The organism is Rhabdothermincola salaria (genome assembly GCF_021246445.1).
Classification (GTDB): domain Bacteria; phylum Actinomycetota; class Acidimicrobiia; order Acidimicrobiales; family Acidimicrobilacustridaceae; genus Rhabdothermincola_A; species Rhabdothermincola_A salaria.
The window spans coordinates 1-54,105 of the sequence record NZ_JAJQXW010000005.1 but is presented as its reverse complement, the minus strand read 5'-3'; the positions used below and the strand labels follow the sequence as shown (position 1 = coordinate 54,105).

General features: G+C 71.2%; 67 protein-coding genes and 1 pseudogene (1 of these 68 only partly in view). 5 read left to right on the top strand and 63 right to left on the bottom strand.

Going from position 1 to position 54,105, the window contains the following annotated elements; translation table 11 throughout:
- A protein-coding gene (locus LUW87_RS16930) for a DUF222 domain-containing protein (RefSeq protein WP_232672382.1) crosses the window boundary here: on the bottom strand, window positions 1-1,222 show its 5' portion. 758 nt of this gene lie to the left of the window's left edge; only the first 1,222 of its 1,980 coding nucleotides appear in the window; it begins with the start codon at window positions 1,220-1,222; its stop codon lies off the left edge, out of view.
- Window positions 1,223-1,607: 385 nt separating this feature from the next.
- On the opposite strand from LUW87_RS16930, the gene LUW87_RS16925 reads away from it, so the two are divergent.
- A complete protein-coding gene (locus LUW87_RS16925) occupies window positions 1,608-2,054 on the top strand; it encodes a VOC family protein (RefSeq protein WP_232672381.1) in 447 nt (148 codons plus the stop codon).
- 26 nt (window positions 2,055-2,080) lie between these two features.
- On the opposite strand, the gene LUW87_RS16920 is transcribed toward LUW87_RS16925, so the two are convergent.
- A complete protein-coding gene (locus LUW87_RS16920) occupies window positions 2,081-5,434 on the bottom strand; it encodes a UvrD-helicase domain-containing protein (RefSeq protein WP_232672380.1) in 3,354 nt (1,117 codons plus the stop codon).
- 165 nt (window positions 5,435-5,599) lie between these two features.
- Between LUW87_RS16920 and LUW87_RS16915 the strand changes: the two genes are divergently transcribed.
- Both LUW87_RS16915 and arr read left to right on the top strand, forming a co-directional pair.
- A complete protein-coding gene (locus tag LUW87_RS16915; RefSeq protein WP_232672379.1) occupies window positions 5,600-6,388 on the top strand; it encodes an SDR family oxidoreductase in 789 nt (262 codons plus the stop codon).
- Between the two features lie 112 nt (window positions 6,389-6,500).
- On the top strand, window positions 6,501-6,983 hold the full coding sequence (gene arr / locus LUW87_RS16910) for an NAD(+)--rifampin ADP-ribosyltransferase (RefSeq protein WP_232672378.1): 483 nt from the start codon (window positions 6,501-6,503) through the stop codon (window positions 6,981-6,983).
- Between the two features lie 29 nt (window positions 6,984-7,012).
- Here arr and LUW87_RS16905 read toward each other — a convergent pair whose 3' ends face one another.
- The gene (locus LUW87_RS16905; RefSeq protein WP_232672377.1) at window positions 7,013-7,420 is read right to left on the bottom strand and encodes a hypothetical protein; all 408 of its coding nucleotides are present in this window, start codon (window positions 7,418-7,420) and stop codon (window positions 7,013-7,015) included.
- 10 nt (window positions 7,421-7,430) lie between these two features.
- A complete protein-coding gene (locus LUW87_RS16900; protein WP_232672376.1) occupies window positions 7,431-8,225 on the bottom strand; it encodes a dienelactone hydrolase family protein in 795 nt (264 codons plus the stop codon).
- 61 nt (window positions 8,226-8,286) lie between these two features.
- On the opposite strand from LUW87_RS16900, the gene LUW87_RS16895 reads away from it, so the two are divergent.
- Window positions 8,287-9,264: a TIGR03621 family F420-dependent LLM class oxidoreductase gene (locus LUW87_RS16895; RefSeq protein ID WP_283251224.1), complete on the top strand. Its 978-nt coding sequence runs from the start codon at window positions 8,287-8,289 to the stop codon at window positions 9,262-9,264.
- 97 nt (window positions 9,265-9,361) lie between these two features.
- The gene (locus tag LUW87_RS16890) at window positions 9,362-10,342 is read left to right on the top strand and encodes a hypothetical protein (protein WP_232672375.1); all 981 of its coding nucleotides are present in this window, start codon (window positions 9,362-9,364) and stop codon (window positions 10,340-10,342) included.
- 78 nt (window positions 10,343-10,420) lie between these two features.
- Here LUW87_RS16890 and LUW87_RS16885 read toward each other — a convergent pair whose 3' ends face one another.
- From LUW87_RS16885 to LUW87_RS16590, 59 genes and pseudogenes are all read right to left on the bottom strand, one after another.
- Entirely contained in the window at window positions 10,421-11,242 is an 822-nt protein-coding gene (locus tag LUW87_RS16885; RefSeq protein ID WP_232672374.1) for an SDR family NAD(P)-dependent oxidoreductase, read from the bottom strand.
- Complete coding sequence (locus tag LUW87_RS16880; protein ID WP_232672373.1) at window positions 11,242-12,477, bottom strand: DegT/DnrJ/EryC1/StrS family aminotransferase; 1,236 nt, start codon at window positions 12,475-12,477, stop codon at window positions 11,242-11,244. Before LUW87_RS16880 ends, LUW87_RS16885 begins: the two co-directional genes overlap by 1 nt.
- A complete protein-coding gene (locus LUW87_RS16875) occupies window positions 12,474-13,007 on the bottom strand; it encodes a MarR family winged helix-turn-helix transcriptional regulator (RefSeq protein WP_232672372.1) in 534 nt (177 codons plus the stop codon). The genes LUW87_RS16880 and LUW87_RS16875 overlap by 4 nt, the downstream gene beginning before the upstream one ends.
- Before the next feature lie 76 nt (window positions 13,008-13,083).
- Entirely contained in the window at window positions 13,084-13,452 is a 369-nt protein-coding gene (locus tag LUW87_RS16870) for a nuclear transport factor 2 family protein (protein WP_232672371.1), read from the bottom strand.
- A 9-nt stretch (window positions 13,453-13,461) separates the two neighbouring features.
- Window positions 13,462-14,703 carry an aminotransferase-like domain-containing protein gene (locus LUW87_RS16865; protein WP_232672370.1) on the bottom strand — a complete coding sequence of 414 codons (1,242 nt, stop codon included), beginning with the start codon at window positions 14,701-14,703 and terminating at the stop codon, window positions 13,462-13,464.
- 47 nt (window positions 14,704-14,750) lie between these two features.
- A complete protein-coding gene (gene guaA, locus LUW87_RS16860) occupies window positions 14,751-16,301 on the bottom strand; it encodes a glutamine-hydrolyzing GMP synthase (RefSeq protein WP_232672369.1) in 1,551 nt (516 codons plus the stop codon).
- A gap of 55 nt (window positions 16,302-16,356) precedes the next feature.
- Window positions 16,357-17,520, bottom strand: coding sequence for a GuaB3 family IMP dehydrogenase-related protein (locus LUW87_RS16855; protein WP_232672368.1), 1,164 nt, complete (start codon window positions 17,518-17,520; stop codon window positions 16,357-16,359).
- Window positions 17,521-17,667: 147 nt separating this feature from the next.
- A complete protein-coding gene (locus LUW87_RS16850; RefSeq protein ID WP_232672367.1) occupies window positions 17,668-18,057 on the bottom strand; it encodes a hypothetical protein in 390 nt (129 codons plus the stop codon).
- A 46-nt stretch (window positions 18,058-18,103) separates the two neighbouring features.
- A complete protein-coding gene (locus LUW87_RS16845) occupies window positions 18,104-18,712 on the bottom strand; it encodes an NUDIX hydrolase (protein WP_232672366.1) in 609 nt (202 codons plus the stop codon).
- A 146-nt stretch (window positions 18,713-18,858) separates the two neighbouring features.
- Window positions 18,859-19,020 (bottom strand): hypothetical protein, encoded by a 162-nt coding sequence (locus LUW87_RS16840; protein WP_232672365.1) that lies wholly within the window; start codon window positions 19,018-19,020, stop codon window positions 18,859-18,861.
- A 152-nt stretch (window positions 19,021-19,172) separates the two neighbouring features.
- Window positions 19,173-20,834, bottom strand: a complete 1,662-nt coding sequence (gene groL / locus LUW87_RS16835; protein ID WP_232672364.1) for a chaperonin GroEL — start codon at window positions 20,832-20,834, stop codon at window positions 19,173-19,175.
- Window positions 20,835-20,842: 8 nt separating this feature from the next.
- Complete coding sequence (groES, locus tag LUW87_RS16830; RefSeq protein WP_232672363.1) at window positions 20,843-21,133, bottom strand: co-chaperone GroES; 291 nt, start codon at window positions 21,131-21,133, stop codon at window positions 20,843-20,845.
- Window positions 21,134-21,250: 117 nt separating this feature from the next.
- A complete protein-coding gene (tsaD, locus tag LUW87_RS16825) occupies window positions 21,251-22,258 on the bottom strand; it encodes a tRNA (adenosine(37)-N6)-threonylcarbamoyltransferase complex transferase subunit TsaD (protein ID WP_232672362.1) in 1,008 nt (335 codons plus the stop codon).
- Complete coding sequence (rimI, locus tag LUW87_RS16820) at window positions 22,255-22,890, bottom strand: ribosomal protein S18-alanine N-acetyltransferase (RefSeq protein ID WP_232672361.1); 636 nt, start codon at window positions 22,888-22,890, stop codon at window positions 22,255-22,257. The genes tsaD and rimI overlap by 4 nt, the downstream gene beginning before the upstream one ends.
- Complete coding sequence (gene tsaB, locus LUW87_RS16815) at window positions 22,887-23,582, bottom strand: tRNA (adenosine(37)-N6)-threonylcarbamoyltransferase complex dimerization subunit type 1 TsaB (RefSeq protein WP_232672360.1); 696 nt, start codon at window positions 23,580-23,582, stop codon at window positions 22,887-22,889. Before tsaB ends, rimI begins: the two co-directional genes overlap by 4 nt.
- On the bottom strand, window positions 23,582-24,118 hold the full coding sequence (tsaE, locus tag LUW87_RS16810) for a tRNA (adenosine(37)-N6)-threonylcarbamoyltransferase complex ATPase subunit type 1 TsaE (protein WP_232672359.1): 537 nt from the start codon (window positions 24,116-24,118) through the stop codon (window positions 23,582-23,584). The genes tsaB and tsaE overlap by 1 nt, the downstream gene beginning before the upstream one ends.
- Window positions 24,115-24,708: a uracil-DNA glycosylase gene (locus tag LUW87_RS16805; protein WP_232672358.1), complete on the bottom strand. Its 594-nt coding sequence runs from the start codon at window positions 24,706-24,708 to the stop codon at window positions 24,115-24,117. Before LUW87_RS16805 ends, tsaE begins: the two co-directional genes overlap by 4 nt.
- 53 nt (window positions 24,709-24,761) lie before the next feature.
- Entirely contained in the window at window positions 24,762-25,736 is a 975-nt protein-coding gene (locus LUW87_RS16800) for a P1 family peptidase (RefSeq protein WP_232672357.1), read from the bottom strand.
- A gap of 78 nt (window positions 25,737-25,814) precedes the next feature.
- The gene (alr, locus tag LUW87_RS16795; protein ID WP_232672356.1) at window positions 25,815-26,921 is read right to left on the bottom strand and encodes an alanine racemase; all 1,107 of its coding nucleotides are present in this window, start codon (window positions 26,919-26,921) and stop codon (window positions 25,815-25,817) included.
- A 5-nt stretch (window positions 26,922-26,926) separates the two neighbouring features.
- Window positions 26,927-27,436 (bottom strand): CBS domain-containing protein, encoded by a 510-nt coding sequence (locus LUW87_RS16790; RefSeq protein WP_232672355.1) that lies wholly within the window; start codon window positions 27,434-27,436, stop codon window positions 26,927-26,929.
- 30 nt (window positions 27,437-27,466) lie between these two features.
- Window positions 27,467-29,368, bottom strand: coding sequence for an NAD(P)H-hydrate dehydratase (locus LUW87_RS16785; RefSeq protein WP_346742586.1), 1,902 nt, complete (start codon window positions 29,366-29,368; stop codon window positions 27,467-27,469).
- 49 nt (window positions 29,369-29,417) lie between these two features.
- A complete protein-coding gene (locus LUW87_RS16775; RefSeq protein WP_232672354.1) occupies window positions 29,418-32,870 on the bottom strand; it encodes an SIS domain-containing protein in 3,453 nt (1,150 codons plus the stop codon).
- Window positions 32,871-32,946: 76 nt separating this feature from the next.
- Entirely contained in the window at window positions 32,947-34,272 is a 1,326-nt protein-coding gene (gene glmM / locus LUW87_RS16770; protein ID WP_232672353.1) for a phosphoglucosamine mutase, read from the bottom strand.
- Window positions 34,273-34,407: 135 nt separating this feature from the next.
- Window positions 34,408-34,800: a 30S ribosomal protein S9 gene (gene rpsI, locus LUW87_RS16765; RefSeq protein WP_232672352.1), complete on the bottom strand. Its 393-nt coding sequence runs from the start codon at window positions 34,798-34,800 to the stop codon at window positions 34,408-34,410.
- Between the two features lie 23 nt (window positions 34,801-34,823).
- Window positions 34,824-35,273 (bottom strand): 50S ribosomal protein L13, encoded by a 450-nt coding sequence (gene rplM / locus LUW87_RS16760; RefSeq protein ID WP_346742585.1) that lies wholly within the window; start codon window positions 35,271-35,273, stop codon window positions 34,824-34,826.
- A gap of 140 nt (window positions 35,274-35,413) precedes the next feature.
- Window positions 35,414-36,268 carry a tRNA pseudouridine(38-40) synthase TruA gene (gene truA / locus LUW87_RS16755; protein WP_232672350.1) on the bottom strand — a complete coding sequence of 285 codons (855 nt, stop codon included), beginning with the start codon at window positions 36,266-36,268 and terminating at the stop codon, window positions 35,414-35,416.
- Between the two features lie 19 nt (window positions 36,269-36,287).
- Window positions 36,288-36,641 (bottom strand): 50S ribosomal protein L17, encoded by a 354-nt coding sequence (rplQ, locus tag LUW87_RS16750; RefSeq protein ID WP_232672349.1) that lies wholly within the window; start codon window positions 36,639-36,641, stop codon window positions 36,288-36,290.
- 7 nt (window positions 36,642-36,648) lie between these two features.
- Window positions 36,649-37,587, bottom strand: coding sequence for a DNA-directed RNA polymerase subunit alpha (locus LUW87_RS16745; RefSeq protein WP_232672348.1), 939 nt, complete (start codon window positions 37,585-37,587; stop codon window positions 36,649-36,651).
- 73 nt (window positions 37,588-37,660) lie between these two features.
- Window positions 37,661-38,278 (bottom strand): 30S ribosomal protein S4, encoded by a 618-nt coding sequence (gene rpsD, locus LUW87_RS16740; RefSeq protein WP_232672347.1) that lies wholly within the window; start codon window positions 38,276-38,278, stop codon window positions 37,661-37,663.
- Between the two features lie 2 nt (window positions 38,279-38,280).
- Window positions 38,281-38,679 (bottom strand): 30S ribosomal protein S11, encoded by a 399-nt coding sequence (gene rpsK / locus LUW87_RS16735; RefSeq protein WP_232672346.1) that lies wholly within the window; start codon window positions 38,677-38,679, stop codon window positions 38,281-38,283.
- Window positions 38,679-39,059, bottom strand: coding sequence for a 30S ribosomal protein S13 (rpsM, locus tag LUW87_RS16730; protein ID WP_232672345.1), 381 nt, complete (start codon window positions 39,057-39,059; stop codon window positions 38,679-38,681). Before rpsM ends, rpsK begins: the two co-directional genes overlap by 1 nt.
- A gap of 1 nt (window position 39,060) precedes the next feature.
- Window positions 39,061-39,174 (bottom strand): 50S ribosomal protein L36, encoded by a 114-nt coding sequence (rpmJ, locus tag LUW87_RS16725; protein ID WP_232672344.1) that lies wholly within the window; start codon window positions 39,172-39,174, stop codon window positions 39,061-39,063.
- A 92-nt stretch (window positions 39,175-39,266) separates the two neighbouring features.
- Window positions 39,267-39,491, bottom strand: coding sequence for a translation initiation factor IF-1 (gene infA, locus LUW87_RS16720; protein ID WP_232672559.1), 225 nt, complete (start codon window positions 39,489-39,491; stop codon window positions 39,267-39,269).
- 230 nt (window positions 39,492-39,721) lie between these two features.
- Entirely contained in the window at window positions 39,722-40,462 is a 741-nt protein-coding gene (map, locus tag LUW87_RS16715) for a type I methionyl aminopeptidase (protein ID WP_232672343.1), read from the bottom strand.
- 7 nt (window positions 40,463-40,469) lie between these two features.
- Complete coding sequence (locus tag LUW87_RS16710) at window positions 40,470-41,111, bottom strand: adenylate kinase (RefSeq protein ID WP_346742592.1); 642 nt, start codon at window positions 41,109-41,111, stop codon at window positions 40,470-40,472.
- Between the two features lie 5 nt (window positions 41,112-41,116).
- The gene (secY, locus tag LUW87_RS16705) at window positions 41,117-42,430 is read right to left on the bottom strand and encodes a preprotein translocase subunit SecY (RefSeq protein WP_232672341.1); all 1,314 of its coding nucleotides are present in this window, start codon (window positions 42,428-42,430) and stop codon (window positions 41,117-41,119) included.
- Window positions 42,431-42,461: 31 nt separating this feature from the next.
- Window positions 42,462-42,950, bottom strand: a complete 489-nt coding sequence (gene rplO, locus LUW87_RS16700; RefSeq protein ID WP_232672340.1) for a 50S ribosomal protein L15 — start codon at window positions 42,948-42,950, stop codon at window positions 42,462-42,464.
- Window positions 42,947-43,141 (bottom strand): 50S ribosomal protein L30, encoded by a 195-nt coding sequence (gene rpmD, locus LUW87_RS16695; protein WP_249420581.1) that lies wholly within the window; start codon window positions 43,139-43,141, stop codon window positions 42,947-42,949. The genes rplO and rpmD overlap by 4 nt, the downstream gene beginning before the upstream one ends.
- A complete protein-coding gene (gene rpsE, locus LUW87_RS16690; protein WP_232672338.1) occupies window positions 43,141-43,707 on the bottom strand; it encodes a 30S ribosomal protein S5 in 567 nt (188 codons plus the stop codon). The genes rpmD and rpsE overlap by 1 nt, the downstream gene beginning before the upstream one ends.
- Window positions 43,707-44,072 (bottom strand): 50S ribosomal protein L18, encoded by a 366-nt coding sequence (gene rplR / locus LUW87_RS16685; protein WP_232672337.1) that lies wholly within the window; start codon window positions 44,070-44,072, stop codon window positions 43,707-43,709. Before rplR ends, rpsE begins: the two co-directional genes overlap by 1 nt.
- Before the next feature lie 5 nt (window positions 44,073-44,077).
- Window positions 44,078-44,617, bottom strand: coding sequence for a 50S ribosomal protein L6 (gene rplF, locus LUW87_RS16680; RefSeq protein ID WP_232672336.1), 540 nt, complete (start codon window positions 44,615-44,617; stop codon window positions 44,078-44,080).
- A gap of 10 nt (window positions 44,618-44,627) precedes the next feature.
- Window positions 44,628-45,032 (bottom strand): 30S ribosomal protein S8, encoded by a 405-nt coding sequence (gene rpsH, locus LUW87_RS16675; RefSeq protein WP_232672335.1) that lies wholly within the window; start codon window positions 45,030-45,032, stop codon window positions 44,628-44,630.
- Between the two features lie 13 nt (window positions 45,033-45,045).
- Window positions 45,046-45,231 carry a type Z 30S ribosomal protein S14 gene (locus tag LUW87_RS16670; RefSeq protein WP_232672334.1) on the bottom strand — a complete coding sequence of 62 codons (186 nt, stop codon included), beginning with the start codon at window positions 45,229-45,231 and terminating at the stop codon, window positions 45,046-45,048.
- Entirely contained in the window at window positions 45,231-45,782 is a 552-nt protein-coding gene (gene rplE / locus LUW87_RS16665; protein ID WP_232672558.1) for a 50S ribosomal protein L5, read from the bottom strand. Before rplE ends, LUW87_RS16670 begins: the two co-directional genes overlap by 1 nt.
- A gap of 17 nt (window positions 45,783-45,799) precedes the next feature.
- Entirely contained in the window at window positions 45,800-46,111 is a 312-nt protein-coding gene (gene rplX / locus LUW87_RS16660) for a 50S ribosomal protein L24 (protein WP_232672333.1), read from the bottom strand.
- Window positions 46,111-46,479, bottom strand: coding sequence for a 50S ribosomal protein L14 (gene rplN, locus LUW87_RS16655; protein WP_232672332.1), 369 nt, complete (start codon window positions 46,477-46,479; stop codon window positions 46,111-46,113). Before rplN ends, rplX begins: the two co-directional genes overlap by 1 nt.
- A complete protein-coding gene (gene rpsQ, locus LUW87_RS16650; RefSeq protein ID WP_232672331.1) occupies window positions 46,476-46,760 on the bottom strand; it encodes a 30S ribosomal protein S17 in 285 nt (94 codons plus the stop codon). The genes rplN and rpsQ overlap by 4 nt, the downstream gene beginning before the upstream one ends.
- Window positions 46,760-46,993, bottom strand: a complete 234-nt coding sequence (gene rpmC / locus LUW87_RS16645; protein ID WP_232672330.1) for a 50S ribosomal protein L29 — start codon at window positions 46,991-46,993, stop codon at window positions 46,760-46,762. The genes rpsQ and rpmC overlap by 1 nt, the downstream gene beginning before the upstream one ends.
- Window positions 46,993-47,409 carry a 50S ribosomal protein L16 gene (rplP, locus tag LUW87_RS16640; RefSeq protein WP_232672329.1) on the bottom strand — a complete coding sequence of 139 codons (417 nt, stop codon included), beginning with the start codon at window positions 47,407-47,409 and terminating at the stop codon, window positions 46,993-46,995. Before rplP ends, rpmC begins: the two co-directional genes overlap by 1 nt.
- 3 nt (window positions 47,410-47,412) lie before the next feature.
- Entirely contained in the window at window positions 47,413-48,339 is a 927-nt protein-coding gene (gene rpsC / locus LUW87_RS16635; RefSeq protein ID WP_232672328.1) for a 30S ribosomal protein S3, read from the bottom strand.
- 311 nt (window positions 48,340-48,650) lie between these two features.
- Window positions 48,651-49,082: pseudogene (gene rplV / locus LUW87_RS16630) on the bottom strand (50S ribosomal protein L22); the annotation flags it as partial.
- Window positions 49,082-49,360 carry a 30S ribosomal protein S19 gene (rpsS, locus tag LUW87_RS16625; protein WP_232672327.1) on the bottom strand — a complete coding sequence of 93 codons (279 nt, stop codon included), beginning with the start codon at window positions 49,358-49,360 and terminating at the stop codon, window positions 49,082-49,084. The gene rpsS and the pseudogene rplV, both read right to left, overlap by 1 nt.
- Before the next feature lie 15 nt (window positions 49,361-49,375).
- Complete coding sequence (gene rplB / locus LUW87_RS16620) at window positions 49,376-50,212, bottom strand: 50S ribosomal protein L2 (RefSeq protein WP_232672326.1); 837 nt, start codon at window positions 50,210-50,212, stop codon at window positions 49,376-49,378.
- 6 nt (window positions 50,213-50,218) lie between these two features.
- The gene (gene rplW, locus LUW87_RS16615) at window positions 50,219-50,509 is read right to left on the bottom strand and encodes a 50S ribosomal protein L23 (protein WP_232672325.1); all 291 of its coding nucleotides are present in this window, start codon (window positions 50,507-50,509) and stop codon (window positions 50,219-50,221) included.
- Window positions 50,506-51,144, bottom strand: coding sequence for a 50S ribosomal protein L4 (rplD, locus tag LUW87_RS16610; protein WP_232672324.1), 639 nt, complete (start codon window positions 51,142-51,144; stop codon window positions 50,506-50,508). The genes rplW and rplD overlap by 4 nt, the downstream gene beginning before the upstream one ends.
- Window positions 51,144-51,797 (bottom strand): 50S ribosomal protein L3, encoded by a 654-nt coding sequence (rplC, locus tag LUW87_RS16605; RefSeq protein ID WP_232672323.1) that lies wholly within the window; start codon window positions 51,795-51,797, stop codon window positions 51,144-51,146. Before rplC ends, rplD begins: the two co-directional genes overlap by 1 nt.
- 946 nt (window positions 51,798-52,743) lie before the next feature.
- Window positions 52,744-53,526, bottom strand: coding sequence for an SDR family NAD(P)-dependent oxidoreductase (locus LUW87_RS16600; protein ID WP_232672322.1), 783 nt, complete (start codon window positions 53,524-53,526; stop codon window positions 52,744-52,746).
- Between the two features lie 148 nt (window positions 53,527-53,674).
- Window positions 53,675-53,995 (bottom strand): 30S ribosomal protein S10, encoded by a 321-nt coding sequence (gene rpsJ, locus LUW87_RS16595; protein ID WP_232672321.1) that lies wholly within the window; start codon window positions 53,993-53,995, stop codon window positions 53,675-53,677.
- A gap of 11 nt (window positions 53,996-54,006) precedes the next feature.
- Window positions 54,007-54,105: EF-Tu C-terminal domain-related protein (locus tag LUW87_RS16590; RefSeq protein WP_232672557.1), on the bottom strand; the 99-nt coding region annotated here is incomplete at its 5' end.

The following is a 54,105-nucleotide window of genomic DNA, read 5'->3' as shown; positions in this document are numbered from 1 at the left end:
TCACCAGTGAGGTGGCACCACCGCGTTTCCAGTGGGTGATGTGGTGGCCGTTGATCCAGGCGACGGGTGCGTCGCATCGTTCTCCGGTGGGGGTGGGGAACCGGCAGCCGCCGTCGCGGGCGAGCATCGCATCACGCAGCGGTCCGGCGGCGAGGCGCACTTGTCGGCCGTGGTCCAACACCTGGCTCTCCGCGAGCATGACCCGCTCGAGGGTGGTGCCGGCCCCGAAGATGGTGGTGACCGCCTCGGGGGACAGGCGGTGGCCGTCGATGGTGGTGGCCTGCCCGGTGGCGTGATCGAGGGCGTGACGCAGGAACCCTTCCTCGACCGTCGAGACCGGCTGCCCGGCGTGGCGGCGGGCGGTCAAGAACCGGTCGAGACCGGCCCGGTCACCGATACCCAGCCCGTAGAGGGCGGCGCGGTACAGGTCACCGAGCTCCATGAGGGCCGTGAGCTGGGGGGTGCGGGCCCGGCGGGGCCCCTCGCAGTCGACGTGGGCGGTGTAGAAGCGGCACACCTCGACCAGCGCATCGCCGAGCCGTTCGGACCTCACTCGGTGGGCAACGCGACCATGGCCATCCGCGGCGCGAGCTGCGGTGAGGGCGGCGTCGGCGGCGGTCAGCGCGGCGTCGATGACGGCGGTGGCGTCCGGGCCGAGGTCGCCGTCGAGCCGCCCCCGATCATCGGACCCGTAGCGAGACAGGTGCACGAACCCATCGACGGTCGTGTCGTGCGGATCGACCGGCTCGTCACTGGTGGCTTTGGTGTCGCGGGCGAGGTTCACCCAGGTGTCGATGGCGGTGCGGGTGTCACCCACGCACAACCCGACCAGCACCGGCGAGAGCTCCTCGTCATGCGCGGCGAACACGTCGACCAGATCGCGGGGCACGGCGGACACGATGACCGCCACCTGCGCGGCGGCAAGCGACCCGTCGAACAGCAACTTGGCCAGCACCGGCCACACCGCCAACCGCTGGGCCCGGGCCGCCAATGCTTTGGCCTCACCGTCGGTGAGCGCCACGTGGGCCTTCAGCCAACCCACCGCGGAGCGGTACCCGTCGACGTCGTGACCACCAGTGGCGAAGAACCCGGTCAGGGTCTCGAGCACGGTCACCTCGACCCGTTCGCGCAGGGCGAACAGTTCGACCACGTCGGCCGACACCGGGGCCACGGTCAGCTCGCCGACCGCCTCCTCCAGTTCCCCCAGCGTCGTGGTGACCATGCGTCGAAGTCTACAGGACAGGTGTTCGATGTCCACCCAGAATCAACACGTTTCATATGGATATTCGCGTTCGAGTTCAGACCGGCGATGCGTGGCCCGCCGGCCCACATCTGCCCGGCCTGGAACCCGTCACATCGGCCGACGCCACCGGCGCCTGCGCAGATGCGCGCACGCGTCGTGTCCTGACCCCCCCCCGCACCGGGAGCGTCGCTGCGCAGCGACCGACAGTCCTGCGGAGACGGCCACACGCGTTTCGGACGGGCCGTGCCGCAGACCACCCGACTCCATCCGGTGGACGATCGGCCGGCCCCTGGCCCCCGCCGCGGCCTGAGCACCGGCACCCCACCCTCCCGGTGTGGAGCCCACGACCTCCTAGCCTCGGGACATGGAGCAGCGTGTGAGCCTCATCACCCTCGGCGTGCGGGACGTGGCACGGGCCCGACGCTTCTACGAGCAGCTCGGGTGGCAGGGGCAGGAGGTCGACGAGACCGTCTTCTTCCAGGCCAACGGCCAGGCGATCGTGCTCTGGGACAGGCAGCGGCTCGCCGAGGATGCCGGGATCGACGGCGACACCGGCGCCAGCTTCTCCGGCGTGGCCCTGGCCCACAACGTGCGCTCGGCCGAGGAGGTCGACGACGTCGTGACCAGCGCAGCATCCGCGGGCGCCACGGTCACCCGCGCCCCCAGGACCACGTTCTACGGCGGCTACGCCGGCTGCTTCCGCGACCTCGACGGGCACGTGTGGGAGATCGCCCACAACCCGGGCTTCCCGCTCGACGGCGACGGGAACCTCACCGTGCCCGACCTCACCGGTCCCCCGTCCGACGCCTGAGGTCCGAGTCCGAGGTCAGAGGCCGCTCAGCGCTTCTCGAGCGGCGCCCACGACAGCAGGAGCTGCTTGGACCCGACGCCGCCGGCGAAGTGCACGTGGGCGACGGTCTTGTCGCCCGTGCCCTCGATGGCGGTGATCACACCGTCGCCGAAGCTCTGGTGGTGCACGTCGTCGCCGACGGCCAGGCCCAGCTTGTCGGCACCGCTGGGCTCGGGCGCGGTCGGCTTGAGGGCGGCCTCGACCACGTCGTCGCGGTGACGGCTGCGGCCGCCGATCACCGACCCCGTCCACTCGTCGTCCTCTGAGCGGCGACCACGGCCGTATCCGCCGCCCCCGCCGCCGCCGAAGCCCCTGCTGCCCGACGAACCGGAGCCCCCCCAGCTGCCGCTGGCCGGTCGCCGCGACGCCCGCCGGTTGCCCTCGATCTGTTGCACCAGGCCCTCGGGGATCTCGTCGAGGAAGCGGCTGGGCGGGTTGTACTGGGTGCCGCCGTAGATGTTGCGGGCCCAGGCGTGGGACAGGTACAGCCGCTCGCGGGCCCGGGTGATGCCCACGTAGGCGAGGCGGCGCTCCTCCTCGAGCTCGTCGGGCTCGCCGATGGAGCGCAGGTGGGGGAACACGCCGTCCTCGAGGCCGACCAGGAACACCACGGGGAACTCGAGGCCCTTGGCCGAGTGCAGGGTCATGAGCACGACCGACGACTCGTCGCCGTCGAGGTCGTCGGTGTCGGCCACCAGCGAGATCTGCTCGAGGAACTCGTCGACCGAGCCGAAGTCGCGCGCCGCGCCCACCAACTCGGCCAGGTTCTCGATGCGCCCCTCGGCCTCGATGGAGTGCTCGGCCTCGAGCTCGGCCACGTAGCCCGAGCGCTGGAGGGCGGCTTCCAGCACCGCCGCCGGGCCCTCGGGGATGAGCCCGATGAGCTCTTCGTGCAGGGCGAGGAACTGCTCGATGCCCTTCACGGCGCGCCCGGTGACGCCGGCGGCCGGTGCTTCGCGGAGCGTGTCGAGGAACGTGAGCCCGTGGGCCCGGGCATACACGTCGAGGCGGCCGACGGTGGAGTCGCCCACGCCCCGCTTGGGCACGTTGAGCACCCGCTTGACGCTGACCTCGTCGGCCGGGTTGTTGGCGGCGCGCAGGTAGGCGATGGCGTCCTTGACCTCACGCCGGTCGTAGAAGCGGGTGCCCCCCACCACCTTGTAGGGGATGCCCACCCGCATGAGGTACTCCTCGACGACCCGGCTCTGGGCGTTGGTGCGGTAGAAGACCGCACAGTCGCCCCAGCGGTGCTGGCCGCCGTCGTGGAGGTGCATGAGCTGGTGGGCCACCCACTGGGCCTCGTCGCCCTCGTCGTCGGCGTGGTAGCGCACGATCGCCTCGCCCGCCCCGGCCTCCGTCCACAGCTCCTTGGGCTTGCGCCCCAGGTTGTTGGCGATGACCGCGTTGGCGGCGTCGAGGATGGTCTGGCTCGACCGGTAGTTCTGCTCGAGCAGCACCACCGTGACCTCGGGGAAGGCATCCTCGAAGTCCACGATGTTGCGCATGTCCGCCCCGCGGAACTTGTAGATGGAGTTCTTGTTGAGGATCCCGTTGGCTGCGTACGAGTACGTCGCAGCCACTTCGAGGTCGTAGACCGGGCCGTCGTGGTGATCGAAGACCACCTCGTCGACGGCGACCTCCTCCCAGCCGTTGGCACCCTCGGCCAGCAGGACCATGCCGGGTCGGAGGTGGGCCAGCGGGGTGAAGTCGTACACCTCGCCGTCGATGAGCATCCGACGACGCACGGCGAGACCTCCCGCATCGGCGACGCGGCGGGCAAGCTCGACCGCCTCCACATAGTCGGTGCGGCTGGTCTCGAAGCGAGCGGTGCCAGGGAGCCGACCCGGCCGCACCGCGAGGCCGCCGGCGCGGAGGAGGTCGGCGACCGCCTCCCGGTTGGATGACCACTGCACCCGATGACCGGCACGCGAGCGACGTCGGTCCGAGAACATGGTGAGGTTCACGGTGGCCCGCCGGGCGCCGTTCTGGGGGCGGTGGTGAGGGAACTCCGGATGGAGGTGCAGCTCGCTCATCAACTGCTTTGCTCGGGACTCGGTGTCGAGCGTGGCGTAGAGCCGCTCGAGCCACTCCTCGTCCATGGAGAGCCGCCGCCCGATCCCGTGGAAGCATGCCGTCGGCAGCCCGTAGTCGGCGGCGAAGCGAGCCTCCCAGTACGACGCCTCCGCGGGACTGTCGCAGACCTGGAGCACCCAGACGGCGTCGGCACCTTCCTGGTTGGCGCGGACCCGCACGCCGATGGCCGCGTTGCCGCGATCATCGGAGCGGACGCTCTTGCACTGGCCGATACGCCAGCCGCGGTCGGCGCGGTGCATGAGGTAGACGACCCACTGCCCCGGATTCAGCGTCATCCGAGCGGGGACGATGTGGTGGGGCGTACCCGTGAGGGTGCGACCGCCCGCGTGGACGGTCACGATGGTGCCCTTGTAGCGGCCCGGCACGACCTCACGCACCCGCCCGACAGCGGGTTCGAGGCCACCGTCTGCGCCGAGCACCTCGTCGCCGACCCTCACCTGCTCTACGGGGACCTCGCCGGTCGGCGTGCGCACCATGGTGCCGGCGGGGAGGCACTGGTCGGCATCGCCCACCACGCAGACCCGACCGGACTCCTGGGTGAGCAGCAGCACCAGGTCGTTCTGCACCCGGTTGGTGTCCTGGTACTCGTCGACCAGCACGTGCTGGAAGCGGCGCCGGTAGTGCTCCAGCACCTCGGGGTGCTCGCGCAGCAGGCGCACCGCGTTGGCCAACAGGTCGTCGAAGTCCATGGCGCCGGCCTTGAGCAGGCGGGCCTGGTACTCGGTGAAGACGTCGGCGATCTTGCGCTCGAAGATCACCTTGGCCCGCTCGGCGTACTCGACGGGCCCCACCCCGTCGTTCTTGGCCGCCGAGATGATCGCCTGCACCGACCGGGGAGGGAAGCGCTTCGAGTCGAGGCCCAGGTCACGGATGACGTAGCCGGCGAGGCGCACGGCGTCGGCCTGGTCGTAGATGGTGAATGACGACGGGAAGCCCAGCAGGTGGCCGTCGCGCCGCAGGATGCGCACGCACGCCGAGTGGAATGTGGAGACCCACATCTTCTCGGCGACCGGCCCGACCAGCTCGGCCACCCGGTGCTTCATCTCGTCGGCGGCCTTGTTGGTGAAGGTGATGGCCAGGATCTCGAACGGGGACACACCGAGGTCGCGGATGAGATGGGCGATGCGGTGGGTGAGGACGCGCGTCTTGCCCGAGCCGGCCCCGGCCACGATGAGCAGCGGGCCCTCGGTGTGGGTCACCGCCTCGTGTTGGACCGGGTTCAGCCCGGAGAGCAGGTCGTCCGACATGGCGCGCCCACCCTACCGGTGGCCTGTGACGGCCTCGCCCGGCACCGGGGCCGCTCGCGGCAGGCTCGACCGGGCCCTCCAGCCCCTCGGGACCCGCTCCCAGGCAGCTAGCGTCGCCGGGGTTCGCAGGCCCGCACCCGGCGGGCCGACAAGGGGGAAGAACCAGTGATCCTCGATCTGTTCCGTCTCGATGGCAAGGTCGCGATCGTCACCGCGGCCGGCCGCGGCATCGGCGCCCGCATCGCCACCGCCTTCGCCGAGGTCGGCGCCGACGTGGTGATCGGCGCGCGCACCGAGGAGCAGCTCCGCGAGGTCGCCGACCAGGTCGAGGCCCTCGGCCGCCGGGCGGTGGTCGTTCCGGGCGACCTGAGCACCCGAGAGGCGATGGGCACCCTCGTCGACACCGCCATCAGCGAGCTCGGCCGCATCGACATCGTGGTGAACAACGCCGGCGGCTCCATGCCCCAGCCGTTCATGGACACCACCGAGAAGGCCTTCGACCACGCCCTGCGCTGGAACGTCACCACCGCCTTCAACCTCTCGCAGCTGGCGGTGCCCCACCTGCTCGAGCAGGGCGGCGGCTCCATCCTGAACATCACCTCGGTGGCGGGGTCGTTCGCCGACCGTGGCTTCACCGCCTACGGCACGGCCAAGGGCGCCCTCATGAAGCTCACCCGCCACATGGCCCAAGACCTGGCCCCCAAGATCCGGGTCAACTCGGTGTCGCCCGGATCGATCGCCACCTCGGCGCTCGACATGGTGCTGCAGATGCCCGAGCTCGAACAGGCCATGATCGACGGCACGCCCCTGGGGCGCCTCGGCACGGTCGACGACATCGCCGCCGCTGCCGTCTTCCTCTCCTCGGAGGCCGGCTCCTACGTCACCGGCCGCGACATCCGCGTCGACGGCGGCATCGAGGGCTCCAACCTCGAGATGGGCATCCCCGACCTCTGAGATGATCTGAGACCCGCCTCCCGGTCCGGTCGCCCTCGACCGGACGAGCGGCGAGCACCGGCGGATCACAACTGGAGGGACCGTGGCGGACGACCAGCGGCCAGCACACCTGATGTCCATCGCCGAAGCGATCGAGGCATCGGCCGGCACCGAGCACGTGCCGGTCACCTTCGACAGCCACGAGCACGTGGAGGGGCCGTTCTTCCACGGCACCAGGGCCGAGTTCGCGGTCGGTGACGAGCTGGTGCCCGGGCGATCGTCCAACTACCACGAGGGCCGCGTGGCCAACCACGTCTACTTCGCAGCGTTGCTCGAGCCGGCCATCTGGGGCGCCGAGCTGGCGGTGGCGTTCGGCGACGGCGAGGGACGCGAGCGCATCTACGTCGTCGAGCCGACGGGCCCGTTCGAGGACGACCCCAACGTCACGAACAAGCGCTTCCCGGGCAACGTCACCCGGTCCTACCGCAGCCCCCACCCGGTGCGGATCGTCGGTGAGCTCGAGCGGTGGGAAGGCCACCCGCCCGAAGTCCTGCAAGCCATGCTCGACAACCTCGCCGACCTCCGAGCCAAGGGCCTCGACGTCATCGAGGACTGACCGACGGCGACCGACCGGAACGACGGCCCTCAGCCGGAGTCGGGGTAGCCGGCGTAGCCGTCGCCGTCGAGGTCCTCGCAGAGGGTGGGCGAGTCGGCGAAGGCGGCGAGGCAGTCGGCGCCCCCGATGAGGTAGGTGCCCTCACCGGTGCCCAGCGGATCGATGCAGTCGGGATCGGAGCCCAGCGCGCAGGGGTCGCCCGGCGACAACCCCGCCTCGGAGGTGGGGGGCGCCGTGCTTGAGGGCGCAGCGGTGGAGCTCGGTGCCGCGGTCGTCGAGGGCGCCGCCGTGGTGCTCGAGGCCGAGGGCTCCGCCGTCGTCGTCGTGGCCTCGTCGTTGCCGTTGTCGTCGCCGTCACCATCGCCACCGCAGGCGCCCAGTGCCAGGCCCAGGGCGAGCACGGCGGGGAGGAGCACCACTCGACGGATCAGCCGCATGGCCGCGACGCTACTGCGACGCCAGGAGGCGGTCGCGGAAGAAGTCCAGGACCTGGTCCAGCGCCTCGCGGGTGGGGTGCCCGGGCTGGTCGACGAGGTGCTCGGTGAGCACCGAGTGGGCCCGCGTCGAGATGCCCCACGGGTTGTCCTTGGAGGAGTCGATCTCGACCCCGACGAAGCCGTCACCCAGCTCGCGACGAAGCCGTTCGAAGCGCTCGGCCGGCACCACCGGGTCGTTGGTGAAGCGCAACCCCAGCACGCACACCCCTTCGTCGACCCGCTCGCGAACCCGGGCCAGGTCGTCGTCGGAGAGGTGCACCGACGACTTGGCCGACCCGGTGAAGCCGATGGGGAGCGAAGGTTGCGAGAGCACCGGGGCGATCATCTCGGGCCCGGCCATCATCCCGAGCGCGAACCCGCCGGTGAAGCACATGCCAACCGCCCCGACGCCCGGCCCCCCGCAGGCGGCGTGGGCATCGCGGGCGAGCGCGCGCAGCCAGTCGGTGACCGGCGCCGTGCGGCCGGTGGCGAAGGCGGCGAACTCCTTCGACACGCACGCTGGGACGAGTGACCGGGCCATGTACACGCCGCTCGGGTCCTTGCCGGGCTCACCGAAGAGCACCGGCAGCACCACCGTGCAGCCCAGGTCGCGCACCCGACGGGAGAAGGCGGCCACCGCCGGGGTGATGCCGGGGATCTCGGCCATCACGATCACGGCCGGGCCGGTACCGCTGCGGTAGACGTCTCGGGTGGTGCCCTCGTGACGGAACGGCGTGCAGGTGAAGTCGGAGAGGTCGTCCGGCATGGGGTCACGGTACGCCGATCCGGCGCCCGAGCGCGGGGCCGGACGCCGGTACGGTGCGGCCATGAGCGCCGTGCCCCTGCCCCGCCCCAAGCCCTTCCGCTTCGGCGTCCAGGCCAGCGCCCCGGCCGGTGGCCTCACCGGCACCCCGGCCGACGCCCGGGCCTGGCGGGACCTGGCCCGCCGGGTCGAGGACCTGGGCTACGCCACCCTCACCGTGGCCGACCACTTCGACGACCAGTTCGCCATCACCCCGGCCGTGATGGCCGCCGCCGACGCCACCACCCGCCTCCGCGTCGGCGGCCTCGTCTGGTGCAACGACTACCGCCATCCCGTGGTCATGGCCAAGGAGGCAGCCACGATCGACGTGCTGTGCGAGGGGCGCTTCGAGCTGGGCCTCGGCGCCGGCTGGATGACCACCGACTACGAGCAGTCCGGCATCGCCCTCGACCGGCCCGGGGTCCGCATCGAGCGCCTCGCCGAGGCGGTCGGGATCATCAAGGGCCTGTTCGCCGACGGCCCGGTGTCCTTCGACGGCGACCACTACCGGGTCCACGCTCTGGAGGGCCTCCCCAAGCCCCTCCAACGGCCCGGGCCGCCCCTGCTGCTCGGCGGAGGCGGACGCAGGATGCTCTCGTTGGCGGCCCGCGAGGCCGACATCGTGGGCATCAACATCGACCTGCGCAAGGGCGTCATCGATGCCGATGCCGGTCCCAACGCCACCACCGACGCCACCACCGAGAAGCTCCGGTGGATCCACGACGCCGCCGGAGACCGCTACGACGACCTCGAGCTGCAGGTCAGGGTGCACGTCGCGGCTGTCACCGACGACCGCGACGCCATGGCCGAGTTGCTCGGGCCGGCACTCGGCATCTCGCCGGCCGACGCCCTGGAGTCGCCGCACGCCCTGGCCGGCACCGTCGAGCAGCTCGTCGAGCAGATCCAGGAGCGCCGCGACCGCTTCGGGATCTCCTACATCGGGATCGGGGCCGACGCCATGGAGGGCATGGCCCCGGTGGTGGCTCGCCTGGCCGGCACCTGAGCCCCGCCCCGGCGGCGCGCCGCCGGGCGCGGATGCGCGTCTCGTCAACCGCTACCCTCGGCGTCCCGGGACGCTTCGGCCCACAGGGGGACTCCACATGACCGCCACGTCCACCACGACGCCGAGCGCCGTGCGCCTCGAGCCCGCCTACGACGACCCGGCGCTGGTGGTCGACACCATCCGGGCGGTCGAGGAGTGGTGGCCGATCGCCCGCTACGCCGGCACCGAGAAGGAGGTGCGGGCCACCGGCGGCAACCAGGGGGCCACCATGTTCGTGCCGCCGTGGTTCCGGCGCGACTTCGCCCTCGGTCGCCGGGCCCTGATCCCGGGCGCCGACGTCGTCCTGGGCAACCCCCGCTTCGTCGAGGGCGCCCACGCCGTGTTCGGGGCGGAGGCCATCGTTCGCCCCCAGACCGTCTACGTGAACGTGATGGTGCCGGGCCCGGTGCCGTTCATCCCCCACACCGACGTCCCCGCCTTCCGGGGGTTCACCCGCGACGACCACCCCGTCTGGCTCCTCAACCAGATGATGAGCTCCGGGTTGTTCGAGCACTGGCGGGTGCGGCTGGCCACCGCTGTGAGCTGGTTCTACGACGGGCCCGGCGGCGCCTTCCACTACTGGCCCGACGGTCCCGACGCCCCGTCGGCCGTCGTGGAGCCCCCGTACGGCAACGTGGCCGTCCTGTCCGACAACGAGCGCACCTACCACGGGGTGGCCCCGGTGGGCGACGAGGGCGACGCCCTCATCGAGGGCCTCACCCGTGACTCGTCGTTGCACCGCGTGGCGGGTGGCTGGCAGATGCGCAACGGCGACGAGGTCGTCCACACCGCCACCGATGCCGATGTCCGCATCACCGTGTCGTGGAAGGGCGAGATCTACGCCGACGCCGACGAGCTGGCCCGGTGCGAGGAGCACGTCGACGACCTCACCCTCGAGCGCGTCGTCGACACGTTCGTGGCCGATCTGCGAGCGCGGGGCGTCGACGTCGAGCCCCCCGACGACCCCCACCACGAGGACGCCTGGGTGGAGGCCATCAGCACCACGTACAGCCGCCGCGCTCCTCGCGTACCCCGCTGAGCCGGACTGCCCGCCGGCCCGGCGACCCCGGAGCCGGGCGACGGCTGCTGCCGCCCGACCCCGACGACCGGGACCGGGTCAGGACAGCGCGTTGCCGTCGAGGCCGTGGACGGTGAGACCCCACTCCTCGATCAGGTCGAGGCTGACCGTGATCCGGCCGGTCACGTCGGCCGGGCAGTCGCACAGGGCCACGGTCCCCTCCACCATCTCCTCCATCGACTCGATCTGGTCGGGGGTCAAGATGTCGCCCACCAGCTGGGCGGCGCCCTCGCTCAGCACCGCAGCTCGCGGCTCCACGGTGTTCACCCGCACCCCGGTGCCGTGGAGCGTGGCCGCCATGCCGTTGCTCACCCGGTTGAGAGCCGCCTTGGAGGCGCCGTAGGCGATGATGCGCTCGGCCGAGTCGCTGAGCTCGTGGCCGGGACCGGGCCACAGCTGGGCGCTGCCGCTCGACAGGTTGACGATCCAGCCCTCACCGGCGGCGACCATGTCGGGCACGACGGCCAGCGACAGGTCGACCGGGGCGTTGACGTTCACCTCGAACATGATGTTGCGCCGCTTGACCGACACCTCGGCCAAGGGCGCCTGGATCGACGCCGCCGCGTTGTTGACGAGGATCTCGACCGGGCCGCCCAGGGCCTCGACCGCCTCGGGGATCACCCGGAGGCGGTCCTGGGGGTCGGTGAGGTCGGCGACGACCACCGAGACCGCGGTGCCGTACTTCTCGAGGCGAGCGCGCGTGTCGTTGAGGCTGCCGGGCAGGTGGTCGTGCTTGTCGAGCGTGCGGGCGGTGAGCACCAGGTCCGCTCCTTCGGCGGCCAGGCGCTCGGCGATGCCGGCGCCGATGCCCCGGCTCGAGCCGGTGACCACGGCGCGCCGTCCTGCGAATCGTCCAGCCATCAGATGAGTCCCTTCTCGGCCAGGAAGCCCTCGAGGGTCTGGCCCATGTAGTGGCAGTCGTCGTCGTCCATGGAGTGGTTGTTGGGCAGGATGATCCCCCACTCCATGACCCGATCGGCGTTGGGCAGGCCCCCTTCGGGGGCCCGGTGCGGCTTGTCCCGGAACGCAGGCTGGCGGGTGGCGTTGCCCGTCCAGACCATGCGGGTGTCCACCCCGTTGCGCTCCATCCACTGCTGCAGCTCGCTGCGGCGGATGCCGGAGTCGGGCTCGATCAGCGCCGGGAACATGTGCCAGCCCGTCTCCACGCCCTCGGTGAGGCGAGGCATGGTGAACAGGTGCGGGTACCGCGCGAAGTACGACCCGGTGATCTCGAAGTTCTGCTGGCGACGGACCAGGTTGTCGGCGAGCTTGTCGAGCTGGACGAGACCGAAGGCGGCCGACAGCTCGGAGGGCTCGAAGTTCCAACCGACCTCGTCGAAGATGAAGAGGTTGTCGTACTCGAGGCCGTCGTCGATGGTGCTGAAGAAGCTGCGCTCGACCCCCTTCGTGGACCCGAACAGCTGGACCTCGCTGCGCCGGCCCCAACGCCGCAGCAGCAGCGCCTTGTCGGCCATGTCGTCGTCGTCGAAGCAGACCATGCCTCCGGTGCCGGCCGCGGTGATGATGTGGCTGAGGGCGAAGCTGGTGAGGCTGATGTCGGCCCGGGTGCCGGTGGGGGTGCCCCGGAGGGTGAGGCCCAGGGCGTCGCAGGAGTCCTCGATCACCTTGAGCCCGTGACGGTCGGCGATCTCGCGGATGCGATCCCAGTCGGGGGCGTTGCCGATGAGGTTGGGGGCGAGGATGGCCTTGGTGCGCGGCCCGATCATCGCCTCGATGGCGTCGACGTCGATCTGGAAGGTGTCGGGGGTGACGTCGACGAACACCGGCACCAGGCCGGCCCTGATCATGGGCGCGATGTCGGTGGAGAAGGTGACGGCCGAGGTGAGGATCTCGTCGCCCGGTTCGAGACCGAGGACCTCGACGGCGAGGTAGAGCGCCGAGCTCCCCGAGTTGCACATGACCCCCCGGCGCTTGCCGAACAGCTCGGCGACGCGTTGCTCCATGGCCTTGACGTTGCGGCCGATGCGCATGGCGGTGGGGCCCCCGCGCAGGACCGCGACGACCGCGTCGATCTCGCGCTCGTCGTGCACCGACCCGGCGTAGTCGATGCGGCGGTCGGACTGGATGCGGCTCATGGGCGCTCCTCGGTGGCTGGGGTGGCTGGGGTGGCTGGGGTGGCTGGCGTGGCTCGGGTGGCGGTGGGGGCGGGCCGGAACGGCACCGCCTTGAGGTCGTCGACGAGGCGATCGACGAGGGTGGTGAGCGCAGTGCGGTCCTCGGCGCTCCAGCCCGACAGCACCTCGTCGAGGTGGGCGGTGCGCACGGCCACGATGCGGCGGTAGACGTCGCGGCCCTCGGGGGTGAGGCGCACCACGGTCACCCGGGCGTCGTCGGCCCCCGAGCGGCGCTCGACGAGGCCGTCCTCGGTGAGGGAACGGACCTGACGGCCGGCCGCCGCCGGGTCCATGGAGCACTCGCGGGCCAGCTCGGTCATGGTGAGCTCGCCCGCCTGGTCGACGCTGCGCAGCACGGCGTAGCCGGCGCGGGTGACGACCGCGCCCACGGCCGCGGACTGGCGGCTGTACATGCGGCGGCTCACGGTGAGGCGGAAGAGCCGCTCGAGGGCCTGCTCGGCCCCGACCACATCGCTGCTCGTCCGGCCCATGGCGCCACCCTAGGAAGCTTGTCTGACTATGTCCAGTAACTCGGCGCCAGGCCCTGCCGGGCGGCCAGGCCGACGATCAGGCCTTCACGTAGCCCAGCTTCTCGCAGATGCGCCCGTCGCGGACGCGGAGCAGGTCGACCCCCCGCACCACGCGGTCGCCGTCGACGAAGCGCCACTGCTGCACCACCCGCTCGCCCGCCGCGAAGGTGGCCTCGGTCTCCATCGACCCCCCACCGGCGCCGAAGCTCGGCCCCCACACCCGTCGGAGCTCGTCGCGACCCTGGACCCGGGCCCCGTTGCTGGCCGGCCGCGCCGACTCGAACACGCAGTCGTCGGTGACGAGCGCCAGGGTGGCCTCCAGGTCGTGGGCGTCCCACGCCGCCACGAAGGCCTCGGCCACGGCGAGGGGGTCGGCATCGGATGGGAGGGGAGCGCCAGCAGCCATGGGCCGAGCCTACGACCGGGCGTGGTCTCGCCGAGCCGCCCGCAGCGCCCGGCCCAGCAGCGCGATGCCGGGCTCGATCTCGGCGTCGGGGACCTGGATCGGCGAGAGCCGCACGAAGCGGGGGCCAGCGTCGCCGTCGACGAACTGATCCCCGGGGCGGACCGCCACGCCGTCGGCGGCGGCCAGCTCACGAGCGTGCAGCCAGTCGACGTCGTCGGCGACCCGCAGCCAGAAGTAGAAGCCACCCGCCGGCTCGCGGAATGCCACGAGCGGTTCGCAGTGCTCCCGGAGGGCGGCGGTGGTGACGTCGCGCTTGTGGCGATAGCGCGCGCGGAGCAGCTCGATGTGGCGATCGAAGTCGCCGCTGCGGCAGAAGCGCTCGATCGCGCGGGCCAGCAGGGCGCTGACCGAGAAATCCTGACGGGCCCGCACCACCCCTTCGACGGCCGCCGGGTGGCCGGCCACCCAGGCCAGGCGGAGCCCGGGGGCCACGTACTTCGAGAAGCTGTCCGACTGGATCACGACACCCTGCTCGTCGAAGGACCGCAGCGTCGGGGGTGGGGCCGTGTCGTAGCCGAAGTGGTAGTAGCAGTTGTCCTCGAGCACCATCACGTCGTGCTCGACGGCCATGTCGACCAGCGCCCGACGGCGGTGGACGGGGAGCACCGTGCCGGTGGGAGCGTGGAAGGTCGGGATGGTGGCGACCAGCTTCGGGGTGCACCCCTCGGCCCGGAGCTCGTCGAGGACCTGGGGCAGGGCGTCGACGACCATGCCGTCGTCGTCGACCGGCACGGTGCGGACCGTCGCTCCGGTGGCGGCGATGAAGCGCCGCGTGTGCGGGTACGTCAGCGCCTCGATCACCGCGCCGTCGCCGGGGCCGAGGAAGGCGTTGGCCACCAGGGCCAACCCGTCGGTGGAGCCGTTGACCAAGGTGACGCCTGCGGGGTCGAGCGCCCGCTCGTCGCGCTCGGCCAACCGGCGGGCCAGCTCGGCGCGCAGACCCAGGTGCCCGTACTGCATCTCCTCGGGACCACCGGCGCCGAAGTAGCGCAGCGCCTCGTCCCCGTCCTCCGCGAGGGTGGCGTCGAGGCAGCGCCGCAGCTCGTCGATCGGGAACAGCGACGGGTCGGGCAGGCCCTGGTCGAAGTTGATCCGCACCCCGTCGGCCGGTGCGCTCCCGAGCGGAGGAGCGAAGAGGCGCGCCCGCGTCGAGTACTTCGCCGAGATCGCCTCGCTCGCCCCCAGGTCCATCGCAGCGAACGTACCAGCGACGGGGGACCGCCCTCAGACGGGGGCGTTCACTCCCACTCGATGGTGCCGGGGGGCTTGGAGGTGACGTCGTAGGCCACCCGGTTGATGCCCGCCACCTCGTTGATGATGCGGCCCGACATGGTCTCGAGCAGCTCGTAGGGGAGCCGGGCCCAGTCCGCCGTCATGGCGTCTTCGCTGGTGACCGCCCGGATGATGATCGGGTGGCCGTAGGTGCGCTCGTCGCCCATCACGCCGACCGATCGAATGTCGGGCAGCACGGCGAAGGCCTGCCAGATCTCGCGCTCGAGGCCGGCAGACTTCACCTCCTCGCGCACGATGGCGTCGGCCCGCTGCAGCATGGCCACCTTCTCGGGGGTGACCTCGCCGATGATGCGCACCCCCAGGCCCGGGCCCGGGAAGGGCTGGCGCCACACGATCTCGTCGGGGAGGCCGAGCTCGGTGCCGACCTTGCGCACCTCGTCCTTGAACAGCGCCCGCAACGGCTCGACGAGCTCGAAGTCCATGTCGTCGGGCAGACCACCCACGTTGTGGTGGCTCTTGATCTTGGCTGCGTCCTTGGTGCCCGATTCGATGACGTCGGGGTAGAGCGTGCCCTGCACGAGGTACTTGGCGTCGGAGAGCCCACCGGCCGCGTCCTCGAAGACCCGGATGAACAGCTCGCCGATGGCCTTGCGCTTGTCCTCCGGATCGGTGACGCCGGCCAGCTTCTCGAAGAAGCGGTCGCCGGCCCGCACGTGGATGAGCTCGATGCCCTGGTGGCGCCGAAACGTCTCCACCACCTGCTCGCCCTCGCCCTGGCGCATGAGCCCGGTGTCGACGAACACGCAGGTGAGCTGGCCGCCGATGGCCTTGTGCACCAACGCCGCGGCCACGGCGGAGTCGACGCCGCCGGACAACCCGCAGATGGCGCGACCATCGCCGACCTGGGCTCGGATGGCGGCCACCTGGGTCTCGATGATCGACGTCATCGTCCAGCCCGGGGCCAGCCCGCAGGCGTCGTACAAGAAGTGCTCGAGCACCTCCTGGCCGTGCGGCGTGTGGACGACCTCGGGGTGGAACTGCACCCCGTAGACCTTGGCGTCGACGTCCTCGAAGGCGGCCGCCGGGGTGTCCGGGGTGGAGGCCGTGACCGTGGCCCCAGCAGGGGGCGCAGTGATGGTGTCGAAGTGGCTCATCCACACCGGCTGGTGCGACGGTTGCGCCGGCCCGAACAGCACCTGCTGGTCGACGACGTCGAGATCGGTGCGGCCGTACTCGCCCCGGCCGGTGCGAGCCACCTCGCCACCGAGGTCGCGGGCGAGGAGCTGGGCTCCGTAGCAGATGCCCAGGATGGGCACGCCGAGCTCGTAGACCCCCGGGTCGATGGAGGGTGCGCCCTCGACGTGCACCGACGCCGGGCCGCCCGAGAGCACGATGCCCCGTGGCGACCGCTCGGCGATCTCGGCCGCGCTCAGGGAGTGCGGGACGATCTCGGAGTAGACGTGGGCCTCACGCACCCGGCGGGCGATGAGCTGGGCGTACTGGGCCCCGAAGTCGACCACCAGGACGGGGTCGGCGGGCCGCACTGGTTCGGTCATTCGAGGTCCGTGAGGTCGGCTGGAGGAGTGGAGGGCGGAACCGGCACCGCGCCGCTCAGTGGCCCATCCCCACACCCTGGGACTTCTGGAGGTTCTTGCCCTCGGTCATGAGCGCCGGGGCGACCATGACCTCGGCCTTCTGGAACTCCTTGACCGTCTCGTAGCCGCAGGTGGCCATGGAGGTGCGCAAGGCGCCGAACAGGTTCATGCGACCGTCGTTCTCGTGGGCCGGGCCCACCAAGATCTCCTCGAGGGTGCCCCGGGTGGTGGTCTTGACCCGAGCGCCGCGGGGCAGCGTGGGGTGGAAGGTGGCCATGCCCCAGTGGTACCCCCGGCCCGGCGCCTCGGCGGCCGTGGCCAGCGGGGAGCCGATCATGACGGCGTCGGCGCCGCAGACGATGGCCTTGGCGATGTCGCCGCCCGTGCCCATGCCGCCGTCCGCGATGACCTGGCAGTAGACGCCGGTCTCGTCGAGGTGGCGCATGCGGGCCGACTTGGCGTCGGCGATGGCGGTGGCCTGGGGGACACCGATGCCGAGCACGCCCCGGGTGGTGCAGGCGTGGCCGGGGCCGACGCCGACGAGCACACCGGCGGCACCGGTGCGCATGAGGTGCAGGGCGGCCTGGTAGCTGGCGCACCCGCCGACGATGACCGGGATGTCGATCTCGCGGACGAACTTCTTGAGGTTGAGCGGCTCGACCGTCTTGGACACGTGCTCGGCCGAGACCACGGTGCCCTGGATGACGAGCAGGTCGAGCTCGGCGTCGACGATCTCGGAGGCCAGCGCCGCCGTGCGCTGCGGGGTGACCGAGGCGCAGCTGACCACGCCGGCGTCCTTGATCTCACGGATGCGCTGACCCACCAGCTCGAGCTTGATGGGCTCGCTGTACATCTGCTGCATCCGGGCGGTGGCCTTGTCGGTGGGCAGCTCGGCGATCTCCTCGAACAGCGGCTCGGGATCCTCGTAACGGGTCCAGAGGCCCTCGAGGTTGAGCACGCCGACGCCGCCGAGGCGGCCCATCTCGATGGCGGTGGCGGGGCTGATGACCCCGTCCATGGCCGAGCCCATGAGGGGGAGCTCGAAGCGGAAGGCGTCGATCTCCCAGGAGATGTCGACGTCCTCGGGATCGCGGGTGCGGCGACTGGGAACGATGGCGATGTCGTCGAAGCCGTAGGCGCGACGCCCCGACTTGCCCATCCCGATCTCGACCTCGGCCATGTCAGAGTCCCTTCACTGGGTGTGTCGCTGCGAGAGAACAGCAGAGGCCGAGCCCGTGAGGGGCCCCACTCCGCTGGAAGGGTGGGAGTCTACCCCGTCCGCCGACGAGGCCCGAGCCCGCTGCGGGGCCCGTCCCGCCGCCGCCGATCAGCTCCCGGCGAGGGTCCGCAGGACCTGCTTGGCCACCTTCTGGTTCATGCTCCACAGGGTGGCCCGGCCCCGGTCGGAGACCTGCTCGATGACGCTGCCGCCCGTCAGGGCTTCCACGCTCTGGAGGCCGTCGACGAGGGCCTTCGAGGTGGAGTCGGTGACCTTGTAGCCCATGCCCGTGAGCGACTTCACGACATCGCTCTGGGCCACCGGCGCAGGCGCCGCGGCGGCGATGATGCGCAGGGCGTCCTTGGTCAGCCCGGCCCCCTGGGAGATGGCGTCGGCCACCGAGATGGGGCCGTCGGTGTTCTCGACCGAGGCCAGCCACGCCCGCACCTGGGCGACGAGCTCTCCGTGGGTGTCGGCTTCGAAGGTCAACCGGGCCATGGCCGCACGGTAGCCCCCACCCGCCGGTCACGCTCGGGGCTCGCGCTCAGGCGTGGTCGTGGCGGTCTTCGCCGGGCAGGGCGCCCCATGGGGGCGGATGGTCGTCGGGGTCGTAGGTGCCCGTGACCACGCCCAGCAGGTTGCGCAACATGGCTCCGGTGGCCCCCCAGATGGTGTCGCCCACCACCTCGAAGAAGTAGATGGGCCGGTCCATCGGCGGGATGCCCCAGCGCTCCTCGCGGAACACGTCCGGCGCCAGCAGCACGGCGAGGGGGACGTGCAGGACGTGCTCGACCTCGTCCGGGGACGGGGTCAGCTGGGGGCGACCCGCCAGGCGGGCCACGTAGGGGGCGATGAACGAGTGGCTCGTGACGGTGCGGAGGTGGTCGAGCTCGCCGAGCAGCTCGACGTCGGCCGGATCGAGGTCGACCTCCTCGTTGGCTTCGCGGAGCGCTGTGTCCCACAGGTCCTCGCCCGGCTCCTGGCGTCCTCCGGGGAAGGCCACCTCGCCCCGGTGGCTGCGCATGTGCTGCGCCCGGCGGGTGAGCACCACCACCGCCTCGCCGTCGAACTCGTACAGGGCGGCCAGCACGGCCGAGGCGCGGACCCCCGGGCCCTCGCGATCGGAGGGTCGAGGCGGGGGGGCGGAGGCCATGGCCGCCACCACGTCGTCGAGGCTGGGCTGCAACCGTCCGGCGGGGAGCCCGGCCCAGGGCGCGGGCCGACCGGGCCGAACCGAGTTCGGCCGGGGGATGACCTGGCGTCCGCCCCGCGCGGGCATGGCCGAGACCGCGCCGCCGGTCAGTCGGACGTCTCGGCCAAGGCCTCGACGAGCTGGCGCAACAGATCGGGCATCCCCGCGGTCTTGAGGTTGGCCATGGCCCGACCGGGGTTCACCTCACCGCGCTCCCACTCCATCCAGGCGGCCAGCAGCTTCTCGGGGTCAGGGGGCGGGATCTCCATGATCGGAGGTTACCGAGCCCGGCCCCGTCCCGGACCCCGCATCGTGTCGGCGAGCGAACCCGGGCCCGGACGCGACGGAGGGGCCGGGCTGAGCCGGCCCCTCCGTTCGGGTTCTTCGGGTTCGAGCGGGTGTGCTCAGGCCGGAGCCTGGGTCACATCATCCCGCCCATGCCACCCATGCCGCCCATGCCACCCATGGCGGCTGCGGCCGCGGCGGCATCGGCACCGCCGCCGGCGGGCTCGGGCTTGTCGGCCACGAGCGCCTCGGTGGTGAGCAGCAGGGCGGCGATGGACGCCGCGTTCTGCAGCGCCGCACGGGTCACCTTGGCCGGGTCGATGACACCGGCCTTGAGCAGGTCGACCATCTCGCCGGTGGCGGCGTTGAGGCCGGTGGAACCGGTCTCGGCCTCCACCTGCTGGACGATGACCGCACCTTCGAGGCCGGCGTTGTCGGCGATGAGCCGAGCCGGAGCCTCGAGCGCCCGGTACACGGCCCGGGCACCGGTGGCCTCGTCGCCCTCGAGGGAGTCGACGGTGTCCTTGAGCGTGGCGCGGGCCCGGAGCAGGGCGGTGCCGCCACCGGCGACCACGCCTTCCTCGATGGCCGCACGGGTGGCGCTCAGGGCGTCCTCGATGCGGTGCTTCTTCTCCTTGAGCTCCACCTCGGTGGCGGCGCCGACCTTGATGACGGCCACGCCACCGGAGAGCTTGGCCAGGCGCTCCTGGAGCTTCTCGCGGTCCCAGTCCGAGTCGGTGTTGTCGATCTCGGCCTTGATCTGGGCGATGCGACCGGCCACGTCGGCCTGGTCGCCGCCGCCCTCGACGATGGTGGTGGCGTCCTTGGTGACCACGATCTTGCGGGCCTGGCCCAGCAGGTCGAGGGTCGCCGAGTCGAGCTTGAGCCCGATCTCCTCGGAGATGACCTGACCCCCGGTGAGGACGGCCATGTCGGCCATCATGGCCTTGCGGCGCTCACCGAAGCCGGGGGCCTTGACGGCCACCGAGTTGAAGGTGCCGCGGATCTTGTTGACCACGAGGGTGGCGAGAGCCTCGCCCTCGATGTCCTCGGCCACGATCAGCAGCGGCTTGCCGCCCTGCATCACCTTCTCGAGCACCGGCAGGAGGTCCTGCACCGAGGTGATCTTGGAGTTGACGAAGAGGATGTAGGGGTTGTCGAGGACCGCTTCCTGGCGCTCGGCGTCGGTGACGAAGTAGGGCGACAGGTAGCCCTTGTCGAACTGCATGCCCTCGACGAAGTCGAGATCCATGCCGAAGGTGTTCGACTCCTCGACGGTGACCACGCCGTCCTTGCCCACCTTGTCGATGGCGTCGGCGATGACCTCACCGATGGTGGTGTCGGCGGCCGAGATGCTGGCGACCTGGGCGATCTCGCTCTTGTCGTCGATCTCCTTGGCCTGGGCGTGGATGCTCTCCACGGCCTTGGCCACGGCCTTCTCGATGCCTCGCTTGAGGCCGAGCGGGCTGGCGCCGGCGGCCACGTTGCGCAGGCCTTCGCGGACCAGGGCCTGGGCCAGCACGGTGGCGGTGGTGGTGCCGTCACCGGCGATGTCGTTGGTCTTGGTGGCGACCTCCTTCACCAGCTGGGCGCCCATGTTCTCGAACGGGTCGTCCAGCTCCACCTCACGGGCGATGGACACGCCGTCGTTGGTGATGGTGGGAGCGCCCCACTTCTTGTCGAGGACGACGTTGCGGCCCTTGGGGCCGAGCGTGACCTTGACGGCGTCGGCCAGCTTGTTGACGCCGGCCTCGAGGGCGCGCCGGGCGTCCTCGTCGAACTTCAGGATCTTTGCCATGTGGTTCCTTACTTGATGACGGCGAGCACGTCGCGGGCGTTGAGGATCAAGACGTCCTCACCGTCGGCGGTGATCTCGGTGCCGCCGTACTTGCTGTAGACGACGGTGTCGCCGACCTTGACGTCGACGGGGATGACCTCGCCGCTCTGCTCGCTGCGACGGCCGGGGCCGACGGCGAGGACCTCGCCCTGCTGGGGCTTTTCCTTGGCGGTGTCGGGGATGACCAGGCCGCTGGCGGTGGTCTCCTCGGACTGACCCGGACGAACGACGATCCGGTCTTCCAGGGGCTGAAGCTTCATGTACGGCGCCTCCGTTGGCGGGGTATCTAGCACTCTCGGGCCGAGAGCGCTTAGCACTCTCGCTGACCGAGTGCTAACGATAGGCGCGGTGCGAGCAGGGGGCAACCCCACTCGCCGTCAGACCGTGGAGGTGAGCCGCAGGTTCGGTGAGGCGCCCGTGTCGAGCGGGCTGGGCCCGTCGGAGCGGAGCCGGTACCAGCCGGCGGCGGCCACCATGGCGGCGTTGTCGGTGCACATCGACCGGCTGGGCAGGAAGGCCTGCAGGCCGTCGGCCATGCAGGCGTCGAGGATGCGCTCGCGCAGCTGGGAGTTGGCCGCCACCCCACCCGCCAGGCACAGCCCCTTGGCCCCGTGGTCCCGGGCGGCCCGACGGGCCTTGGTGACCAGCACGTCGACCACCGCCTCCTGGAACGAGGCGGCCACGTCGGCGGTGTCGACGTCCGGGTGCTTGCGGACGTGGTTCACCACGGCCGTCTTGAGGCCCGAGAACGAGAAGTCGTAGCCCTCGTCGAGGATGGCCCGGGGGAAGGCGATGGCCTGCGGGTCACCCTCCATGGCGATGCGGTCGATGGCGGGACCGCCGGGGTACCCGAGGCCCAGGTAGCGGGCGACCTTGTCGAAGGCCTCGCCGGCGGCGTCGTCGATGGTCGAGCCGAGGATGCGGTAGCGGCCGCGGCCCTCCATCAGCACCACCAGGGTGTGGCCGCCCGAGACGAGCAGCACCACCACCGGCAGATCCAGGTCCGGCTCCTCGAGCAGGGCGGCGTAGAGGTGGGCCTCCAGGTGGTTCACGGCCACGAAGGGCACCCCCCAGACCAGGGCCAGGGTCTTGGCCGCGCTCACGCCCACCAGCAGCGCCCCGATGAGCCCCGGCCCGACGGTGGCGGCCACCGCGTCGACGTGGTCGTCGTCGATGCCGGCCTCCACCAGCGCCCGGGCCACGACGGGCGTGAGCAGCTCCACGTGGGCCCGGCTGGCGATCTCGGGCACGACCCCGCCGAAGCGGGCGTGCAGGTCGACCTGGCTCGACACCACCGACGAGAGCACGTCTCGGCCGTCGACGACGACGGCCGCGGCGGTCTCGTCGCAGCTGGTCTCGATGCCGAGGATGCGTTGACCGGTCACGAGGGGGGTCCTTCCGGGGTGGGGACGGCGGCGGGCGACGAGGGGCCGGGGAGCCCGACGGTGACGAGCGGGGTCGGCAGGGCCGCTTCGATGGCGGCGAGGCGCGCCGCGTACTCGGGGGTGTCGACGTCGTGGGCCCACAGGACGAGCGCGTCCTCGGTGGGCTTGGAGTAGTAGCCCTTGCGCACGCCGGCGGGCACGAACCCGAACCGGCGGTACAACGCCTTGGCCGCCTCGTTGGAGGTGCGCACCTCGAGCGTGACGGCCACGGTGCCGAGCTCGAGCACCCGGCGGATGAGCACCGCCAGCAGGCGGCGGCCCACGGCCCCGCCCTGGTGGTCGGGGTCGACGGCGATGGTGGTGATGTGGGCCTCGCCGGCCACCAGCAGGGCGCCGGCGTAGCCGACCACCCGACCGGCAGCGCGGGCCACCAGGTAGACGCGCTCGTCGCCGCGACCCAGCTCGGCCACGAAGAGCCCCAGCGACCACGGGGTCGAGGACGTCGCCGCGTCGATGCGCATCACCCCTCGGAGGTGGCGCCGCCGCATGGGCTCGACCACCAGGTCGACGAGCGGCGCCGATCGGGGCGGGCGGGGCTCCGAGGGCGGCGGAGGGGACGAGGACGAGGTCACGAGGGTCGGGTGGTCCAGTTGATCTCGGCGTCGGGTTTGCGGAGGTAGAGCGGTTGCAGGTCCCAGGGCTTCACCCACTCCTCCCGCAGGGCCCGGGCGTGGGCCAGCATCACCAGCGACGACGCCGACGGGTAGGCCAGGCCTTCCTCGACGATCTCGATGCGCTTCAGGCCGTCGAAGACCTCTCGGTAGCGGATGGCGCCGTCGCCGACCAGCAGGCAGTCCTCCCCCGCGGCGAGGAGCTCCGAGGCGAGGTCGTCGGGCGAGCCCACCTGGTGGGGTGAGAGGCGCTGGATGCCGCCGGGCACCTGACGGTAGAAGGCGTAGAAGAGCTCGCCCCGACGGGCGTCGATGGCGGCGACGATGAGGCGGGGGGTGAAGCGCACGGGGAAGGCCAGCAGGTCGAGGCTGGGCACCCCGATCATGGGCACCTTCAGGGCGTGGGCCATGGCCTTGGCCGCGGCCACGCCGACCCGCAGGCCGGTGAACAGCCCCGGGCCGAGGTCGACGGCCACGACGCTGATCTCGGACAGCTCGATGCGGGCCTGGCGACAGGTGAAGTCGATGGCCGGGGTGAGGACCTCGGCGTGCTGGCGGGCGCGGCACGACTGGGTGGAGGCGAGCACCCCCTCGTGGCCGCCGATGGCCACGCTCACCTGGATGGTGGCGGTGTCGATGCCGGCGATCAACATCAGGCGGGGTCCTCGGGGCTCGGGGTGTCGGTCACGGGAGCGGGTGCATCGGCCTCGTGGATCCAGGGGGCGAGGGCAGCGGCGACGGCCCGGGTGCGGGCCATCCACCTGGCCCCCACGGGCGCCAGCTCCAGGAGGCGCTCGTCGTCGGAGCCGTCGGTGAAGGTGAAGCGGACCTCGAGGTAGTCGGCCGGGAGGGCGGGGGCCACCACGTCGCCCCACTCGATGACGGTGACCCCGCCGTCGTCGAGCATCTCGGGCACGCCGAGATCGATCACCTCGTTGACCGAGTCGAGCCGGTAGGCATCGAGGTGGTTCAGCTCGAGGCGCCCCTCGTAGCTGTTGACGAGGGTGAAGGTGGGACTGGTGATGCGCTCGTCCACCCCGAGCGCGGCGCCGAAGCCCTGGGTGAAGGCCGTCTTGCCCGCCCCGAGGTCGCCCGCCAGCAGGAGCAGGTCGCCCGGTCGGGCCAGCTCGGCCAGGGCGGCGGCCAACTCGCGGGTGTCCTCGACGCCGGTCGTACGAGCCCAGATCACGAGGCCGGCACCGCCTCGGCCAACGGGGAGCCGGCGTCGCGCAGGGCCAGCCGGGCCCGGACCAGGTCGGCGCGCATCTGGGCCATGGGCTCGGCCCCGCCCCGCAGCACGTAGGCGGGATGGACGGTGGGGACCAGCACGGCACCTCCGTAGGGGTAGCTGCGGCCCCGGAGGCGGGTGATCCCCTCCTTGGAGGCCAGGAGCAGTTGGCCGGCGAACTTGCCCAGGGTGACCACGACCTTCGGGGCGATGAGCTCGAGCTGGGACTCGAGGTAGGGCCGGCAGGCGGCGATCTCGTCGGGCACGGGATCGCGGTTGTTCGGGGGGCGGCACTTGACGACGTTGGCGATGTAGACGCGGTCGCGGGTCAGGCCGAGCTCCTCGAGCACGAGACGGTCGAGGAGCTGGCCGGAGCGGCCGACGAACGGGAGGCCCTGCTCGTCCTCCTGGGCGCCGGGCCCCTCTCCGATGAACATGAGGTCGGTGACGGGGTCGCCGGTGCCGAAGACGACGTTGGTGCGGGTCTCGGCGAGGGGGCAGCGGGTGCAACCGGCCGCGTCGTCGGCGAGCGCGGCGAGGGTGAGAGGCACCCGGAAAGGTTAGTGCCCTGGGCCGCGACCGGCGACGGCCGGAGAGCCCGGTGCTAGCGCCCGACGGCGCGGATGGCGGCGTCGACCGCTCGTACGGCGAGGAGGCGGACGAGGTCGACGTCGGCGGGCACGACCCCGGTGGCGGCGGCCACCACGGCGTCGCCGTCGACCCGGGTGTGGGGTGGGAACAGGGCCCGGGCGTAGCCGTCGTGGGCGCCCTGGGCCACGAGGTGGCACCCGGCCTTGTCGAGGGTGGCGTTGGTGACCACGACGCCGATGGTGGTGTTCTGGCCCGAGGAGGGACCGGGGCCGCCGAACCCGGCGGCTTCCTCGGCGAGGCCGGCCCCGGCGGCGGGCCCGAAGGCACCGGTGGCGACGTCGACGGGCAGGTCCTCGAGCGCGACGGGCACGTGGTCCGACGGCCCCGGTTCGGGCTCGACGTCACCGAAGGCGTTCACCGCGACCATGGCCGAGACCACGAGGTCGTGGAGGCGGACGGTCGCGGCGCCGATCCCTCCGGGGCGAACGTGGTCACGGCCCCGCCACTTGCCGACGGTGGCCCCCGTTCCCGCACCGAGCCGGCCCAGCGCGGCGACGGACAGGCCCGTGTCGGCGAGCACGGGCGACGGCGGCTGCTCGGCCAGGGCCGAGGCCAGCGCCTCGGCACCGTGTCCCGCGCCCGGGCGCACCGAACCGTCGCCCTCGAGCAGGTCGAACAGCGACAGGCCCACCACGATGGGCACCGGCCCGGCACCGGTCGCAAAGCCCCGGCCGGCCTCGGCCAGGGCGGCCATCACGCCGTCGGCGGCAGCCAGCCCGAAGGCCGACCCTCCCGACAGCACCACGGCGTCGAGGCGGTCGACGATGCGAGCCGGGTCGAGCAGGGCGAACTCGCGGGTGGCGGGGGCGCCGCCGCGCACCTCGCCCGAGGCGACCGTGCCCTCGGGCAGGACCACGACCGTGCACCCGGTGCGGGCGACCTCGTCGGTCCAGTGCCCGACCCTGACTCCCTCGACGTCGGTCAGCATGGCCCGACCCTACGCTCCCCGGCCTCGGCGACGACCGCTCTCTGGCGGCCCCGGTGGACAGGACGTCGCCGGCGGCGCTCAGCGGTAGCGGCGGGGCACCCGGGGACCGATGCCGCAGACGACCTCGTAGGCGATGGTGTCGAGCCGCTCGGCCCATTCCTCGGCGGTGACGCACTCGTCGCCCTGACGGCCGATGAGCACCACCTCGTCGCCCACCGCCACGTCGTCGTCGCCGCAGTCGACCATCAGCTGGTCCATGGTGATGGTCCCCACGATGGGGCAGCGCCGCCCACCCACGAGGACGTCGGTGCCGAGCGCGCTGAGACGCCTCGACACCCCGTCGGCGTAGCCCACCGGCACGGTGGCCACGGTGGTCTCCCGGTCGAAGACGTGGCGCAGCCCGTAGGAGATGCCCTCCCCCGCCCCCACCCGCTTGACCATGGAGACCTCGCTACGCAGCGTCATGGCCGGACGCAGGTCGACCCGGTCGGCCAGCACGGGGGCCGGCGGGATGCCGTAGACGGAGATGCCGGCCCGGACCAGGTCGTAGCGGCCCCGGGGATGCTCGATGGCGGTGGCCGAGTTGGCGGCGTGCAACAGCGTGGGACGCAGGCCGTCGGCGTCGAGCTCGGCCACAACCGCGTCGAAGCGGTCGAGCTGGGTGTCGGTGAAGGGGTGACCGGGCTCGTCGGCCACCGCCAGGTGCGTGAACACCCCCTCGAGCTCGAGGCTGCCGTGCCCGGCGATGCGGCGGGCGAGGGCGAGCGCGTCCTGTGGGGCCACGCCGACCCGGTTCATGCCCGTGTCGACCTTGAGGTGCACCCGGGCCAACCGGCGCTCGCGCTTGGCCGCCTCGGCCACCGCCTCGACCGCCTCCGGCGTGTAGACGCACACCCGCAGATCGAAGCGCACGGCGGCGGCGATGTCGTCGAGGCGGGGCTGGGAGAGCAACAGCACCGGGGCGTCGATCTCGGAGCGGCGCAGAACGACGCCCTCCTCCACCAGGGCGACCGCCAACCAGTCCGCCCCGGCGGCCAGCGCCGCCCGGCTGACGGCGATGGCCCCGTGCCCGTAGCCGTCGGCTTTGACCACCGCGCACACCGCGGCCGGGGCGACCAGCCCCTTGAGCACCCCCACGTTGTGGGCGATGGCACCGAGGTCGACGTCGGCCCGCGTGGCGCGCACCGCTCTCAGCCCTCGGTCGGGCTGGTCGTCCCCCTGGCGTCGGCGTCGCGGACGATGGCCCGCACGATGTCGCCTCGCGCCAGCAAGCCGACGAGGACCCCGTCGTGGTCGACGACGGGCAGACGCGACACATCGCGATCGTGCATGACCGTGGCGGCCGTCTCGAGGGTCTCGTCGGGGCCGATGGTCACCACGTCGTCGTCGGCCATCACCTCGCCCACCGTGGCCCCGAGGGCCTTCTCGAGCGTCTCCTCGTAGCGTCGCCTGGACGACGGGAGCTCCAACACCGCGCCGAGCAGCGTGATGACCGCGGGGAGCGGGATCCGGGACTCCTCCACGATCAGGTCGGCGGTGGAGAGCACCCCCACCACCCGGCCGTCGTCGTCGAGCACGGGAGCCCCGTCGATGTCGCGCAGGACGAGCGCCCGCATGGCGTCCTGGACGTTGTCCGCCGGGCGGAAGGTGAGCACCTCGGTGACCATCAGGTCGCGCACGGGCGTGTCTCGCAGCAGCATCGGTCCTCCGGTGACGACGGTCGTCCAGGTCTAGGGGCGCAGCGCCGCGACCTCGGCGATGGCGGCCGGCAGGGCGGCGGGGAGATCCCCGGCGACCAGGCCGCGAGGCCAGCCTAGGGCGCCGGCGAGCCCGTGGAGGAACGAGCCGGCCGCCGCGGCCCGCCACGGATCGAGGCCCTGGGCCATGAGTGCGCCGACGACCCCGGCGAGCACGTCGCCGGTGCCGGCGGTGGCCAGTCGCTGGTCACCGGTGGTGGTGACCAGGACCCGCCCGTCGGGGTGGGCCACGACGGTGGAGGGCCCCTTGAGCAGCACCACGGCACCGGTTCGTTCGGCCAGCGCTCGGGCCGACGCCAGCCGGTCGGCGCCGGGGGCCTCCCCTGCCAGTCGGGCGAACTCGCCGTCGTGAGGGGTGAGGACCGTGGCCGGGCCCACCAGCTCCCCGGCGTCGGATCCGAGGGCGGTCAGCCCGTCGGCGTCGACCACGGTGGGGACACCCTGCGCCGCAGCCCCCGCCACGACCGATCGGATCTCGGCTCGCATCTCGGGCGAGGTCCCCAGCCCGTTGCCGACGACCACGGCGGCGAAGCGGTCGAGGTCGCCGAGCACCTCGCCACCCCACCCCGAGGCCGGCAGGTCGCCGAGCACGGCCTCCACCGGCGCGCCGGCCGGGTGACCCCCGGGGGTGGAGAGGCGCACGTAGCCGGCGCCGGCGCGGGCCGCGCCCCCGGCGCAGAGGGCGGCGGCACCCGCCATCCCCGGGCTGCCGGCCACGATCCACACGGCCCGCTGCCACTTGTGGCCGGTGGCGGGCACGTCGGGGAGCCATCCGGCCACGGCCGCGGCCCCGACGAGGTGGGCCCGGGCCCCCGACACGTCGAGGCCGATGTCGGCCACCTCCACCCGACCGGCCAGCTCCGAGCCGGGGGGCAGCACCAGGCCGGGCTTGAGGGCGGCGAAGGTGAGGGTGGCATCGGCCGCCAGCACCCGCTCGCTGGGCGCGCCGGTGAGACCGTCGACTCCCGACGGGATGTCGACGGCGAGGACGGCCGCTCCCGCGGCCGCGACCGGGGCCCGGAAGCCGCCACGGAACCCGGTGCCGAACGCGGCATCGATGACGAGGTCGGCGTCGGGCAGGCGCCCGGGCGCGCTGGCCACGTCGAGCTCGAGGACCCGCACCCCCCAACTGCGCAGGCGCCGGGCGGCCTCGCGACCGTCATTGCCGTTGTTGCCCTTGCCCTCGAGGACCACGACCCGCCGTCCGTAGGTGCCACCGAGCAGCCGGCGCGCAGCACCAGCGACCGCCCCACCCGCCCGGCCGATGAGCACCTTCACCGGCTCGGGGGCGGACCGGTCGATGGCCCCCATCTCCTCGGGCGTGACGATGGGGACCAACCCACCGTCGACGGGGAGGCCGTCGACGGCGAACGACGCGCCGTCCTGCCCGCCATCGGCTCCGGCGCCGGACGACCCGACGGTGGGCCCGGGCGAGCGGGCCTCGTGGGCGGCGCCCCTCGGGGCCGTGGGGGCCTCCGGCCCGGATGCGACGTCCGCCGCCGGCGCGCCCTGGGCCAGCACCGTCGCCTGGGCCACCAGGTCGGTGTGGGTCAACGACACCTGCCAGCGGGTGACCCCGGCCTCGGCGGCTTTGTCGGCGGCGGCTCCCGACAGCACGACCGACGGCCGACCGTCGTCGTCGCGGCGCACCTCGATGTCGTGCCAGCCCACCGATCCGATGCCCACGCCCAGGGCTTTGAGGACGGCCTCCTTGGCGGCGAAGCGCACGGCGTAGCGCTCGACCGGGTCGCGGCGGCGCTCCGCGTACTCACGCTCGGCCGGCGTGAACAGCCGCTCGACCATGGCGGGCCGGCGGGCCAGGACCACCCCGAAGCGCTCGAGGTCGACGACGTCGACCCCGATGCCCACGATCACCGCCGCGCTCCCCCGACCTCACCAGGAACCGGGGTCCGATCGGCGACGGTCATGGCCGCCAGCGGTCGGCGAGGTCGTTCACCGGTTCGGTCATGAGGTCGACCACGGGCACGGTGACGAGCAGGTCGTCGCGGAAGACGGGCTCGGTCTCGGTGACGGCGTGCTTGATGGCGGCGTAGCGGTTCCGGTAGCCCTGCAGCACCGACCGCAGCACGGGCAGGGGCAGGTCGTCCTCGAGGCGCACGTGCAACAGCACCAGCCCGGTGGGTGCGCCGTCGGTCATCTCCGGCACGATCACGACGGTGCGGCCGTCGCTGCGGCCCTTGGCCACCAGCACCGTGCGCTCGACGGCGACCCAGCGCTTGGTGCCCCGCAGCTGGGGGTCCTCCTCGGTGCGGCTACGCAGCTCGGTGCCGATGCCGCCCCGGTCGACCACCACCACGGTGGCGTCGTCGCGCCCGTCGACTGCGTCGACGTGGCCGTCGATGGCATACCGCGTGTAGCCGAGGACATCGGCGACGAGGGGCTCGAGGGCGGCCAGGGTGCGCAGCGTGGCGTAGGTGAGATGGTCACGGGCGGCGCCGGCGACGAGCACCTCTTTCACCAACGGCACCTGCAGCAGGGTCTCGTCGCTGCGCGAGATGCCCACCGTCACGGTCTTGGCCTGGTGCTTGATGGCGTCGATGGGTCGGGTCAGCTCGTCGATGGCACGGCTCAGGGCGATGGAGAGGTCCTCGAGGACCACCCCCGGCGTGCCGACCTTGCCATGCTCGAGCTGGTAGGCGTCGAGCCCGATGACGCCCAGCGCGAAGCGCCACGTCGACGAGAGGCGCACGGCGGTGGACGCCTCCAGGTGGCCGTCGTAGTCGCCGGTGCGCAAGCCGTCGTAGAAGCGCGTGGCGGTGGCGGTCAGCGCCGGTTGGAGAGAACGCAGGGCCTCCTCGCCGTCGAGGCCGTCGGCGGCAGCCTCGTCGATGGCGGCCCGGGCCTCGCGGAGGGGTGTCGCCTGGGCATCGATGGCGAGGGCGGCCTCGTAGCCGAAGAGGTGCCCGACCATGGCCGAGAGGACGAAGGCCAGCCGGGGATGGGTCACAGGCACCGAGATGACGTGCAGGGCGGCGGAGAAGCGCTCCTCGCCCTCGGTGGCCACCACGACCGGTGCCGCCTTGTGGGCCCGGTAGATCGCCACCTCCTTGGCCACGTCGTCGGCCGTGGAACCCTGCAGGCCGGCGGCGCACACCAGGATCATCGGCTCCGACGACAGGTCGATGTGCTTCTTGTCCTCGGTGCCGTCGCAGGCGATGGCCTTGTAGCAGAGCTCGGAGAGCTTGATCCGGATCTCCTCGGCGGCGATGCGGTTGGCTCCGTTGCCGACGATGGCCCAGTACCGGCGCGACGGGGCCAGGCGACGGGCGGCATCCGCGATGGCGGGACGAAGGGCCATCACCCGCTCCATGGCCTCGGGCATGGAGCGCAACGCGGCGAGCAGCTCACCCCGAGGGGCGGCGACGTCGCCGCGGGCGTCGACGATGGCCACGGCGAGCAGATAGCACGCCGCGATCTGGGCGTAGAAGGCCTTGGTCGACGCGACGCTCATCTCCACGTCGCGCCCGTCGGAGGTGTAGAGCACGCCGTCGGCCCGGTCGGTGAGATCGCTGTTGCGCCGGTTCACCACCGCCACCACGCGGGCGCCCCGCCCCCGCACCAGGTCGACGGTGCGGTTGGTGTCGGTGGTCGTGCCGCTCTGGCTGACGGCCACGACCAACGTGTCCTCCATGGAGGCGCGCAGGTCGAAGCCCGACAGCTCGGTGGCCAGCACGGCCTCGACCCGCAGGCGGGAGGTCGGCGCGAGGGTGGCCACGGCCTCGACCAGCGACCGGCCGGCCACGGCGGCGGTGCCCTGGCCGATCACCAGCACCCGGCTGATGGAGCCGTCGGCGAGGGCGGTGCGCACGTCGGGCGCCAGGACGTCGTCGCCGAGGTGGACCGACAGGCCGTCGGGCCCGTCGACCAGCTTCCCCCGAAGCGTCTTGCGGAACGAGGCCGGAGCCTCGCCGATCTCCTTCAACAGGTAGTGGGGGGAGTCGCCGCGGTCGATGTCGCGGGTGGTGATCTGGGCCACAGCGAGGTCCGAGTCGGTGACCGGCACCAGCGTGCCGTCGTAGGCCCAGCGCTGCATGCCCGCCACCGTGCCGGCGGCGTCGCCGTGGAGGCGCACCACCTGGCCGCTGCTGGCCGGGTTGTCGGGGCTGGCCGGCACCTCCCCGTCGAGGCGGAGGTAGGTGTCGGTCTCCTCGACCACCCCGTAGGGCTCGCTGGCCACGATGAAGGCGTCCTCGGCCAGCCCCACGTAGAGGGCCTGGCCGCTGCCCCGCAGCGCCAGCAACAGGTCGTCGGGATCGCCCGCGGCGCTGGCGGCGATGGCCACCGACCCCTCGAGGAGGTTGACGGTACGCCGGAACGCCTCGTCGAGGTCCGAGCCGTCGGCCATGGCCCGGCTGGTGAGCGTGGGGATCACCTTGGCGTCGGTGGTGATCTCCGGGGCGATGCGCAGGCCCTCGGTGGCCTTGAGGTCGGCGAAGTTGTCGACGTCGCCGTTGAGCACCGCGGTGACGTAGGAGCCCGCCGTGTCGTCGAGTTCCTCGGAGTTCAACGGGTGGGCGTTGGGCGCCGAGATGATGCCGACGCTGGCCCACCGGGTGTGCCCCAGCACCACCACCTGGGCGTCGTCGGCGCCCAGGGCCTGGCGCAGGAGGGCGTCGGCCCGAATGGCGTCGCGGAGGTGGCGGGTGTTGTCGCCGAGCTCACCGATCTCGGCCGCCGCCTTGTAGACGAAGCTCAGGTGGCCCTCGGGGGTGCGCACCGCCCGGTGGCCGAACAGGGGGTCGCCGGCCCGGTCGGCCAGGGCGGCCTGGATCGCCGGGGAGTCGAGGTCGAGGCCGTGGTCGCGCACCAACAGGTGCAGGCCGGCCGAGTCGCGACCTCGGACCTCGAGGCGGTCGATGGCCGAGAGGGCCTGGTGCACGGACAGGTGGGCGGCGACCGCGCTCGGCCCCGCACCGGGACCGGCCAGCTCGGCCACGCTCCGCGCCGCCCGCAGGCGATCGCGGCGCAAGGCCCACACGGCGTCCTTGACCGCCACCACGGCTGCGTTGAGCGCCTCGAGCTCGGAACCGGCGACCGCGCCCGCGCCCGCGGCGTCGAGACGCGCTTCGAGCTCGACCACCTGGCGATCGAGGCCGTCGGCGAGGTTCTCCACCGTCGCCGCCAGGTCGGCCGAGCCCAGCAGGGCGACCACGCCGGGAACCCCTCGCAGGATGCGGTCGGCATCGTGGGCGGCCCGGCCGGCCGACGCCACCGTCTCGATCAGGGCCCGATCGACCGGGAGCTCGAGCGCGGTGGCCAGGTGGCGGGAGGCGGCGTCGAGGGCGTCGGTGACCTCCGCCGGCGCAGGCGGCGTCCGATCGGATCGTTGGCGGACGACGGCGATGATCCCGCACATGTGGCCGACGGACTCCTGGGGTTGTCCCGGCGACGGATGCACCCGGCTGCCGGACGGCGAAGCGAACCCGTGGAGTCTACGTGGCGCAGGCTGCGCCCACGGCGGCGGCCAGGCGCTGGGCCACGCCTTCGGCCTGCTCGGCCGAGGGGGCCTCGACCATGACCCGCACGAGCGGTTCGGTGCCGCTGGGGCGGATCAGGATGCGGCCGGCGCCGTCGAGCACCGCCTCCTCGGCCGCCACCGCGTCGGCGACCAGGTCGGCGATGTCGGGGCGACGCTGGTCGACCGCCACGTTGACCAGCACCTGCGGCAGCCGGGTCATCACCTGCGCCGCCAGCTCGGAGAGAGGCCGTCCGGAGCGACGGAGGAGATCGAGCAGCTGGAGCCCCGAGAGCAGGCCGTCGCCCGTGGTGGCCAGGTCGGCGAAGACGATGTGGCCGGACTGCTCGCCGCCCAGCGACCAGCCGCCGCGTTGCAGGGCCTCCAACACGTGGCGGTCGCCCACCGGCGTTTCGACCACCTCGATGCCCGCGCTCGACATGGCGTGGCGGAAGCCGAGGTTGGTCATCACCGTCACGACGACGTGGTCCTGGGCCAGTCGGCCCCGGTCCTGGAGATCGAGGGCGAACAGGGCGATGAGGTGGTCGCCGTCGACCAGGGCGCCCCGCTCGTCCACGGCCAGCACCCGGTCGGCGTCGCCGTCGAAGGCCAGCCCGACATCCGCCCCGTGCTCCACCACCGCGGCCTGCAGGTCCCCCGGGTGGGTGGAGCCGCATCCGTCGTTGATGTTGGTGCCATCCGGCGAGTCGTGCAGCACCACCAGATCGCAGCCCAGGTCCCGCAGGACGCCGGGCGCCAGCGCCGACGACGCCCCGTTGGCACAGTCGACGACGACCTTCATGCCGCGCAGGGCGTCGGCCGGCACGGTCGCCCGGAGGGCCTCGGCCCAGGCCGTGCCCACCGAGGGATCACCCGCCGGTTCGACCATCCCTGTCGGAAGTGGCGCGGCGATGGCCACGAGCTCGTCGAGGCGGGCCTCCAGGCGCTCCTCCAGCTCGTCGGAGAGCTTGCGCCCGCCGGGTGCGAAGAACTTGATGCCGTTGTCGGTCCAGGGGTTGTGCGATGCGGAGATCACCGCACCGGTGCGACCCGAGCGGGCGCTCTCCCAGGCCACCGTCGGCGTGGGCACGACCCCGAGGCCGATCGGCTCGACCCCTGCGGCGCGCGCCCCCTCCGCCAGGGCCGCCTCGAGCCGAGGACCCGAGGCCCGGGTGTCGCGACCCACCACCATGGCGTCGGCGCCGAGCACCTCGGCGGCGGCCTGGCCGAGTGCGACCACCAGCTCGTCGGTGAGCTCATCGGCGCGGCCGCGCACCCCGTCGGTCCCGAACCGCAACGTCATCGACGACTTCTCCTTGCTCGATCGTGGCGCACCCAGGGGACCAAAACGCCGACGTGCGCCGTCCCGACAGGGAGGCGCACGTCGGTGGTGACGGCAGGGTCGGTCGCGGCCTCGAGGCCGGAGCGACCGGCCGGCTCAGCGCTTGGAGTACTGCGGAGCCTTGCGGGCCTTCTTGAGGCCGTACTTCTTGGATTCCTTCTTGCGATCGTCGCGGGTGAGGAAGCCGGCCTTCTTGAGCTCCGGGCGCAGCTCGGGGTCGACCTCGATGAGCGCCCGGGCGATGGCGTGACGCAGCGCGCCCGCCTGCCCGGAGGCCCCGCCGCCGTCGATGCGGCAGTCGACGTCGTAGGTCTCGGAGAGCTCGGTGAGGCGCAACGGCTCGGTGAGGATCATCCGGTGGGTCGGGGTCGGGAAGTACTCGTCGACCGAGCGCTTGTTGACCGTGATGGTCCCGGAGCCGGGACGGAGGTTGACACGGGCGACCGCACGCTTGCGGCGACCGGTGGACTGGACGAGAGGAGTCGACATCGGGGGTTCCTTGCAGCGAGCGGTTACGAGCGGGCCTTGGCGCGGGCGAGCTCGAGCGACTGGGGCGACTGGGCGGCGTGGGGATGGTTCGGCCCCGCGTAGACCTTGAGCTTGCGGATCATCTGACGACCGAGGCGGTTCTTCGGGAGCATGCCGCGCACGGCCCGGCGGACGGCTTCCTCGGGCTTGTTGGCCATGAGGTTGCCGTAGGTCTGCGTGCGCAGACCGCCCGGGTACCCCGAGTGGCGGTGCACCATCTGGCGCTCGCCCTTGTTGGAGGTGAGGACGATCTTGTCGGCGTTGACCACGATGACGTGGTCGCCGGTGTCGAGGTGGGGGGTGTAGGTCGGCTTGTGCTTGCCGCGCAGGAGGCTGGCCACCTCGGTGGCGAGGCGACCGAGGACCATGCCCTCGGCGTCGATGACGTGCCAGTCGCGCTGGATCTCGCTGGCCTTGGGGGTGTAGGTGCGCACGCGCAAGCCCTTGCTTTCGTGGAGTGCTTCGAGACGGGTCTGACGCAGCGCACGGATGACCCTTCGGCGCGCGCCAGAGCAGCGGGCAATCGTACCGGGGCTCCTCGTCACCGGGCAACTCCGGTGGCCGGTCGGGGCGGTCAGGGCCGGGGCCCTCGGGGGTCGGAGGTCGGCGCGCCGAGCGCCGGGTACCCCACCTCCCACAGGCACAGGCCGTGCGGCGGGGCCACGGTGGGCACCCCGGCCCGGTCGCCCGCCCGGCGGATGCCCGCCACCTGACCGGCGCGGCGACGGCCCCGTCCGACGTCGACCAGCAGCCCGACGATGCTGCGCACCATCTGGTGGCAGAAGGCATTGGCCCGGATGTCGAAGCGCAGGACCCCGTCGCCCAGGTCGTGCCAGCGAGCGTCGAGCACCCGGCGGACCAGGGTGACCTCGGGACCGGCACCCTTGGGTCGGCGGCAGAACGACGAGAAGTCGTGGCTGCCGATGAGCGGGTCGCAACCGAGGCGCAGGGCGTTGAGGTCGAGGGGCTCGGGCACCCACCAGGCCGTCCGGGCCAGGAAGGGATCGGGATCGGGCCGGTTGAGGACCGTGTAGCGGTACGCCCGCCAGGTGGCCGAGAACCGGGCGTCGAAGTCGTCGGCCACGATGGTCGCCGCCCGCACGGAGATCTCCGGCCCGCAGATGCCGTTCACGGCCCGGGCCAGGGCGCCGAGGTCGACGAGGGGATCGGCGACGTCGAGGCTCACCACCTGGCCGTGCGCGTGCACGCCCTTGTCGGTGCGACCGGCCACGCTGAGGGTGACCGGGTGGCGCAGGACGCGCCCCAGGGCCTCGGCCAGGGTGCCGGCCACCGTGGCCACGCCCTCGTTGGCCGCCATGCCGTGGAAGGCCGAGCCGTCGTAGGCCACGGTGAGCCGGACGCGCACCGGGCCCGGACGCGCCGCAGCCGACCCCGAGGGGTCGGCTGCGGTCGGGTCGGTGGTCGTCACGGGGGCGACCCGCCGGCTGTCAGACCAGCTCGATGCGCGCCATCGGCGCGTTGTCACCCTGACGGGGACCGAGCTTGAGGATGCGGGTGTAGCCACCGGGCCGCTCGACGTAGCGGGGGCCGATGTCGTCGAAGAGCTTCGACGCCATCTCCTTGTCGCCGAGGTAGGCGACGACCTGGCGGTGGCGGTGCAGGCCGCCCTTCTTGGCCTTGGTGATGAGCTTCTCGGCCACCGGGCGCAGGGCCTTGGCCTTGGCCTCGGTGGTGACGATGCCTTCGGCCGCGAAGAGCGACGCGGCCAGGTTGGCCATCATCAGACGCTGGTGAGAGGCGCTGCCGCCGAAGCGGCGGGATTTGCGGGGAGTAGCAGGCATGGCGGTTTCAGTCCCGGTGCTTGAGCGACAGACCGCGCTCGTCGAGCTTGGCGATGACCTCGTCGAGCGACTTCTGGCCGAAGTTGGTGATGGCGAGCAGGTCGTCCTCGGTCTTGTCGAGGAGCTCCCCGACGGAGTTGACCTGGGCCCGCTTGAGGCAGTTGCGAGGACGCTCGGAGAGATCGAGGTCCTCGATGGGGAGGTCGAGGTCGGGCGAGCCGGTGGCGGCCACGGCCACCTCACCCAGCTCGAGGCCCTGGGGCTCGTCGCTCATCTCGGCGACGAGCTGGACCAGCGACTGCAGGGTGGCCCCTGCCGACGCCAGCGCCTCTCGGGCGGAGATGGAGCCGTCGGTCTCGATGTCGAGGACCAGGCGATCGAACTCCGTGGAGTGCTCGACGCGCGTGGGCTCGACGGAGAACGTGACCCGACGCACCGGCGAGAAGATCGAGTCGACCGGGATCACACCGATGGTGCTCGAGGTCTTGTTGCGATCGGCCGAGACGTAGCCCCGACCCGTCTCGACGGTGATGTCGATGGCCAGACGGCCGTTGCCGTTGAGTGTGGCGATGTGCAGGTCCGGGTTGAGGACCTCCACATCGGAGGTGAGGGCGATGTCGGCCGCGGTGACCTCGGCCGGACCGCGGGCGTCGAGACGAAGGGTCACCGGCTCATCGGTGTGCACCCGCAGGACGAGGTCCTTGAGGTTCAACAAGATGTCGGTGACGTCCTCGGTGACGCCCTTGATGGTGTCGAACTCGTGGAGGGCCTCGTCGAAGCGGACCTGGGTGACGGCCGCTCCCGGGATCGACGAGAGAAGGGTGCGGCGGAGCGAGTTTCCGAGCGTGTGCCCGAATCCCGGCTCCAGCGGGCCCAGGGCGAAGAGCTGACGGGCGTCGTCGACCTCTCCGAGCGCTTCCACCTTCGGGCGCTGCATGACCAGCATGTGTGTCTACCTCGGTTCCGTACGGATGGGGATCGGCGCACGGGCGGGGGCTCGTCCCCCGCCCGGTGGGCGCCTACTTCGAATAGAGCTCGACGATGAGCTGCTCGCGCACCGGCACGTCGATCTGGTCGCGGACCGGGGCCTGCAGCACCGTGATGGTGAAGCCGCCCTCACCGGACTCGAGCCACGCCGGAGGCGTGCGGTCGAGCACGTCGCGGTTCCACTGCACGACGACCATCTCGCGGGCCTTGTCGCGCAGGGTGACGACATCGCCCGGACGGACGCGGAAGCTGGGGATGTCGACCCGCTTGCCGTTGACGTTCACGTGGCCGTGGCCCACGAACTGGCGGGCCTGGGGACGAGTGGCCGCCCAGCCGGAGCGGTAGACGACGTTGTCGAGCCGCATCTCGAGGAACCGGAGCATGTTCTCGCCGGTCACCCCCGCCTTGCGGTTCGCCTCCTCGTAGAGGTTGCGGAACTGCCGCTCGGAGAGACCGTAGGTGAAGCGGGCCTTCTGCTTCTCCTGCATCTGGAGCAGGTACTCCGAGGGATTGCCCCGTCGGCGGGTGCGACCGTGCTCGCCCGGGGGATACGGCCGCTTGTCGAGGGCGACGGTCTCGCCCTTGGTGCCGAAGATGTTGGTGCCCAGGCGACGCGAGACGCGCGCCTTGGGTCCGGTGTAACGAGCCATGGTCAGACCCTCCGACGCTTGGGAGGCCGGCAGCCGTTGTGCGGAACCGGGGTGACGTCCTTGATGCCGGTGACCTCGATGCCGACGTTCTGGATCGAGCGGATGGCGGTCTCACGACCGGAGCCGGGGCCCTTGACGAGCACGTCGACCTTGCGCACGCCGTGCTCCATGGCCCGGCGGGCGCACTGCTCGGCGGCCATCTGGGCGGCGAAGGGGGTGCTCTTGCGCGAGCCCTTGAAGCCGACGTTGCCGGCGGAGGCCCAGGCGAGGACGTTGCCCTCCTGGTCGGTGATGCTCACGATCGTGTTGTTGAACGAGCTCTTGATGTGCGCCACCCCGTAGGTGACGTTCTTGCGTTCCTTCTTGCGGGGGCGACGGCCCCCGGGCGACGGCTTGGCCATTACTTGCGACCCACCTTCTTCTTGCCGGCCACGGTCTTCTTCGGGCCCTTGCGGGTGCGAGCGTTGGTGTGCGTGCGCTGGCCGCGGACGGGCAGGCCCTTGCGGTGGCGCAGGCCCTGGTAGGAACCGATCTCCATCTTGCGACGGATGTCCTGGTCGACCTCGCGCCGCAGGTCACCCTCGACCTTGAGGTTCTGGTCGATCCAGGCGCGGATGCGGTTCACCTCTTCGTCGGTGAGGTCGCGGACCCGCGTGCTGGAGTCGATGTCGGTGAACTCACAGATCTGCTTGGCGGTGGTGCGACCCACGCCGAAGATGTAGGTGAGGCTGATCTCGAGACGCTTTTCTCGGGGGACGTCGACCCCTGCGATGCGGGCCATGTCAGCCCTGCCGCTGCTTGTGTCGGGGATTGGTGCAGATGACCCGAACCCGCCCGTGGCGGCGGATCACCTTGCACTTCTCACAGATCTTCTTGACGCTCGGACGTACTTTCAAATCGCCTGAATCCTTCGTTCAGGGTCACCGGGGCATGATCCCCCCGGCGGGTCCGGCCAGGGCGGCCGGACGCTCACTTGCCTGGTGGTGTCCTACTTGTACCGATAGGTGATTCGGCCGCGGGTGAGGTCGTACGGCGTCAGCTCAACCTGGACGCGATCACCGGGCAGGATGCGGATGTAGTGCATGCGCATCTTCCCCGAGATGTGGGCCAGCACCTTGTGCCCGTTCTCGAGCTCGACTCGGAACATGGCGTTGGGCAACGGCTCGATGACCGTTCCCTCGAGAACGATCGCGTCTTCCTTGGGCTTCGGCAGCGTGGTCCTCCTGCTCGCACGGATCGCACCCCGGCGCGCAGAGACGCGGGGGCGCGGATGGCCGAAGGACGATGCTAGCGGTGCTCGCCGTCGGATTCCAATTCGGCGAGATCGGGTGCCGGCGAGCTCACGAGCCTCGCCCAGCACCGTAGTCGCCCCCACCGCCCGCGGCGAGCACCTCGGCGAGGCGCATCCGGCATCGTGGTCGGTCCACGGCGGGGCGGCGCCCGCTACGCGGCGGTGAGGATCTCGGGTTCGCCCTCGGTCACCAGCACCGTGTGCTCCCAGTGGGCGGAGAGGGAGCGGTCGGCGGTGACCACCGTCCAGCCGTCGTCGGTGAGGAAGGTCTCGGGGGCCCCGACGTTGACCATCGGCTCGAGGGCGAGGGTCATGCCCGGCTTCAAGCGACCGCCCTTGCCCGGGACGCCCACGTTGGGCACCTCGGGCTTCTCGTGCATCGCCGTGCCGATCCCATGGCCCACGTACTCGCGGACCACCGAGAAACCGGCGGCCTCGACCGTGCGCTGGACGGCCGCGCCCACGTCGCCCAGCCGCTTGCCGTCGCGCATGGCGGCGATGCCGGCGAACAACGATGCTCGGGTGACCTCGATGAGGCGCTCGGCCTCGGGCGAGACCTCGCCCACCGCCATGGTGAAGGCGGCGTCGCCGTGCCAGCCGTCCACGACGGCTCCGCAGTCGATGGAGAGGATGTCGCCGTCGACGAGGGCCCGATCCGAGGGGATGCCGTGGACGATGGTGTCGTTGGGCGAGGCGCAGATCACAGCCGGGTAGCCGTGGTAGCCGAGGAAGTTCGAGGTGGCCCCCCGGCGCTCGAGGACGGTCCGACCGATGGCATCGAGCTGCAGGGTCGTGACCCCGGGCCGGACCGCCCGGCGGATCTCGTCGTGCATCTCGGCCACCACCCGTCCCGCCGCCCGCATGAGGCGGATCTGTTCGGGGGTGCGCTTCACCGTGGGGTCAGGACGCGACAGCGGCGTCGATGGCCGCCACCAGGCGATCCTGCACCTCGGTGGGGGTGCCGAGGCCGTCGACGGTCGCCAGGAGCCCCTTGTCCTCGAAGCACCGGATGGTCGGCTCGGTCTCGCTGCTGTAGGCCGCGAGGCGCTTGGCGACGGCCTCGGGGGTGTCGTCGGCGCGCTGGACGACCTCGCCACCGCAGGTGTCGCAGGTCCAGCCCTCGGCGGGCGGCATGCCCACCGAGTAGATCCGACCGCATGACGAGCACACCCGTCGCGACGAGATGCGCTCGAGGACGACGTCCTCGGGGACCACGAGATCGACCGCCACGTCGACGTCGGTGATGCCGAGGAGGGCCTCGGCCTGGGGCACCGTGCGGGGGAAGCCGTCGAGGAGGAAGCCGTGCTCGACGATGTCGGGTTGCGCCAGGCGCTCCTCGACGACGCCCAGCATGACCTCGTCGGGGACCAGCTGACCGGAGTCCATGTACGACTTGGCCTCGAGCCCCACCGGGGTGGCGTTGGCGACGGCAGCGCGCAGCACGTCGCCGGTGGAGATGTGCACGGCCCCGTAGTGCTCGGCGAGGAGGGCCGACTGTGTGCCCTTCCCCGCGCCCTGGCGACCGAAGATCAGGAGTCGGATGGCCACTACTTCAGGAACCCTTCGTAGTTCCGCATCATCAGCTGGCTGTCGACCTGCTTCATGGTCTCGAGGGCCACACCGACGGCGATGAGGATGGTGATGCCGGAGAAGCTGACGTTCTGGCCCGACGAGCCCGGCAGGTAGGTCGTGAGGACGAACGACGGGATGAGGGCCACCGACGCGATGAAGAGGGCGCCGGGAAGGGTGATCCGGGAGAGGATCTTGGCCAGGTACCGCTCGGTCTGGGGCCCGGGACGGATGCCGGGGATGAACCCGCCCTGCTTGCGCAGCGTGTCGGCCTGCTTCACGGGATCGAAGGTGATGGCCGTGTAGAAGTAGGCGAAGCCGATGATCAACAGGCCGAAGACCAACAGGTGCAGCGGGGCGTTGGGCCGCACGATGTTGTCGTCGACGAAGGTCTGCACGCTGGCGCCCCAGCCGTCTGAGGGGAGCACGAAGGTAAGCAGCTGGGGCAGGTAGAGCACCGAACTGGCGAAGATGATCGGGATGACACCGGACTGGTTCACCTTCAGCGGGATGTAGGTGCTCTGGCCGCCGTACATGCGGCGGCCCACCACCCGCTTGGCGAACTGCACCGGGATCCGGCGCTGGCCCTGCTCGACGAACACGATGGCCACCAGGATCATCGTGAAGCCGGCGACGAACAGGGTCACCGCCGTCCAGCCGCCCGCCGCCTTGATCTGGGCCAGCTGGCCGGGGAGGGTGCTGACGACCGAGGCGAAGATCAACAGCGACATGCCGTTGCCGATCCCCCGCTGGGTCATGAGCTCGCCGAGCCACATCAGCAGGGCGGTGCCGGTGGTGAGCGTGAGCACGATCAACAGCACGTGGGGCACGTCGAAGTTCGGGATCAGGTTCACCGACGAACCGGTGAGGCCGCCGCCGCCGCTGTTGAACAGGTAGGCGAGGCCGGTGGACTGCAGGATGGCGATGCCGATGGTGACGTAGCGCGTCCACTGCGTGATCTTGCGCTGCCCCACCGCCCCCTGGTTCTGCCACTCCTCGAGCTTGGGGATCACCACGCCGAGGATCTGCATGATGATCGACGAGGTGATGTAGGGCATGATCCCGAGGGCGAACACGGCGAACTGCGTGAGCGCGCCGCCCGAGAACAGGCTCAGGAACGACAAGATGCCGCCCCGCTCGGCCTCTTGCTGCAACGAGGCCAGCGCGCCCGTGTCGATGCCGGGTACGGGGATGTGGGCACCCAGGCGGTAGAGCCCGATCATCGCGAGGGTGAACAGGATCTTGTTGCGAAGATCGTGGACCTTGAAGATGTTCTTCAGGTTGGTGAGCACCGTTGTGGCTCCTGCCGGGCCGTCGCGCGGCTCAGCGGTTGGTCAGGTGGTTGCCCTGGGCGGGCGGCCGACGGTCGCCCCAGGGCAGCGGAAGGATCTCGACAGTACCCCCCGCAGCGCGGATGGCCGCCTCGGCCGACTTGGAGAAGGCGTGGGCCTTCACCGTGACCGCACGGGTGATCTCCCCGCGACCGAGCACCTTCACCAGCGAGCCCTTGCCGACGAGGCTCTTGGCCAGCAGCGCCTCGGGATCGACCACGTCGAGGCCCGACTCGTCGATGACGTCGAGGTTGAGAGCCTGGTACTCGACCCGGAACGGGTTGTTGAAGCCTCGCAGCTTGGGCACCCGCATGTGCAGCGGCATCTGCCCGCCCTCGAATCCGGCGGGCACGCTGCCGCGAGCCCGCTGGCCCTTGGTGCCTCGGCCTGCGGTCTTGCCGCCCTTGCCACCGATGCCGCGTCCGACGCGCTTGCGCGCCCGGTTGGACCCTTCAGCGGGCTTGAGGTCATGGATCTTCACGACGCATCGTCCTTGATCTCTTCGACGGTCACGAGGTGGGGCACCCGGGCGATCATGCCGCGGATCTCGGGGCGGTCGGGCAGGGTGTTGGTCTTGCCGATCCCGCGCAGCCCGAGAGCCCGCAGGGTGCCTCGGTGCTTCGGCTTGGTGCCGATGGAGGACTTCACCTGGGTCACCTTGAGGGCGGACATCACGCGACCTCGTTCGGCACGTGCGGGCCCCGCTCGGATTCCTTGTAGGCCTCGAGCAGGCCCTTGGGCACGAACTCCTCGGGCGACAGCCCCCGGAGCTTGGCGATCTCGTCGGGGCGCTTGAGCTCCTGGAGACCGGCGATGGTGGCCCGGGCCACGTTGATGTGGTTCGACGAGCCCAGGGACTTGCAGAGCACGTCGTGGATGCCGGCTTCTTCGAGGATGGCGCGAGCCGCGCCACCGGCGATGACGCCGGTACCGGGCGCCGCCGGCTTGAGCAGCACGCGTCCGGCACCCATGCGGCCGAGGATGGGGTGGGTGATGGTGGAACCGGCCAGCGGGACGGCGAAGAGGTTCTTGCGCGCCTCCTCGGTGCCCTTCTGGATGGCGAGGGGCACCTCCTTGGCCTTGCCGTAGCCGAGGCCGACGTGGCCGGCACCGTCGCCGATCACCACGAGGGCGGTGAAGGAGAAGCGACGGCCACCCTTCACGACCTTGGCCACTCGGTTGATGTTGATGACGCGTGACTCCCGCAGGGGGAGGGCGTCGAAGTCGTTGGGGGCCATCAGAACTCCAGTCCCGCGTCTCGGGCGGCGTCGGCCACTGCGGCCACGCGGCCGTGGTAGAGGAAGCCGCCTCGGTCGAAGACGACCTTGTCGACACCGGCGGTCTTGGCCCGCTCGGCGACGAGTCGGCCCACCTCGGTGGCGGCGGCGATGTTGCCGGTGCCCTCGGCACCGACGGTGGCCTCGATGGTGGAGGCGGAGGCGAGGGTGCGCCCGCTGGTGTCGTCGATCACCTGGGCGGTGATGTGACGGTTGGACCGGAACACCGCGAGGCGCGGCCGTTCGGTCGTGCCCCGGACGTGCTTGCGCACGCGGCGATGGCGGCGGAGCCGGGCGTCACGCTTCTGCTTGGCACTGTCACTCATGGTTCCTACTTCCCGGCCTTGCCCGCCTTGCGGACCACGTGCTCGTCGCGGTACCGGACGCCCTTGCCCTTGTAGGGCTCGGGCTTGCGGATGGCTCGAATGTTGGCGGCGACCTGGCCCACGGCTTCCTTGTCGACGCCGACGACGCCGATGGTGGTGGGGCTGGCCACCTCGAAGGTGATGCCCTCGGGGGCCTTGACGCTGACCGGGTGGCTGAAGCCGAGCGCCAGCTCGAGCGCGTCGTTGCCCTTGGCGGTGGCGCGGTAGCCGACACCCACGATGTCGAGGTCCTTGCGGAAGCCCTCGCTCACACCGACGACCATGTTGTTGACCAGCGAGCGGACCAGCCCGTGCAGGGCCCGGCTCTCGCGCTCGTCGTTGGGGCGCTCGACGAGGAGCTGGCCCTCGTCCTGGCGCACCGTGATCAGCTCGGGGATGTCGCGTTCGAGGGTGCCCTTGGGGCCCTTGACGGTGATGTGGCGACCGGCGACGGTGACGTCGACACCGGCGGGCACGGGGATCGGAGCGCGTCCGATTCGGGACATGGTGGCTCCTCTACCAGACGTAGCAGAGGATCTCGCCGCCCATGCGGCGCTTGCGCGCCTCACGGTCGGTCATGAGCCCCTGGCTGGTGGACAGGACTGCCACACCGAGGCCGCCGAGAACCCGAGGGATCTTGTCGGCCTTGATGTAGACGCGCAGGCCCGGCTTGGACACGCGCTTCACCCCGGAGATCACGCGCTTGCGCTCGGGGGAGTACTTCATGGTGACGGTGAGGACCCGTCCCGGACGACCGGGGTCGTCGGCGACGGTGAAGTCCTCGATGTAGCCCTCCTTCAACAGGAGGGTGGCGAGAGCTTCCTTCACCTTGGAAGAGGGCATGCGAACGTCATCGTGCATCGCCGTGTTGGCGTTGCGGATGCGGGTCAGCATGTCGGCGATGGGGTCGGTCATGGTCATCGAACGGCCTCCTTCACCAGCTGGCCTTCTTGAGGCCGGGGATCTCCCCGGCGTGGCCGAGCTCGCGTAGGCACACGCGGCACAGCAGGAACTTGCGGTAGACGGCGTGCGGACGACCGCAGCGCTGGCAGCGGGTGTAGCCACGCACCTTGAACTTGGGTGTGCGCTGCTGCTTGTTGATGAGCGCCTTCTTGGCCATTACTGCTGCCCCTCACGCTTGAACGGGAAGCCGAAGGCATCGAGCAGGGCCTTGCCCTCGGCGTTGGAACGGGCGGTGGTGACGATCGTGATGTCGAAGCCGCGAGGGACGTCGATCTTGTCGTACTCGATCTCCGGGAACATGAGCTGCTCGGAGACACCGAACGTGTAGTTGCCCCGGCCGTCGAACGACGTGGCCGGAAGGCCTCGGAAGTCGCGGATGCGGGGGATGGCCAGGCTGATCAGCCGGTCGAGGAACTCCCACATGCGATCGCCCCGGAGGGTGACCTTCACGCCGATGGCGTTGCCCTCGCGGAGCTTGAAGCCGGCGATGGAGTTCTTGGCCTTGGTGACCACGACCTTCTGGCCGGTGATGGCCTCGAGGTCTCGCACGGCCCCTTCGATCAGGGACTGCTGTTGCAGGGCCTGACCCACGCCCGAGTTGAGGACGATCTTCTCGAAGCGCGGGACCTGCATGATGTTCTCGAGGCCGAGCTGCTCCTTGAGCGACGCCCGGACCTCGTCGTTGTAGCGCTGCTTGAGGCGCGGCACGGTGGCGGTTGCGGCGGTCACGACAGATCACCCTCACACTTGCGGCAGATGCGCACCTTCGACCCGTCGCCCTCGATGCGGTAGCCGATGCGGGTCGGCTTGCCGCACGAGTTGCAGATGATGGCCACGTTGGCCACCGGGATCGGCATCTCCTTGTCGATGATGCCGCCCTGGGTCGTGGCGCTGGTGGGCTTCTGGTGCTTCTTGGCGATGTTCACGCCGTCGACGATCACCTTGCCCCGGTCGGGGATGGATCGGCTGACGACGCCGGTCTTGCCCCGGTCCTTGCCGGTCAGGACCTGGACACGGTCACCCTTGCGGATCTTCATCACAGCACCTCCGGTGCCAGCGACACGATGCGCATGAACTTCTTGTCGCGCAGCTCGCGCCCCACGGGCCCGAAGATGCGGGTGCCCCGTGGCTGCATGTTGTCGTTGATGAGCACGGCGGCGTTCTCGTCGAAGCGGATGTAGGAGCCGTCCGGACGACGCTTCTCCTTCTTCACCCGCACCACGACGCACTTGACGACGTCGCCCTTCTTGACGGCGGCACCGGGCATGGCGTCCTTGACGGTGGCCACGAAGACGTCACCGATGGAGGCGTAGCGACGACGGGAGCCGCCGAGCACCTTGATGCACAGCACCTCCTTGGCGCCGCTGTTGTCGGCGACGCGAAGTCGGCTCTCCTGTTGGATCATCGGGCACGCTCCACCACGTCGAGGAGGCGCCAGCGCTTGAGCTTCGACAGCGGCCGGGTCTCCTGGATGCGCACCCGGTCGCCCACGTTGAGGTCGTTGGCCTCGTCGTGCACGTACAGCCGGGCGGTGCGCTGGACGGTCTTGTTGTACCGGGGGTGACGCACCCGGTCGGTGACGGCGACGACCGCCGTCTTGTCCATGGCCGCCGAAACGACGAGTCCCTCGCGGGTCTTGCGGGGGTTCGGGCGGGTCTCAGCGGTGGCCGCGGTCTCGTCAGCCATCAGTCGGTCTCCTCTTGGGCCGCCAGCGCCTCGGCGGCGGCGATCTCACGTTCCCGGAGCTCAGTGTTGAGCCGGGCGATCTGCTTGCGCACGATGCCGAGCCGTGACGAGTTCTCCAGCTGGCCGGTGACGTTCTGGAAGCGCAGGTTGAACAGCTCTTCCTTGGCCTCGGCGAGCTTGGTGAAGAGCTCGGTGTCACTGACGTCGCGAAGTGATTCCTTGGTCTTGGCCATCAGAACCCCTCCTCCCGGACGACGAAGCGGGCCTTGATCGGCAGCTTCTGGATGGCCCGCTCGATGGCCGCACGGGCGATCTCGGGGTCGTTGTAGGACAGCTCGAACAGGATGCGGCCGGGCTTGACGACGGCGACCCACTTCTCGGGGTTGCCCTTGCCCGACCCCATGCGGGTCTCGGCCGGCTTCTGGGTGACCGGCTTGTCCGGGAACACGTTGATCCAGACCTTGCCGCCACGCTTGATGTGGCGGGTCATGGCGATACGGGCGGCCTCGATCTGGCGGGCGGTGATCCACCCGGGCTCGAGGGCCTGGATGCCGTAGTCGCCGAAGGTGACATCGGTGCCACCCTTGGCCTTCCCCTTGAGACGACCGCGCTGCTGCTTGCGGTGCTTGACCTTCCTGGGCATCAACATGATCTACTCACCATCCCCGGGGCGGAAGTGGGGGGTCTCGTGGTGCTGGCGGGTGGAGCGTTCGATCTCCTCCTCCTCGGCCAGCAGGCGCTCGAGCTCGGGATCGGCCTCCTTGACCAGCGGGGCGGCCTCTTCCTCGGCGGGAGCGGCAGGCGCCTCGGTGGGGGCGCCCGGCTCGGCGGTGCGCCGACGGGTCGCGGCGGCGGACGACACGACCTTGCGGGGCTTGGCATCGCCGGCGGCCTCGCCGACGGCCATGGCAGCCTCGCGGGTGGCCTTGTCCTCGACCTGGCTCTTGTAGGGGAGGATGTCGCCCTTGTAGAGCCAGACCTTGACGCCGATGCGGCCGTAGGTGGTCTTGGCCTCACGGAAGCCGTAGTCGATGTCGGCGCGCAGCGTGTGCAACGGCACCCGGCCTTCGCGGTACCACTCGGTGCGAGCCATCTCGGAGCCGCCGAGGCGACCCGAGCACTGGACCCGGATGCCGAGGGCGCCGGCCTTCTGGGCGTTCTGGACGGCCCGCTTCATGGCCCGACGGAAGGCCACGCGACCGGCGAGCTGGTCGGCGACACCCTGAGCGATCAGGGCGGCGTCGAGCTCCGGCTGCTTGATCTCCTGGATGTTGAGCTGGACCTTGTTGTTGCCCGAGATCTTGGTGAGCCCGGCGCGGAGGCGGTCGGCCTCGGCGCCCCGACGCCCGATGACGATGCCCGGGCGAGCGGTGTGGACGTCGACGCGAAGACGATCGCGGGTGCGCTCGACCTCGATGCGGCTGATCGCGGCGTGGGGGAGCTGCGTCATGAGGAAGTCACGGATCTTCCAGTCCTCGATGACGTTGGAGGCGTACTCCTTGCGGTCGGCGAACCACCGGGACTTCCAGTCCGTGGTGACGCCGAGGCGGAACCCGTACGGGTTGACCTTCTGACCCATCAGCTGTCCTTCCCTTCGGCCTCGGCGGCCGCATCCGCCTGCTCGTCGGCAGGGGTCGGCTCGGCCGTGGCCGGCTCGGCCTGTTCGGCGACGTCGGCCTCGTTGGCCTCGTCGGTCGCCACGTCGTCGACCACGTCGGGCGTCGGCTCGGCCGTGGCCGGCTGCGCCTGCTCGGCCACATCGGCCTCGTTGGCCTCGTCGTGATCGTGATCGTGATCGTGGTCGTGATCGTGGTCGTGGTCGTGGTCGTCGGTCTTGCGCTCGGCCTTGGCCTGGCGGCTGCGCGCCACCCGCTCACGGCGAGCGTCGGCGGCGGCCCGACCGGTGCGGCCGGCCCCGGTGGACGCCTCCCGCTCGCGCAGGGCGGCGAGGGCCTCCGGCTCGAGACGGCTCACGATGATGGTGATGTGGGTGGTGCGCTTGCGGATCCGGGTGGCCCGGCCGCGGGCCCGGGGGCGCCAGCGCTTCATCGTCGGACCCTCGTCGGCGTAGCACGCAGAGACGAAGAGCTCGTCGGCGGGGATCGAGTTGTTGTGCTCGGCGTTGGCGATGGCCGACTCGAGGCACTTGAGGATGGTGCGGGCGATGTCGCGCTCGGAGAACTCGAGCACCTCGAGGGCCCGGGCCGCGGGAAGGCCGCGGATCAGGTCGAGCACCTCGCGGGCCTTGTAGGCCGAGGTGCGCACGTGGCGCACCTGGGAGCGCACGCCGGGGCGCTCGTTCGTCTTGACGCCGAAGGCCATCAGCGGCGTCCCTTCTTCTCTTGGCCGGCATGGAACTTGAACGTGCGCGTCGGGGCGAACTCGCCGAGCTTGTGCCCGACCATCGACTCGGTGATGTACACCGGCACGTGCTTGCGGCCGTCGTGGACGGCGATGGTGTGACCGACCATCTCGGGGATGACCGTGGAGCGACGCGACCAGGTCTTGATCACGCGCTTTTCGTTCTTGTCGTTCAGATCGTCGACCTTCTTGAGCAGGTGGTCGTCGACGAACGGGCCCTTCTTGAGGCTGCGAGGCATGTTCGGCGTCTCTCCCTATCGGCGCGAGCCGCGGGTGCGGCGTCGGCGGACGATGAGCTTCTGCGACGGCTTGTTCTTGTCGCGGGTTCGGCCCTCTGGCTGGCCCCAGGGGGACACCGGGTGACGACCACCCGAGGTCTTGCCCTCGCCACCGCCGTGGGGATGGTCGACCGGGTTCATGGCCACACCACGGGTCTGGGGGCGGACGCCCTTCCAGCGGTTGCGGCCGGCCTTTCCGATCTTGATGAGCTCGTGCTCGGCGTTGCCGACCTCACCCACCGTGCCCCGGCAGTCGATCGGCACGCGGCGCATCTCGGTGGACGGGAGGCGCAGGGTGGCGAAGTCGCCTTCCTTGGCCACGAGCTGGACGCTCGCACCGGCGCTGCGGGCCATCTTGCCGCCGCCGCCGGGCTTGAGCTCGACGTTGTGGATCACGGTACCGACCGGGATGTAGCGCAGCGGCAGGGCATTGCCGGGGCGGATGTCGGCGCCCTGGCCGCTCTGGAGCACGTCGCCGACCTTCACGTCGCGTGGCGCCAGGATGTAGCGCTTCTCGCCGTCGTGGTAGTGCAGCAGGGCGATGCGACAGGTGCGGTTGGGGTCGTACTCGATCGTGGCCACCGAGGCGGGCACGCCGTCCTTGGTGCGACGGAAGTCGACCACGCGGTAGCGCTGCTTGTGGCCGCCACCCTTGTGGCGGGCGGTCTTGCGGCCGTAGCTGTTGCGGCCGCCGGTCTTGGACTTGGGGGCCAGCAGGGAGCGCTCGGGCTCGGTCGAGGTGATCTCGGAGAAGTCCGAGACCGTCTGGAACCGGCGGCCGGCGCTGGTGGGCTTGCGCTTGCGGAGAGCCATCGTGTCCTACCCCTCGAACAGATCGATGCGGTCGCCGTCGGCGAGGGTGACGAAGGCGCGCTTGGTGTCGGGTCGGGACCCCCAGGTACCGGTGCGACGGTTGCGCTTGCGCTTGCCGTTGCGGTTGAGGGTGTTCACCTTCAGGACGCGCACATCGAAGATCGACTCGATGGCGTCGTGGATCTCGGGCTTGGAGGCCTCGGGATGCACGATGAAGGTGTAGACGTTGGCGTCGAGCAGGCCGTAGCTCTTCTCGCTCACCACCGGTCGGATGATGACGTCGCGTGGGTTCTTCACGAGGCTGCCTCGGCATCGGCCGTCGGCGTGGCCGTCGGCAGGGTCTGGCTGGTGAACACGACGCAGTCGTTCACGAGCACGTCGTAGGTGTTGAGCTCGCCGACCTCGAGGACGTGGACGTTCTGGAGGTTGCGGAAGCTCTTGTAGGCGACGACGTCGTCACGGGAGAGCACCACGAGCACGCGGCCCTCGGCGCCGAGAGCGGCCAGGGCGGCGATGGCGCCCTTGGTGCTCGGGGTGTCGAAGCCCCACTCGGCGACGACGTGGACGTTGCCCTCGGCGGCACGGTCGGACAGGGCCGAGCGCAGCGCCAGGCGGATCATCTTCTTGGGGGTGCGCTGGGCGTAGGAGCGGGGCTTGGGCGCATGGGCCACGCCGCCACCGATCCAGATGGGGCTGCGGGTGGAGCCCGCCCGGGCCCGGCCGGTGCCCTTCTGCTTCCAGGGCTTGGCCCCGCCGCCACGAACCTCGGCGCGGGTCTTGGTGCTCTGGGTGCCGGCCCGTCGGGCGGCGAGCTGGGCGGTCACGACCTGGTGCATGACCGGGACGTTCGGCTCGATGCCGAAGATCGCCTCATCGAGGTCGACCGTGCCGGCATCGGCGCCGGACGAGGTCTTGACGGTCACCGACGCCATCACGCACCACCCTTGGTCGCAGCCTTCACGGCATCACGGATGACCACGAGGCCGCCCTTCGGTCCGGGTACGGCGCCCCGCACCAGCAGGAGGTTCTTCTCGGCGTCGGCCGAGACCACCTTCAGGTTCAGCGTGGTGACCTTCTCGGCGCCCATGCGACCGGCCATGCGGGTGCCCTTGAACACCCGAGCCGGTGTGGCGCAGGCGCCGATGGCGCCCGGGGCCCGGTGCACGCGGTGGGCACCGTGGCTGGCCCGCTGACCGGCGAAGTTGTGCCGCTTCATGACGCCGGCGAAGCCCTTGCCCTTGCTGATGGCGGTCACGTCGATGAGCTCACCGGCGACGAGGGTGTCGACCGTGATCTCCTGGCCGACCTCGTAGTCCGAGACGTCGTCGAGCCGCAGCTCGAGCAGACGCTTCCCGGGCTGCACGCCGGCAGTCTCGAAGTGACCCCGATCGGGGCTGTTGAGCTTGCGGGCGTCGCGGTCGCCGAAGGTGACCTGCAGAGCGTTGTACCCGTCGGACTCGTTGGTCTTGATCTGAACGACGCGCATCGGCTCGACCCTGACAACGGTCACGGGGACGACACGGTTGTCGTCGTCCCAGACCTGGGTCATGCCGACCTTCTCGCCGACTACTGCCTTGTTCGCCATACCGGCAACGTTCTTTCTGTGGGATGCAGCGTTCGTCTTCCCCCACTCGGACGTGGGGCATTCACGCGAGCGCTCCGCTCGGGAAGGACCCGGCGGAGCGCCATTCGGTTGTGCTGCGGGGTACCCACCGGGGCGGGCCGTCGCAGACGTCGGTTGACAACGACGAAGAGGTGCGGCCGGTGTTCCGGGGGGAGCCCGACGCACGAAGGGAGCACGATAGCGGTCCCCGCCCCACAAATCCAAACCGGCGGTCGCTGGCGCCTCCGACTCACCCCTGGTCGGGTCATCGGGGTCCCGGCGGGTCCTGTCCCGCACCAGAACCGTGTCCATGGCGCCCTCCTCGCTGCGCTCGTCGGGACGCGGCGTGGGCGGGTCGCTGGCGCCTCCGACTCACCGCTGGTCGGGTCCTCGGGGTCCCGGCGGGTCCTGTCCCCGCACCAGAACCGTGTCCATGGCGCCCTCCTCGCTGCGCTCCTCGGGACGCGGCGTGGGCGGGTCGCTGGCGCCTCCGACTCACCGCTGGTCGGGTCATCGGGGTCCCGGCGGGTCCTGTCCCGCACCAGAACCTGACGTGCTCGGTCGCTCAGAGCGGCAGCTTCGTCGAGCTCCGGCATGGGCCGACGAACCCTTCATCGATCGCAAGGTGCGGCCGCCGAGCCGCACTCGCTCCCGTGCGCGCGTCAGAACCAGTGGTGCGGGCCACCCCCCGGAACCCACTCAGACCCGAGTCCATGGAGCGGGTCGTCAACTCACAACAGGCGGAGGAGCGCAGCGACGGAGCCTCAGTCAGCGTTCGCGTTTCGCCGAAGGCGGCGCAGGGAGGCTTGCCGACCGGAGCAAGATGTCACGACTCGTGACATCCGCAGGAGCGCAGCGACGAAGGCTCAGACCGGCCCCGCGTTTCGGCGAAGCCGGCGCAGGGAGGCTTGCCGACCGGAGCAAGATGTCAGAGCCCCATGCGCTGGGTGACGCCGTGGTCGCGGCCGGCGGTGTAGCCGCCGTCGACGGCGATGGCCTGGCCGGTGACGAACGAGGCGTCGGGGGAGGCCAGGAAGAGGGCCACGGCGGCGAGTTCGGAGGGGCGGCCGAAGCGGCGCAGCTTGTGCTCCTCGCGGACCTCCAGGAGCATCTCGTCGCTCTCGGGGTCCCCGAGGGAGCGGAACATGGGAGTGTCGATGAAGCCCGGGCAGATGGCGTTGACCCGGATGCCCTGGCGGCCGTAGTCGATGGCCATGTTCTTGGTGAGTAGCACCACGCCGCCCTTCGAGGCGTTGTAGGCGCTCCCGCCGGCGGTGCCCTCGAGGCCCTCGACGCTGGCCACGGTGATGACCGAGCCCCGCTCGTCGTCGACCGGCTCCTGGGTGAGCATCTGGGCGATGGCGTGCTTGGCGGTGAGGAAGGTCCCCTTGAGGTTGACGCCGAGCACGTGGTCCCACGCTGCGCTGTCGACCCAGTGCACCGGACCGCCGCCGGCGACCCCGGCCGAGGTGACCACCGTGTCGAGCCGTCCGGCGTGCTCCGTCGCCGCGGCGACGGCGGCCTGCACGGCTGCTTCGTCGGTGACGTCGCACTCCACGAACAGGTCGGGCTCGGCGAACCCCTCCCCCGCCGGCTTCAGGTCGGCGGCCACCACGTAGGCCCCCTCGTCGCGGAAGCGGCCCACACAGGCGGCACCGATCCCCGACGAGCCTCCCGTGACGAGCGCGACCTTGTCCTGCATGCGGCCCATGAACCACTCCCCCGATCAGTCGCTCGACGGGTGTCGTCGAGCCGAGATGGCATCGTAGGCGGGAGGTGCACGCCTTCCCCGAACGCGGAAGAGCCCGGGTCCTCGGACCCGGGCTCTCTCGCGTCGGTTGCGGGGGCGACGCCGGGCGTCAGACCTGCTGGATCTTGATCTCGATGTCGACACCGGCCGGGAGGTCGAGGCGCTGCAGCGAATCGACGGTCTTCGGGGTGGGGTCGACGATGTCGAGCAGGCGTTTGTGGATCCGCATCTCGAAGTGCTCGCGGGAGTCCTTGTCCTTGTGCGGCGAGCGGATCACGGTGAAGCGGTGCTTCTCCGTGGGCAGCGGCACCGGGCCTCGCACGGAGGCACTCGTGCGCACCACCGTCTCCACGATCTTCTTCGTCGACTGGTCGACGATCTCGTGGTCGTACGCCTTGAGCCGGATACGGATCTTCTGCTTGTCAGCCATGGTCGCTTCCGTTACTTGATGATCTTGGTGACGCGGCCGGCGCCCACGGTACGACCACCCTCACGAATGGCGAAACGCAGACCCTCTTCCATGGCGATCGGCGCGATCAA

Bases quoted from the DNA above. Each gene is read 5' to 3' on its own strand.
- LUW87_RS16925 (WP_232672381.1), top strand. From the start codon at position 1,608: ATGGAGCAGCGTGTGAGCCTCATCACCCTCGGCGTGCGGGACGTGGCA.
- LUW87_RS16920 (WP_232672380.1), bottom strand. From the start codon at position 5,434: ATGTCGGACGACCTGCTCTCCGGGCTGAACCCGGTCCAACACGAGGCG.
- arr (WP_232672378.1), top strand. From the start codon at position 6,501: ATGTCCATCGCCGAAGCGATCGAGGCATCGGCCGGCACCGAGCACGTG.
- LUW87_RS16905 (WP_232672377.1), bottom strand. From the start codon at position 7,420: ATGCGGCTGATCCGTCGAGTGGTGCTCCTCCCCGCCGTGCTCGCCCTG.
- LUW87_RS16900 (WP_232672376.1), bottom strand. From the start codon at position 8,225: ATGCCGGACGACCTCTCCGACTTCACCTGCACGCCGTTCCGTCACGAG.
- LUW87_RS16895 (WP_283251224.1), top strand. From the start codon at position 8,287: ATGAGCGCCGTGCCCCTGCCCCGCCCCAAGCCCTTCCGCTTCGGCGTC.
- LUW87_RS16890 (WP_232672375.1), top strand. From the start codon at position 9,362: ATGACCGCCACGTCCACCACGACGCCGAGCGCCGTGCGCCTCGAGCCC.
- LUW87_RS16885 (WP_232672374.1), bottom strand. From the start codon at position 11,242: ATGGCTGGACGATTCGCAGGACGGCGCGCCGTGGTCACCGGCTCGAGC.
- LUW87_RS16880 (WP_232672373.1), bottom strand. From the start codon at position 12,477: ATGAGCCGCATCCAGTCCGACCGCCGCATCGACTACGCCGGGTCGGTG.
- LUW87_RS16875 (WP_232672372.1), bottom strand. From the start codon at position 13,007: ATGGGCCGGACGAGCAGCGATGTGGTCGGGGCCGAGCAGGCCCTCGAG.
- LUW87_RS16870 (WP_232672371.1), bottom strand. From the start codon at position 13,452: ATGGCTGCTGGCGCTCCCCTCCCATCCGATGCCGACCCCCTCGCCGTG.
- LUW87_RS16865 (WP_232672370.1), bottom strand. From the start codon at position 14,703: ATGGACCTGGGGGCGAGCGAGGCGATCTCGGCGAAGTACTCGACGCGG.
- guaA (WP_232672369.1), bottom strand. From the start codon at position 16,301: ATGACCGAACCAGTGCGGCCCGCCGACCCCGTCCTGGTGGTCGACTTC.
- LUW87_RS16855 (WP_232672368.1), bottom strand. From the start codon at position 17,520: ATGGCCGAGGTCGAGATCGGGATGGGCAAGTCGGGGCGTCGCGCCTAC.
- LUW87_RS16850 (WP_232672367.1), bottom strand. From the start codon at position 18,057: ATGGCCCGGTTGACCTTCGAAGCCGACACCCACGGAGAGCTCGTCGCC.
- LUW87_RS16845 (WP_232672366.1), bottom strand. From the start codon at position 18,712: ATGGCCTCCGCCCCCCCGCCTCGACCCTCCGATCGCGAGGGCCCGGGG.
- LUW87_RS16840 (WP_232672365.1), bottom strand. From the start codon at position 19,020: ATGGAGATCCCGCCCCCTGACCCCGAGAAGCTGCTGGCCGCCTGGATG.
- groL (WP_232672364.1), bottom strand. From the start codon at position 20,834: ATGGCAAAGATCCTGAAGTTCGACGAGGACGCCCGGCGCGCCCTCGAG.
- groES (WP_232672363.1), bottom strand. From the start codon at position 21,133: ATGAAGCTTCAGCCCCTGGAAGACCGGATCGTCGTTCGTCCGGGTCAG.
- tsaB (WP_232672360.1), bottom strand. From the start codon at position 23,582: ATGTTGATCGCCGGCATCGACACCGCCACCATCCAGGTGAGCGTGGCC.
- LUW87_RS16800 (WP_232672357.1), bottom strand. From the start codon at position 25,736: ATGCTGACCGACGTCGAGGGAGTCAGGGTCGGGCACTGGACCGACGAG.
- LUW87_RS16790 (WP_232672355.1), bottom strand. From the start codon at position 27,436: ATGCTGCTGCGAGACACGCCCGTGCGCGACCTGATGGTCACCGAGGTG.
- LUW87_RS16775 (WP_232672354.1), bottom strand. From the start codon at position 32,870: ATGTGCGGGATCATCGCCGTCGTCCGCCAACGATCCGATCGGACGCCG.
- glmM (WP_232672353.1), bottom strand. From the start codon at position 34,272: ATGACGTTGCGGTTCGGGACCGACGGGGTGCGCGGCCGCGCCGATGAG.
- rpsI (WP_232672352.1), bottom strand. From the start codon at position 34,800: ATGTCGACTCCTCTCGTCCAGTCCACCGGTCGCCGCAAGCGTGCGGTC.
- rplQ (WP_232672349.1), bottom strand. From the start codon at position 36,641: ATGCCTGCTACTCCCCGCAAATCCCGCCGCTTCGGCGGCAGCGCCTCT.
- LUW87_RS16745 (WP_232672348.1), bottom strand. From the start codon at position 37,587: ATGCTGGTCATGCAGCGCCCGAAGGTGGAAGCGCTCGGAGAGGTCGAC.
- rpsD (WP_232672347.1), bottom strand. From the start codon at position 38,278: ATGGCTCGTTACACCGGACCCAAGGCGCGCGTCTCGCGTCGCCTGGGC.
- rpsK (WP_232672346.1), bottom strand. From the start codon at position 38,679: ATGGCCAAGCCGTCGCCCGGGGGCCGTCGCCCCCGCAAGAAGGAACGC.
- rpsM (WP_232672345.1), bottom strand. From the start codon at position 39,059: ATGGCCCGCATCGCAGGGGTCGACGTCCCCCGAGAAAAGCGTCTCGAG.
- rpmD (WP_249420581.1), bottom strand. From the start codon at position 43,141: ATGTCCGCCCTCAAGGTGACCCAGGTGAAGTCCTCCATCGGCACCAAG.
- rpsE (WP_232672338.1), bottom strand. From the start codon at position 43,707: ATGGCCCCCAACGACTTCGACGCCCTCCCCCTGCGGGAGTCACGCGTC.
- rplR (WP_232672337.1), bottom strand. From the start codon at position 44,072: ATGAGTGACAGTGCCAAGCAGAAGCGTGACGCCCGGCTCCGCCGCCAT.
- rplF (WP_232672336.1), bottom strand. From the start codon at position 44,617: ATGTCCCGAATCGGACGCGCTCCGATCCCCGTGCCCGCCGGTGTCGAC.
- rpsH (WP_232672335.1), bottom strand. From the start codon at position 45,032: ATGACCATGACCGACCCCATCGCCGACATGCTGACCCGCATCCGCAAC.
- LUW87_RS16670 (WP_232672334.1), bottom strand. From the start codon at position 45,231: ATGGCCAAGAAGGCGCTCATCAACAAGCAGCAGCGCACACCCAAGTTC.
- rplX (WP_232672333.1), bottom strand. From the start codon at position 46,111: ATGAAGATCCGCAAGGGTGACCGTGTCCAGGTCCTGACCGGCAAGGAC.
- rplN (WP_232672332.1), bottom strand. From the start codon at position 46,479: ATGATCCAACAGGAGAGCCGACTTCGCGTCGCCGACAACAGCGGCGCC.
- rpsQ (WP_232672331.1), bottom strand. From the start codon at position 46,760: ATGGCTGACGAGACCGCGGCCACCGCTGAGACCCGCCCGAACCCCCGC.
- rpmC (WP_232672330.1), bottom strand. From the start codon at position 46,993: ATGGCCAAGACCAAGGAATCACTTCGCGACGTCAGTGACACCGAGCTC.
- rplP (WP_232672329.1), bottom strand. From the start codon at position 47,409: ATGTTGATGCCCAGGAAGGTCAAGCACCGCAAGCAGCAGCGCGGTCGT.
- rpsC (WP_232672328.1), bottom strand. From the start codon at position 48,339: ATGGGTCAGAAGGTCAACCCGTACGGGTTCCGCCTCGGCGTCACCACG.
- rpsS (WP_232672327.1), bottom strand. From the start codon at position 49,360: ATGCCTCGCAGCCTCAAGAAGGGCCCGTTCGTCGACGACCACCTGCTC.
- rplB (WP_232672326.1), bottom strand. From the start codon at position 50,212: ATGGCTCTCCGCAAGCGCAAGCCCACCAGCGCCGGCCGCCGGTTCCAG.
- rplD (WP_232672324.1), bottom strand. From the start codon at position 51,144: ATGGCGTCGGTGACCGTCAAGACCTCGTCCGGCGCCGATGCCGGCACG.
- rplC (WP_232672323.1), bottom strand. From the start codon at position 51,797: ATGGCGAACAAGGCAGTAGTCGGCGAGAAGGTCGGCATGACCCAGGTC.
- LUW87_RS16600 (WP_232672322.1), bottom strand. From the start codon at position 53,526: ATGGGCCGCATGCAGGACAAGGTCGCGCTCGTCACGGGAGGCTCGTCG.
- rpsJ (WP_232672321.1), bottom strand. From the start codon at position 53,995: ATGGCTGACAAGCAGAAGATCCGTATCCGGCTCAAGGCGTACGACCAC.